This is a genomic window from Salegentibacter haimaensis (assembly GCF_054121495.1).
Genome location: NZ_JBSYGH010000015.1, coordinates 1 through 57,671, shown reverse-complemented (window position 1 = coordinate 57,671; position 57,671 = coordinate 1). Strand labels below are relative to the sequence as shown.

The following is a 57,671-nucleotide window of genomic DNA, read 5'->3' as shown; positions in this document are numbered from 1 at the left end:
GTTGTTTATTTTATTTTTACGGGTAACTCTATCACTAAGAGCCGACAATTTCATTTTTTCCCACTCCGGAAACTCCTTTCCATAATCATCCTTAAACCTCAGCTCCTGCTTAAAGATCTTTTGCATCACGCCTTTTTTGTATTGTTCTAAAAGGTCTTTCCTTTTCTCAAGGTTTTGAATGCGAGTATCTATAGCTGTGAGGAACTGGGCTATTTTTTGTTGTTCGGGGAGGGGTGGAAATGCAACTTTTAATGTTTTAACAATTTTAGCAGATAAATTCCCTTGACCACCTTGTAGATAGGTATTTACAATTGACGTTTTTTTAAAAGATAAAATTTGGTGTAAAAAGTTTTTATTCTCTTCAGTCCTAATACATAGAATAGCTTGATTTATAGCTCCAGCAATTTTGGAAATTGCAATATCACCACTATTGGCTCCATATAAGGCATACAAAATATCACCCTTTTCAACTAACTTGGCAGAAGAGCTTTTCAGAGCATCTTCACTAATAAACTTATCAACTTTAGAATCGAAAATATTACCCGATACAAAAAGTAACAATATTTTATTTTATTGGGCTTAGAGCCTATTGAGACGCATATGAGAGACAAAATAAGATTTTCGGTTACTTCCTATACTAGTATTGAAACAATATTAATAAATTTTATATCATTAGTTTTAAATTAATAATAAAATTACATGTTCTTATTTCGTGAAATATAAGTATAAATTTTTGTTATATTTCCAAAAAGTTAGAAGACGTATGATAAATTTTCCAATTATAGCTGGTACTCTCGCTTCAATGCTTCACGTTATTTCTGGGCCAGATCATTTGGCAGCCGTTACACCTTTGGTTATAGAAACTAAAAGAAAAGCATGGAAAATAGGATTATTCTGGGGGCTTGGGCATTTGTTAGGTATGCTACTTATTGGTGTGCTATTTCTTGTATTTAAAGACGTAATTCCAGTGGATGCTATTTCTGCATATAGTGAGCAATTGGTCGCTTTAGTGTTAATAGGTGTTGGGCTTTGGGCATTTTATCGCATTTTTAATAAGAAAAAGAAACACTTACATCCACATGTGCATGCTGAAAAAGAAACGTATGCTCACATACACGAACATACACATAATCATAATGAAGGTCATGGGCATACTCATGATAAAATTGTAAAGCAAAATATATTATCTTCTTTGGGAATAGGTTTTTTACACGGATTGGCTGGCGTTTCGCATTTTTTACTATTGTTGCCTGTATTGGGTTATGAAGATAATTCTGAAGGAATTCAATACATTATAGGCTTTGCTATCGGAACAGTTTTAGCAATGTCTGCTTATGCTTTAATTCTTGGAAAGCTAACGTCGTATTCAAAGAATCAACATAATGATAGCTTTTTTAAGGGGATTCGTTTTGCAGGAGGATTGTTTGCTATTGTAATTGGAATATATTGGTTGTATTTAAGTTTATAAATCACAAATTATTATTCTGTGATTTCCTGTATCAGCTAAAAATAGTTTATCATTAAATGTAGTGATAGAAAAAGGCCAATAAATAGCACTTTGCGTTCCTGTTAAATTGCCTTTGTATTCACTACTGGTTTGAAAATCTGGGCGACCAATAAGCCAGTCGGCCGGAGCATTATTGGTTTTTGGAATACTATCAAAGCCTAATACGCGACTGTTTCCAGTATCATTCACCAAAATACCTTCTTTGTAGAAACAAGCATCGTAAGTCCAATTTAGTGTATTTGCTTCGGGAGATAATCTAAATTGATTTTGCCCACAAGCATCAAAATTATCTTGTCCAATAATGATATTTGCTGGCTTACTAAAAGCATTATTTTTATCGTTCCAAACCAGAATCCTGTAAAATTGGGTATCTGCAATGGCCAATACTCCATTTACACTTATTTTAACAGAATACGGCCAAATAGGGTCGTTGTTTTCATAGTCTCTGGTATTAAAATCGGGTTTACCAATAACCTTGTCTGCTGCTGCAAAATTTTCTATTGGAATGTCATCAAAAAACAAAACGCGCCTGTTTCCAGTATCAGCAACCCAAAGACTTTTCCCATCCGAAAACACACCATAAGGCCAATTTAATGTGTTGGCTTTGGGATTAGCTGCTTGTCCTTCTACATTGGGTTGATTCGTTTCAAAGTTAGGTTGCCCCAAAACAACGTCTGCTGGTTGCGCATTTTTTGTTGGCAAAGTGTGCCATATTAATACACGATGATTCCAGGCATCAGCAACTATTAATTTTTCACCATCACTCCATAAACCAGAAGGGTAATGCAATGTTTTTGAACTCACTGAAGCATTGGAATTTCTACCAGAATCTTCAATAAGTTCCTGACCTAAAATCACATCGGGTTCGGCAAATTCTGTTGTTGGAATCGTATTCCAAATAAACACTCTATTTTGTCCTGTGTCAGAAACAAACAGCATATTATTAGCTACAAACACACCTCTTGGTGCTAAAAAGGGTTTATGCTTTGAGCCTTTAAATGTGTATGCTTTAGCAACTTTATTACCTAAAGTAGAATAATCCATAGATTAACAAATTCTGGGTAATTGCTCACCTGGTAACATACTTACGACACGTTTTCCGCCAATGGCACTTTCTAAAATGACCTGTCTTTGATGTGCTTCAACAACAGTTCCAATGACTTTTGCATCTTTTCCGTTTTCATTTTTTTGAAGCGTTTGAAGAAAATCATCTTCAATAGAACTATCTACAAATGCTATAAATAGCCCTTCATTGGCAACATAAAGTGGGTCTAATCCTAATAGCTCGCAAGCACTGGCAACGTGATCATCTATAGGTAAATCCTTTTGAAAAATGTCTATTCCAATATTTGTCGATAATGCAATTTCTTTTAATATCGTAGCTACACCTCCACGTGTTGGGTCGGTTAAAAGGTGAATGCCTTTTCCGAATTTTTCGATGAGGTGAATGATAGTGTGATTGAGATTAGTGGTATCGCTTTCAATAGTTGAATCAAATTCCAAGCCTTCACGAACTGACATGATAGCCATACCATGAGTTGCAATATTGCCACTAACAATTATCTTATCACCTATTTTAATATTCTCTTTACTAATGTTTGCGCTAGGATGAATAGCACCTATTCCAGATGTATTAATAAACACTTTATCACCTTTACCTTTTTCTACAACTTTAGTATCTCCCGTAACAACTTTTACATTAGCTTTTTCACAAGCTTGTTTAATAGCAACTAAAATTTCCCAAAATTCAGTCATTTTTAAACCTTCTTCAAGAATAAAACTTAATGATAGATACTTTGGTATTGCTCCACACATAGCTATATCATTAACAGTACCATTAACAGCCAATTCACCAATATTACCTCCAGGAAAAAAAATAGGGGATACTAAAAAGCTGTCTGTTGAGAATGCCATTTTTCCATTCAATTCTAAAAAAGCACCATCATGTCTTTTATCTAAAACATCATTGCTTAATAGGTCGAAAACACCACTATCTAATAATTTGTTGGTTAGAGAACCTCCGCTGCCGTGACCCAATGTAATTACATCAAAATCTAATTTTGGCATTGGGCATTGCAGTTGCATTCGTATTTTTTTTGAATCCGACATTGATAATTATTTAAGATGTATTAAGCTTCAATTAAACCTGAAAAATGGTAGTAGGCGGCACAAGCTCCTTCGCTACTTACCATAGGTGCTCCAAGAGGGAATGAAGGTTTGCATTTTTTTCCAAACTGGGCACATTCGAAAGGCTTTTTTATCCCTTTCATAATTTGACCCGAAATACAATCTGGGTGTTCCGGTGCTTCCTCAATGGTTATACTAAACTTTTTGTTGGCATCAAAGGCAGCATACTCTTTTCTAACGGCATATCCACTTTCTGGAATTTCTCCTATACCACGCCACATTTGGTTTTTAATTTCGAAAACTTCAAAAATCATTTTTTGTGCTTCCGTATTTCCTTCTTCTCTAACAATTCTTGAATATTGGTTCTCAACTTTGGCTTTATTAGCTTCTAACTGTCTAATTACCATTAAGATACCTTGTAACACATCCAAAGGTTCAAAACCAGTTACCACAATAGGCACTTTATAATGTTCTGACAATGGATGATATTCAGAATTTCCCATAATGGTACATACGTGACCGGCTGCTAAAAAACCATCTATTTTGCTTTCCTCGTCATCTATGACTGCTTTTATGGCTGGTGGCACCAGCACGTGTGAAGCAAGTATAGCGTAGTTTTTCAGGCCTTTTCTATGCGCGTGAATAACCGATAAGGCATTGGCAGGCGCTGTTGTTTCAAACCCAACGGCAAAAAACACAACTTCTTTATTTGGATTGTCTTCTGCAATTTTTACTGCTTCTAATGGCGAGTATAGAATACGGATATCTCCACCTTTTGCCTTGGCTTCCAAAAGGTTGATTTTAGAACCTGGGACACGTAGCATATCGCCAAAAGAACAAAGAATAACATTTTCGTTTAATGCTAAATGAATGGCTTTATCAATTAAATTGAGAGGTGTTACACATACAGGACAACCTGGTCCGTGAATCATTGTGACCTCTTTTGGTAACATATCTATAATTCCATTTTTTACTAAACTATGGGTTTGTCCGCCACAAACTTCCATTATAGACCAAGGTTGTGTTACGGTTTTCTTTATTTCTTCGAGATACTGCTTTGCTAATTCAGGGTCTCTGTATTCGCTTAAATATTTCATTGTTCATCTTTTTTAGGAAGATAATCTTCTACATCTTCAAGTTCTCCTAATTCTCCAATTTCTTCTAAATATTTGAAGGTTTTTTTTGCTTCTTCCTCATTAACTTTACTAATGGCGACACCCACGTGCACCAACACATAATCATCAATTTTTGCATCTGGCAACATTTCTAAACTGGCTTCTTTGGTTATACCACCAAAGGAAACTTTTGCCATTCGGACCAAACCATTATGTTGTAATTCTATACTTTTTATTTTTCCAGGAATTGCTAAACACATTGTTCTAATTTTTTATATGTTGATGATACATTAATTGCCCAAAAGAGACATTCTCATCGTTAGCAGACAATTTACAATTTAATTTTAAATTAATATTTTCTTTTTTTGCCATTTGATTGAGCATAGAAACCAATAGTGAATTTTGAAATACACCTCCACTGCAAGCAATGGTTTTGATTTCATTGGTTTTAGCAACATTTATTATACTTTTTGCCAATGTGTATATAAAACTATATGCCAACCGTTCTTTACAAAATCCTTCATTATAGGCTTTTACAATTGATTGAATAATGTGTTTCGATGGGATTTTGCCATAATTCTTTTTATACAAAAAATCAATATAATAACTTTTGGAATAGCTTTTTGCACAGGTTTCAAGTTGCATAGCAGCTTCTGCTTCAAACGTATTTAGGTCAACTAAATCCAACGCTGAAGCTACCGCATCAAACAATCTACCTACTGATGATGTTTTAAGAGTGTTCGTTTTTATCATACTTGAATAAATATTCCACTCGGTTTCAGAAAACTTACCTTTTATAAAACTTCTATGTTCAGAATCTAAAAGGCTAAACAATGTTAAACGTGGTTCTTTCGCCATTTTATCATTGGCTAACCAATCGTAGTATTCAAAATGGGTTAAACGCTCTATTTTATTGCCTTGATAAGTGAAAAATTCACCTCCCCAAATATGGTTATCATCACCTAAACCTGTACCATCCCAAACAATGCCCAGTATTTTTTCTTCGGAAGCAAATAAGTTGTTTTCGCCTAAAACACTTGCAAAATGAGCTTTATGATGTTGAATTTCTTGAATTTCTGCACTCAACTGCGAAGCTAATTCCTTACCCAAAATGCTACTTTGATATTGTTGATGTTTATCAATAAGAATTGTTTTGGGCTCTATTTCAAACAAAGAAACGTAGTTTTCGATGGTCGCTTGAAAACGTTTTATAACTTCATAGCTATCTAAATTACCAAAATATTGACTCACATACGCTTGTGCGTTTGGCACAAAAGTAAAGGTGCTTTTTAAATGGGCTCCCATTGCTAAAATGGGCTTTTTAGAGTTGATTGTAGTGTTAATATAATTTGGAGCCAATCCTCTTGAACGCCTTAAAATAAGTTGACTACCTTCTGCAAAGGTTACTACTGAATCGTCTTGAGGAAACTGGATGTCGAGATTATGATGCAGAAAATAATCGGCAACTTCATTTAACTGCTTATGCGCATCATTATCGCTAGAAATAATAGGTGAGCCGTGGATATTTCCACTTGTGGCAACAATAGGGATTCCTACTTTTTTAATGATTAATTCCAACAGTGCTGAAGAAGGTAGCATTACACCTGTTTGATGTAGATTGGGTGCAATGGTATCGACAGAAATTCGAGTGTGTTTGGTGTTTTGAAGAATAACAATAGGTGCTACTCTGGATTTTAAGGCATTTGCTTCATAATTAGAAACATTAAAATCTTTTTTTATAGACTCCATAGAAGGGTAGAGCACCGCAAAAGGCTTATTAGGTCTTTTTTTTCGTTTTCGTAATTTTTTAATGGCTTCAGGGTTTGAGGCATCGCAACATAATACATAACCATTTGTGTTCTTTATGGCGAGTATATTTCCTTCGATTAAACGTTTAGCAGATTTTTCAATACATTCTAATTGATTGATAGCAATGGTTTCTCCCAAATTGGTTACTAATTGTAATTGAATACCGCACGACTTACAAGAATTGGTTTGAGAATGAAAACGTCTGTTTGTTGGATTGGTATATTCTTCAAGACAAGTGGAACACATATCAAATTCAGTTAATGAGGTGTGTGCTCTTTCAAAAGGGAATTTTTGGGTTATGGCATAGCGTGGGCCACAATGCACACAAGTGGTAAATGCATAGTTATAACGCCTGTTTCCTGAATCTGAAATTTCTGCTTTACAGTTTTCGCAGATAGCAAAATCTGGTGTTAAGGGTAGATTGATTTGCGCACTTGTTTTTGTGATAACAATTGAAAAATCATCAAACTTTATTAGTGGAACTTCGTCTATACTATGCGCTGTAATTACAGCAATTTCTGGTTTATTTAGTAGAATCTGTTCTAAAAATTGTGTTGCTTTCTCTTCGGAAGTATTGCAATAAATAATGACCCCTTCTTCATTATTTGAAACAGACCCGTTAAGCTGATGTTCTTTGGCTAGATTAAAAACAAAAGGGCGAAAACCTACTCCTTGAACTCGCCCTTTAATTTGTATTTTAAATGTTTTACTCACCAAATTACGCACATTATGCCTGTTGCTTTTGTTTTACTTTTTCAATCAACCAATTGCACCAAGCATCAATACCTTCTTCTGTTAAAGATGAAATTTGTATGACCTCTAACTCGTGATTGACTTCTCGTGCATCTTTGGTTACTGCTTCTACTGAAAATGGTAAATAGGGCAACAAATCGGCTTTGGAAACCAACATCATATCGCTTGTTAGAAACATACGCGGGTATTTTTTTGGCTTATCGTCTCCTTCGGTAGTTGCCATTAAGGTAACGCGGTAGTCTTCACCTAAATCAAAAGATGCCGGACAAACTAAATTACCCACATTTTCAATAAACAGTAAATCGATATTTTCTAAATCGAACCTGTCCAATACTTGGTGTATCATTTGAGCTTCTAAATGGCAAATGCCTCCAGTTACAATTTGTAAGGCGAAAATTCCTGTTTCACGGATACGATCCGCGTCACGTTCGGTTTCTAAATCGCCCACCATAACAGCCATAGTAAGTTTGTCTTTTAGCTTTTCGGCTGTTTTTTGCATCAATGTCGTTTTTCCGCTACCAGCGGAAGAGGTAATATTAACTAACAGCGTTTTGGTTTTTGCCATTTCTTTTTTAATAATATCTGCTACAAAATCATTTGCTTTAAGCAAATTGATGTTTGTGTTCTCGCACTGTACTGTTCCGCGAGCTGCTTTTGTTGATTTTTCTATGCTCATTATTTTTAGTCTTCAAATTCTACTTTATGGATTAACATTTCTTCGCCTTGTATTATGTTTTTACTGGGGCGTGCACAGTTTTCGCATAAAAATCGATAGTTTTCTACTTTGGTAATGTGATTGCAGATTTCACACTGAATTTTTATATCGGTAGATTCTATATGTAATGCCACATTATGATATTTTGAACCGCAATAGTTGTATGCCCCATAGGCATTATGCAATAAACGAGGTTCTATGTTAGACAGCACCCCAACTTTTAAATGAATAGCTTTCATTTTATTGAGTTTCTCTTCTTCAAATTCCATTTCCAAGGTGCGCATAATACTATTTACAATAGAGGTTTCGTGCATACTATAATAGTGTTTTTAATGATTGTAATTTGGTTTCGTGAAATGCTACTTTTTTAAGCATATCAGCATCATTTACCAAAGTTTTTATTTCGTTTAATTTGGCGTTCATTTCTTCTAATCTTTTCATTTCATTATCTGTTTCATTGTGCAATAACCAATACAATTCCAATTGGTTAATTAAGGTCGAAGCACGCTCAAAGGGATATTGTTCTGCGTTTCGTATTTGTAATGCCTCCTCAAATAACCCAAACGATTTTTCGAGATTGTTGTGTAATTTCGCTTCTGGAAAATTTATTAATGCGGTAGCGTAATTGTGGGATACCATTGCATATTCATAGGGATATTCGTGTTTATTATAAAATGTTAATGCTTCTTTAAAAGACGAGGCGCAAAAGGCAGTCCACATTGGTTTTTCATCTGGCGACACAGGGATTTCAGAATAAATCAACGCCATTTTATGATGGATGTCTGCAAATTTTTGTGGGTGCGTATCGCGCTTAAATACTTTTAATGTGTCTTGAAATGCATTAATTGCCGGTTTATAATATTGGGGTTGTCCATTTTTGCTCCAAGTATAGAGTAGGGTGGCTTTTCGTAGTCCAGCTTCACCAAGAAATTCATGAATGTTTTCTTCTTTAAAGTATTGTATGGCTTTATTGATGTAGTCTTTGGATGCGACAAAATCTTGCTGGTAATTTGCAATTTCTGAAGCATCTATTAATAACAACCCTGCATTAACCTTTAAATGGTGTTTTTCATAAAAAGCTATACCATTTTGAAATAGGTTTTGAATGATTACTAACTTTTCACTGTCAAAAGGCATTTCCAATTGTTGCATCATCACGGTTGCCAATTGTACGTTTAGTGCGTTTTTGGCTTCTTCTGAAATTGCACTGCTCTGTAATGAATGAATTAGGGCTTCTGCTTTTGAAAATTGCTGAACATCTATAAGTAAATTGATGTACTGTTTTGCCGTAAATATTTTTAACTCGTCATTTTCGGAAGTCTCTATGGCGTCTTCATATTTTTGTGCTAATTGCTCCAAAGTAACACGATTGGCATAATTTCCGTAGTGGTTTATAATGCACTGGTTGTGTTTCATTTTGGAAGCCTCTTCATGTTCCTCCTGGCTTATTTCGTATCCAAATTGGATGTTTGTTGCGGTGAGCAAATTGTTGTAGAGTGAACTTCCTTCAGAAGTATATTCAAAAACTTTTTGATGGTTCCCTAAACTATAGAAAACAAAGGCTAATAAATTGTTATCTGTATAGTTTTCTGAAGCAATTATATAGGGTGGCTCTGTATCGTGCCAATCTAAAGGTTTTGAAATTATATTGTTGTCAACAATAATCCATTTTGACGATGGTCGTACATCGTTAGCATTGTTAACAATAGAAACCAACTCGTCTAAACGGTCTACCAATGCTATTGCATTTTTGATGTCTTGCCAATGACTAGTTGTTGTTAAAATCGTAAGCATCTTTATCTACTTTTTGTGTTCCGCGTACATCTTTTGCGGCAGTGTTTTTCATATTTAAAGCAGCTATTTCTGCCAATCGTTCTGAACGATAATCACCAATTTCTCTTATCAGTACTCGATTTGGGTCTTTGGTATCAATAAAAATTAACGATACCAGCCAACGTCCATTTACATATTCTATTTTACTTTGTACTTCGGCATCTAGCAGCCATTTGTCGTCTTTAGATTGAGTCACACCTTAATTTTTAATAGGTTCGTTTTTTCAATAACTTCAAAGTCTAATTCTCTATCATAAATCTCCAAATCGTTATCAATTAAAATTTCACGAATAGCCAATGTTTTATCGCCTTTTAAATTACGATCTTTTAACAAAAACTGCGCTGGTTTTTCATTCATTTTTACAAACCACTGACTTGAAACAGGAGTAATCAATAACCTTTTTTGTTCCCTATTATAAACAGCATACGCATAGTGTATATTGCCAAATATTTTTTTAACCAGCTCATTATCAATATAGATATGTGAGGATTTTAATGATATCATCAATTAACCGAAATTTGTAAATCCTCTAAAATGTGTTGCACTACTCTATCTCCTGCCTTTTGCACTTCCTTGCTTAATTCTACCTCTAATCGTGTGTTTTCAACAGCAATTAAATACACCTGAATATCATCTGGATATTCTTCTTGTAGAATTTTTTTAGCGTATGACAAGGCTTGATCCCATTTCATTCCGTGTAAAAATACCAAAGGGTCATCTTGTGGAGCACGCATCACTTCTTCAGCAGGTACTTTAAATAAAGTTCCTACGGGTTCGTTAGAATTAATGACAGCATCTACTAAAATAATTTTTTGATGTCCTTTTAAACCGAAGAGTACTTCAAAAGCAGCCGTACCCATATCAAGGATACTTATATTGTCATTATCTCCAATAATTTTTTTGAGCTCCTCAATTACATATATCCCAATAGCATCATCACTTCGTACTGGATTACCAAAACCCATTATAGCTGTTTTCATATCGATTTGCCTAATTTAAATTAAAAAAACTTTCTTGAGATTGAGTCCTCAAGAAAGTTTTTTTAATAATTTGATTTTTAATAATCTATAGTTTGAATTTCGAAAGCTCAACACCGCTTTGTTCGTCATGTGCGTGAACGGTACATACCAAACAGGAGTCAAATGAACGAGCTACCATACCAACTTCTACTGGGTCTTGAGGGTCCTCAATATCAGTACCTTCAAGTGCTGCTTCAATTGGTCCTGGATTGCCATTGGCATCGTTTGGTCCAACATTCCAAGTAGTTGGAGCCATTACTTGATAGTTTTCTATAACGCCATTTTTAATTTCAATCCAATGTGCCAAAGCACCTCGCGCCGCCTCGGTTGCACCAAAGCCTTTGCCGTCTTTTTCTACTGGTTTGATATAAAATTCTCCGTCTAAATCTATTTCAGACAACCATTGATCTATAAGCTTGTATAGTCTTGGTGCTTCGTGAACACGTGCTAGCACACGTGTAAATACACTTGCACCACCCAATTTACGATAGGCATCGATAAAGAATGGGTCTTTTATTTGATGGTCTAAATTATTTGGATTTCCATTCATAATACAACGTGCCATAGGACCAGCTTCAACAGAGTGACCGTCATAACGTGGTGCTTTTGCCCAACTATATTGTCCATCAAAATCAGAATCGTGTAATGTTTGCGATTTTGCTGGAGTTGGTAGCGGTTCGTCCCAAGGATGCAAACCATCTTCCTGATTGTTATACCAGGAATGCTTTACATGTTCACTTACTTTTAAGTGGTCAAATTCGTGCCAGTTCTCCCCATCAAAAAATCCACTTGAACTGATTAAAGCTTTGTTTCTTCCTTCAATGGTTGGGTTGTTATATAAATCTTTATGTAAATAGGTTCCAAAGGCGAGGAATTTTCCAACTCCTTTACCAAAAGTGTCTAAACCAAATTCCAATCCAGCTCTTATTAAAAGTCCCAAGTCACTATTCTTATGTGATTCGCTTTCTTCCATCCAAGCCAACATATCGTCCCAAGATTTTATTTCGAGGTAACGTTCTATAGTACAACCTAACCACACTGGCTCTAACCAGTCGTTTTTAAATTGTGTCATAATAGCATGCGCTCTGGTAATATCTTTAAGTGTTGGTGCACACATTACACCTCCCGGAACCATATAACTGGAATGAGGCCATTGTCCGCCAAATAAAGCATAAACTTGAACTGGTAATCCACTGGCTGTTAAGCCTATTTGAAATGTTTCGCCTACATAAGCCGCCCAACGTTTTACTACCTCTTTATAAAGCGGTTTGTCTGCAAACTTTTTATTTGCCATATCTGTGGCAAAAATGGCATAAAACCAACGCGGAATACTTTGAATAGTTTCTGTGGCTTGACCAATAGCTCTCAATAAAAGAGCATTTGGAGATAGTTTTGTTCCCCAAGCAGTATCGAGTGCAGAAGAAGCACAATATAAATGTGAACCTCCACAAATACCACAGATGCGAGGCGTAACAATTAAACCTGATTGTGGGTCTTTACCTGCCATAATTTTCTCGAAACCTCTAAACATGGCTGCTTGAGTATGTGCACGGGTTACTTTTCCGTTATCTATGTAAACTTTCACGTCTAAATCGCCTTCAACACGACCTACCGGTGATATATTTAATTCTTTTACTGACATCTTTAGTTGTTTTAATTATTTAGAGGTTTCCATTACTCGTTTATTCGTAGGCATTACTTTTTGGAAGCCAGCTTCTAAATAGTATGCAACTTTATTTCTCCCTGTAGGAACTTCTTTAGGGAATACACCCATATATTTCATTGTATTAAACACACTTCCCTTCTTTAAATCGTGATGCGGAAAGCCAGGTTCCGTACATCCTAAACAAGGATGATTAGATCGTGTTTTACTCGATTGTCTATTCCATAATATATTATTACAACTTGCTCTTGTCATTGGACCTCTACATCCTACTTCATAAAATAGACAACCTCCTCGTTTTCCAAAGTTTCCATCTACCTTTTGAGCAAAATTGGTAACGTTCGTACATCCATCCTGTACAAAGTCGGTAAAGAATGTTTTTGGTCTATGGTAGTCATCAATAACAACATCGCCAATACGTCCAACGGCTATTGCTACTAAAATTTGTGTTATCCAGTCTGGATGTGCGGGGCAACCAGGTATATTTATAACAGGCAAACCTCCTTTTGAAACGTAATTTGCTCCAAGAAAACCTCCTTTGTTTTTTTTGTGGAATTGTAAACCAGTTGATTCACTAGGGTTTGGTGGTACAGCAGGAATTCCTCCCCAAGTAGCACAATCTCCTATGGCAACAACATAACCAGCTACTTCAGAAAGTTCTTTAATCCAATCTTTCATTGGACGATCAGCAAAATAGTTCATTGATCCTGTGCCATTTGGGCCTTGAATTAATGATCCTTCATATACTAAGATATCCATTTGGGTTTTTCCAGCAATAATATCTTTTAATAAATCCTGAACTTGGTCTCCAATTTGTAATCCAGTAGTTGGATGCCAAAGAATGTTAAGACCAAAATCAGTAATGAGTTCTACAACGGTTGGTTCTTCCGCGTTAAGGAAAGACATAGTATTACCACTACATGCGCCTCCTTGTAACCATAAAACGTTTGCCATAGTTTAAAAGTTAGTTAATAAATTTAGTGAATAAATATAATATTTTTATTTTAAAGTATAAAATATCAATTATTGAGCAAATTAATAATACTTTTCTTGGGGATAGATCATTTTTAAAATTCACAGAATAGTAGCCCCTTGGTTTAAAAAAATTAAGTAATAGTTATTATGTGTGACTTAGAATTCAGCAACAATGAGAATTAAGATTGCGGAAGCAATAATTTTATTATCATAAATGACAATAGTCACGGATCTTATTAATTGCTAATATCACATATTCACCCGGAATAATCTTTTCAATACGGTTTGCATCTCTGAATTTCTCTAATGTTATTTTAGTTTTATAAGCATAAAACATTGATGCTACTGAAATAAGAATAGCAAGAATAAAGGTTATAATTGCCCATTTAGGGTATACTCCTGCTTTTTTGAATAAGACTTCAAATCTTCTGTATTGTCTTTCTTGCAGTTCACTTTGTCTTTTTAGTTGTTCGTTATATGCTTCTAAAAGTGGTTTGATTTCCGAAAGGTCAATTGCGACCTTTGTATCTCGGATTTGATCATTAATAGCTCCCAATCTGTTTACATCATCTCGGAATTCTTCTAGTTCAGAAGTTATCAATTCCATATATTCTTTAACTCTAGTCATACTTTTACTCTTTTAAATTCCAATCCCTGCGTCAATAGAATGTTTCACAACTCGTTTTGCTATTTTCTTTGCAATGCTTAGTACCAATCTAGGGGCTAAAGGAATAGCCTTGTCTAATACTTTTACTGGAGCTATGTTTTTTATCACACTATTAGATTGCCCATAAAGTCGCTGCCCAATGTTGCCACTGGTCATGCTGCGATGTACTTCGCTACCTTTCAAATTATAACCGTTAAATTCAAATCGGAACCCTTGAATATTTCCTGATTTATTGATACTTGGCAATACTTTAACGCCATTGGTCTCCATAGCTTTGATATAAGCTTCAAAATTCTTTGGTGAAAATTGTTTTAAGGTCAGTTCATGCCTTTGCTTGATTTCCTGTCGAACCACTTTTAATAAAAATTCCTTTTCGAACTGCACTTGTTTCACCGTAGTTAATTGTAGTTGCTCCGCGACTTTTTCAGCTGCGTACTGACTTCTTTTTCCGATAAAGCTATCATTATAAGCTACCCCATGGTAATCAATACGATTCACATACAAATGAATATGTGTATGTTCTTTATTTCTATGCACAAATGCAATAGCTTGTCTTTGTTCCAATTTCATTTCTTTCATAAATCGTTTACAGATCATTTCAAGATCTTTTTGCTGTAATCGTTTCCCATCTTCTATGGTTGGACTGATTACAAAGGACAATGTGTTCTTTTTACAATGGTAATTCTGGTCCTGAATCATTTTAAACTCTTGGGTAATTTCGTTGGGACTGTCTCCAATCAATTCTTGTTTAAAGACAACTTCTGCACCTTTCTCCTGATTCCATCCATAAGCCACTGAAGCTTGAGTATGGGCAATAGCTTTTCCTTTTCCTATCATGGCGACAATTTTTGTAAATGTGATTTTATCTCATTGGCTAATCGATACACTTCTTCAGTGAGTTTAGGATTTCGTTTGCGATACATATTTCCTATGGACTTAAAGTTGTTATGAAACTTTACCAAAGTGCTATAGATGAGAATCTCATCTTCGGTCAAGCGTTCGATAATCTTTTTTTCAAACGCTACTCTTCTAAAATATTCACTGAGTGTCAGCCCACTTCTTTTCGCCTTGTTCTTCAATAACTTTTTTTCCATGGAAGTGCACCTAAATTTTATCACTTCGGTTTTCCGCTTAAATCGACTCTTTTTTTCATTGCGACCATCGGGAGTAATCGAGATTGTGCCCACAGGCACACATCTCGAATTTGTTTCCAACAAATCTTTTTCACCGATATCTAAAAGAATAGTATCACCATCTTTTAAATGTTCTTCAGTTAGATGAAGTATCGTTTTATCAACTGTTTTTGAGTTATGTTTTTTCGTTCTTAAATCCATGACATCTGCTTTTCATTAGCATCTTTAAATCCTTTATAAAATTCCCTACAATCATGTGATTGTGGACATATATCCAATAGATAGTTAGTAGCCAAATCACCAGATCGGTCATTGTCTAAATAGAGAAGGACTTTTTCATAATTCGTTAGTATAGGAACAACATTATTTACAAATGCAACCGAATTAAGAACTAAGATGTCAACTTCTTTTATTTTATCTTTTAGCATACTATCTAGAGAAAACAGATCAAACATGCCTTCGGTAACCAGTAAACTTTTATGACCCTTATTGATGTAGCTGAATGTCTTAGGGGAAGTTGATGTTTTATAGTACTTGTTTCGAAGCTCCCATCCACCTTCGTAATTTTTTAATCCGAGTGCAAAAAATGTCTTGTCCTTATTTCGATACCAGACTTCTTGACAATAGTTCTTTGCTGTAAGCAATGGTATTTTTCTTGAAGCTATATAATTCACCAACCCGAGGTGTTGAATTGGTTGAATATTTACAATCGATAAATCATTATTTTTTTCATTTAAAAAGTGCTGCTGTTGAAAAAAGAAAATAGAAGTCTCGTTGTTTAAAAATTCCAGCGCTTCCTTAACCGAGCAAGTCAAAATTCGAATGATTAAGTCTATAACATTCCCGCCAATGCCTAATCCATGATCGTACCATCTATTTTTTAGTTTAGAGACTTTAAAAGAGGCTTGTGTTTCTGACCGCAATGGACTTAGAAACCAAGCTTCTTTTTCCGATTCCCTTTTGGGAAAATGCTCGAATTTTGCCAATACCTTTAGCAGGCAAAGATTTCGAGCTTTTTTACAGTTTATTTTTTCTTTTTTCATGAGCTCTTCATTTTTTAGAACATTTTTGATGATTTGATGACAATCCCTCTGGAAGGCTTGTAAACATTGAGTTTTCTCTGTCATCGTTTTGTCATCACGTCATCATTTTTGAGTTTTTTACATTAATTTCTGTCATCACTTTTTATTTTGATGACAGAATGATGACAAAGTGATGACGGTCTTAAGCCCCATAAACACTGGCTTCGGCTCAATCTGTCATCAATTCATCAAAATTTTGAACTAGGAAAGGCTTTTCTATGGTAAAATAGCGCCCTTTTGCATCTTTTAAATCCATATCTCCATCACTCCAAATCACAAACTTTTGATATTTATTGGAGTTATCTTGATTCTTTAACTTCCAGTCTTTTTTTAATAACCGCCTAAGCTGTGTTAAATCGGTTTTCACTCTTGTCTTATTTAATGCATGTAAGGCATCAATAGGACATAGGTGTACTTCTTCTAAATCAAATTTTTCCATAACACTTAAAATGATGCTGGCCAACTCCTTTTCAACACGATTGCGATTATGTTGCACCAATTTTTTTAAAGCAACTGTTTTGATTTGCTGTGCAGTAAACCACATACGTGTTAAATGATTTGTAGAAAGCTGTCTTTGTTTTAGAAAATAGAGAAAGGCAGGAATTTCAGCAATAAGCTTTTCCAGGTAATCCGTATGTTCTTTTTCTATGACAGGAACTTTGATTACCCAGAACCGGGTTTCGTTGGCATCAATTTTAATAAAGTTATCTTCATTGTTACTACAAAGGATAAACTTTCCAAAGAATTCAACCTCGCGTTTATCTTTACCTTTCGCTTCTAGCTTATTGATATTGGTAGTACTCAAATATTTAATACGTTCTGTAAGTTCTTCCTTGTTAAAGAGAACTTCATCAATACAGATCAATAATTTATTGGCCCAATCAGCATTGAACTGACTGCTGAAACTATCATTAGTCAGATAAGTAAGATTATTATCAAATATTTCCTTTAACCATTTTAGAAAAGTACTTTTCCCAGTTGATCGTTCTTTCGATACCAAGCAGAGAATAGGTAGTACTTGAATAGGTCTAGCATATAATAATTGAAGATAATCTAGTCCTAATTCATATTGCTTACCAAAAATGTGCTCTATAAAATGCAGGGTAGTCTCCATTGTACCTTCCTTTGGTGTTTTCCCAAGAGGGGAGTAGATATTATAAAAGCCTTTGTACTCCTGTTTAAAATCAATGTGATTTGGCATACATGTAAACCCATCATATTTTGAGATCTTACTCAAATAAGACTTTCCATGATCTTGCCGAATAGTTTCGATACTCCAAGACACTAGAATTTCATTAAAATGTCCGGCTATGGTAGGTGCTTGTACCTTTTTATAATAGGAGGTTCCTACCCTTATATATGGTATTGCCTTCATAACGATGTGATTAGATGTTTATTTTTTCTTTAAAACATAGTCTAATGCCATGTTCTCTATTTCACATTTGGATTTTCGGTCATTTCGTAAAAGCCATTCATTCAGGAGATTGATATCAAAAAATATCATTTTACCATTTGGTTTACTGTGAGGAATAATACCAGCTGAAGTTAATTTATAGAGATAGCTGCGTGATATACCTGTATAATCACACGCTTCTTCTAAAGTAAGTACTTGTTTAGAGCCTAATAATAAGCTCTCAATTCTATCGAGTTTTTCTTCTAGTTTAATATTGTCCATTTTCTTCTATTTATAGATTAATAATGAACAAAGCGCTTTGTTTCTTTTTGTTGAATTCTCGAAATAAAAGTAAAAAGAAAGAAAATATTAGATGGATTTTGTTTAAATATTTTATTCACAAATAACTGATAAACAGCTAAATAAGTTCATTTAAGCGCAAATGAACCCAAAATTCACGAAGCTCATAAATTAAAGTTGTAAAACGTTTGATTTGAAAGTAAATAAAATGAGCCTAAATGTTGAAATATGAAGTTATTAACAGCAAAAACCTTAAAAGGAGTATTATTCAATGTTTTCAAGTTCTAGTTTTGGTACTAAATGCGCAGCTTCTTTCATTTTTTTATCAATAATTTTGGCATAAATCTCTGTAGTTCTTATTTCTTTGTGTCCTAGTCTTTTAGAAACTGTATATATATCAGCTCCATTTTCTAAAAGTAGAACAGCATTCGTATGTCTGGCGGAATGAAAAGTAATATGTTTAGTAATACCAGCAAACATACACCATCGCAATAATTTTAGATTCATATGGGCACTATAATGAAGATTGGTAAACACGCGATCATTTGGTTCTTTCCGTTCTCCAAGCAATTCTCTTGCTTGTTTAGAAATATATAAATACTCCATCCCTTCCGTTTTTTTCTGCTTGAAAATGATACGAAAGATTTCATTTCCTGAACTATCTATTCCTTCGTTTCTTACTTCAGACCAAGTTAATTTATTGATATCCGACCATCTTATACCGGTTAGTGCTGAAAATAGAAAGGCAGACTTTAATACCTTTACTTCACAAGGGGTTCTCGAGAGTTTTTGTAATTCTTCAGAAGTTAAATATTCTCTTTTGGATTCTGCCATGGTAAACCCTTTGACCTTCGTTATTAGGTTTTCTTTCATATAGCCTTCGTCAAAAGCAGCTCGTAATGCAGCTTTAAACTTGTTAAAGTAGGTGTGCTTTGTGTTTTGTGCTAGATTCTTATTGCCTTTAGTTACTGCTACAGTATTCAAATATTTCTTGAACCCTTTTATGAAATCAATATCTACATCATTAAAGGTTATGTGTTTAGGACAATACTTTTCTAAGTGCTTTTGTGCAGCTTCCCAATTGTCATAATTCCCTTTTGTCTCATAGCGTTCCTCTTTCTTTTGTTCATAAAAGTCTAATAAAGTAGTCTTACCTTTATGTTCACTCCGAATTCTGTACTTTCCTTGGTAAACTTCTGCTTTCCTGATTGCAAGAATTTGCTCAGCTAATTGGAGTTGCTCTTTATTCTTCTTCTTTTCAATGGCTGATTTTGGGTTAGTAACTAAATAGAGTTGTAAATACTCGTAATCTCTAAGGTGTTTAATTTTTCCGCTGTCTAGGGTTTGTATGCCTTTATAATATTCAATATATAGACTTAGTTTTCCTGTCCTTAATTTTTTCTTTCTTAAATGAACTTTTAACATAACGACACACTTTTTTGTGTCTCGCCAAATATGCGACACACATGAGACACAATAAAAGTACGAATATTATTAAATCAAAGGAAAGAAAGACACAAAAAGTTTTTAACAATCATTTGATTTACAGTTATTTAAATACAAATGGAACCAAATAAAATTAATATCTATTTTCCGATCCAATAAAAGGTATATCTCCTTTGTAATAGTTTTTATTGGAGCTAGTTGGAGTTCCACCAGAGAAAAAAGTACAGACTTCTTCTAGTTTGATGCTGTCCCAGCCTTCATCAAAATTAGGAAAACGTAATTGTGGTTGTGATTGTTTTTCTTCCTGCATCTTAAAAAGGCGTTTTAATATTCAATTCTTTACAGAAAGAAGCGATTAGCTCATCGGTTTCCTGCATGTTGGCATCGAGGTCTTGAATTTCGGTTGCCACGGCTTCAATATCTACCGGTTCTTCTTCTTCTTCAAAAGTGTCTACGTAACGGGGAATATTAAGGTTATAATCATTTTCAGCTACCTCGCTTAAAGGAGCCACGTAACTGTATTTATCTTCAGTTTTGCGCTCGTGGTAGGTACTAATAATTTTATCTATGTTTTCCTGGGTAAGTACGTTTTGAGTTTTTACTTTTTCGTAATGCTCACTGGCATCTATAAATAAAATGTCATCGGGGTTTTCACGGCATTTCTTATAAACCATTATACAAGTGGGAATGCTTGTACCATAAAAGATATTGGCCGGTAAGCCTATCACGGCATCGAGGTAATTTTTCTCTTTAATAAGATATTCTCTAATATGGCCCTCAGCACTTCCCCTAAATAATGCCCCGTGTGGGAGCACTACTGCCATTTGACCATTCTCGGCTAAATGGTAAACCATATGCTGCACGAAGGCAAAGTCCGCTTTGCTTTTTGGAGCCAACTTGCCATACTGGCTAAAGCGGTCGTCACTCATAAACAGCTGGTTGGCACTCCACTTGGCAGAGAAAGGTGGATTGGCTACAATGGCTTCAAAGCGATGCTCCAGGTGTTGTGGGTGCTCTAAAGTATCCTCCTGTTTTATATCGAATTTACGGTAATGTACCCCGTGCAAGATCATATTCATTCGCGCCAGGTTATAGGTAGTACGGTTGAGTTCCTGCCCGTAAAAATCGTTTACTTCTTCTACCTCCTTAGCTACCCGAAGCAATAGAGATCCACTTCCACAGGTTGGATCATAAACCGATTTTAGTTTCTTTTTCCCGGTGGTCACTAACTTTGCCAGGACCATACTAACCTCCTGGGGCGTATAGAATTCACCCGCTTTTTTACCTGCACCACTGGCAAATTTTCCTATGAGATATTCATAGGCATCACCGAGTACATCTAATTCGGTTTGCTCCAGTTTGAAATCAATTCTGTTTAGATGCCCTAATACTTTGGCAATAATTTCATTCCTGGCCTTAGGTGTTTTCCCCAGTTTGGTAGAATTTAAATCCAGGTCTTCAAAGAGGTTATCGAAATCTTCTTCGCTTTCGGTACCCATCGTGGAATTCTGCACATTGTTTAGAATAGTCTGCAAATCTTCCAGGATAAAATTGCTTTTAGTTTGGTAATCAGCTTCAGGATCGGCAGCCAGAGCCACTTCTTCCAGGCTTACCTCTTTGTGATTTCCGCGCTTGGCTACCGCGCTAAATAATTCTGAAGGTTTGAGAAAATAACCCAGTTTAATTAGAGCTTCTTCTTTAATAGCTTCTAAATATTCCTGCCCGGTTGTGGTGTCTTCATCAATAGTAGAATAGGTAATACCATCTGGTTTTAAAATGGTATTCGCATAGATTTCCATTTTCTCAGAGAGGTATTTATAAAAAATAAAGCCTAGAATGTAGTCCCTAAATTCATCGGCATTCATTTTTCCCCGTAAGGTGTTAGCAATATTCCAGAGTTGCTGTTCTAATTGCTTCTTATGATCTTCAGACATTTAATTGGTATAGCTTAAGTAGGTTAATTGTATATCATTATTACTTACAGCGAGGTAGGGTTTGCTGTAGGGAAGGCAAGATAAGAATTTCACAAATTTTTAAGTATGCGCATTAAATACTTTATTGGATTTAATTTGGTTCCATCAAATACCGGCAGAAGTTTCTATTCTGAAACGGCACCTATAAGTTCGGTGGCCGGTTTCTAGAATTCCTTTTTCAAAATTGATAATTAACGTTTGCCCTTAAGATAGGTTGGGTCTTGAAGATGTTAAAAATCAGAGACTTCGGTCACTATACTTGTTTTTACTTCTGTTATCCACCAACTACATTGTTCCAGCTAAAGCCTTCACTCTTAAATAGGCTTTCCAGTATCCTCCTTCGCTCTCTTAGCTCTTTAGAATTATTGGTTTCCAAATCATTTGGCAAATCCTCTCCATTCACCGAATTTTCCACATTAGGAAGACTTCGGGAAAAATTTTTATCAAGGTTCTGCAGAAAATTGGAAATTGCTGAGCGAAGCAAGTCAATCTCTTCCTGTAAACTTTCTCCTTTATTTGAATAGATAATTATAGATAACGCTTCATCTAACCTTGTAATATTAATAGAAAAACAATCTTTTTCTTCAGAGCGACTATAGAAATGAACAACGGGATACGCCTGATGACTCACCGAATGTTGATCGACTAATTCCTGAAGCGTGTGAACTTGCTGATAGCAGTAGGAAGGATCTAAGGACAATAATTTGCTTGCAATATCTTTGGGTTGGTTTCCAAGATTATATATACTTTTTGCCAAAGTTCTTTTTCTTACTACAGCAGATGAAACTGAGAGGAAGTAAGTCATAGAGCTGGTGATAAATATAAACCCAAAGAAGGAAAAACAACTTGTTACCAGCTCAAAAAAAGGCGAAGTAGGCTTAAAATTTCCCAACCCAAGTGTGGAAAGGGTATAACCTGTAAAGTAGAGCCTTTCCCAGTTATACGCCGCTCTCCCGCTACTGTTGGTTATAGCCTCAGGGTTTGATGAGTACACCAGGAAAAGTCCAAGCCAAATCAGGAGAAGCCATACTAAGAGGATCATAAGATTGACAAATAGGCCATTATAATCATAAGCCTTTCTTCCAAAGATCCTGACGCAAAAATGGATAATCCTATCCGATAAAATTGCCACATTTTCAGAAACAAAACCCGCTCCACTGGCGGAGAGGGTGGTGTAAAAGAAATCATGTATAGCTAACAATAGTATGATGAATCCGAGGATCAGTAAGGTTGTTGACATTTTTACTAGTTTATAGTGGCTTAATTTTTAACTTAAGGTTTTGCCTTTGGAAATGGTCAATTGATGAAAAATAAATTATTTTGAAAGCCTACAAAAAAAGAATCATTTGGTGCAACTTCCTTCGCTCCTTTGGAATTAATGTGAACCTTAGGATCGCAGAAGACTTCTTCTGCAATCCACCACCCCAATTCCACAATTACCAAAGAAATGAGAATTAAAAACCATATTCGCCTATTTGTTGTTCTCTCTCTTTTTGATTTCATAGCTCTTACTGAGATTCTTCGATGCATTATGTAAAGGAGAAAATTTTCTTGACATTAAATTTTTTGAATTTGAATAGCAGTTATTCTTTACAATTATTTAAACTCCTTCCATTACCTGAATTCTACAATTCATCTTCTTACGATGCTTTGCTTCTACTATTATGGAAAATCTTTTAATATTTAAAATATAATTTTGGTACTCCAGCTTTACCGGTTGCCAGCCTTAATTGACCATTGGATTAGATTAAAGCTTTACATCTCTCAGACGTAGGGCGTTTACTATAACTGAAACAGAACTCAGGCTCATAGCCAACGCCGCAATCATAGGTGAAAGCAGTATTCCGAAAAAAGGGTATAACAGTCCTGCTGCAATTGGAATCCCCAGAGTATTATATATTAAAGCGAAAAAAAGGTTCTGCTTAATGTTCTTCATAACCTTTTGGCTCAAAATCTTAGCCTTGGCAATTCCTTTTAGATCCCCTTTTACCAGAGTAATTCCCGCACTCTCAATAGCAACATCTGTCCCGGTACCCATTGCTATTCCAATATCAGCCTGAGCTAAAGCAGGAGCATCATTTATTCCGTCCCCTGCCATGGCGACTTTCTTACCTTCCAACTGCAAACGCTCTACTTCCTTTAATTTATCTTTTGGCAGCATTTGTGCTCTAAAGCCATCCAGGTTTAAAGTTTCACTAACAGCTTTGGCAGTATCTCCATTGTCTCCTGTTAACATGAAGACTTCCATCCCCAAATTATGAAGTTCTTGAATGGCTTCTTTACTGGAAGATTTAATTCTATCTGATATAACCACAAACCCGATAATCTCGTTTCCTTCAGCTATATAAGAAACAGTTTTTCCTAATTGTTGTTCTGCTTTTACTTGTTCACGAAGTTTTTCAGAAATTTGAGCATTTTCCTGCTCCATTAGTCTATCATTTCCTAAAGATATTTTCTTACCGTTCAGTTCAGCAGTAACACCTTTTCCTGTAACCGCATGAAAATTGGAGACTAACTTTACTTCTATTTCCTTTTCTTCAGCGTAGCGTATAGTAGCCTCTGCCAAGGGATGTTCACTACTGCTATTAACCGAGGCTATCTTCTGAAGGACCTCTTTTTCAGAAAATTTGGATGATGCAGGAACTACCTTTTCTACAGAAGGCTTTCCTTCAGTGACAGTTCCTGTCTTGTCAATTATTACCACATCAACCTTATTAAACCTTTCGAGTGATTCGGCATTTTTTATAAGAACCCCTGATTGTGCACCTTTTCCCACTCCTACCATGATAGACATGGGAGTAGCCAATCCTAGTGCACAGGGACAAGCAATGATCAATACTGCGATGGCATTTACCAAAGCATATACGTAGGCTGGTTCCGGTCCAAATATGGCCCAAATGATAAAGGTCAGGACAGACACTGCAACTACCACGGGAACAAAATAACCTGAAATTCTATCAGCAAGCTTTTGTATTGGTGCCCGGGATCTACTCGCCGCATTTACCATTTCAATAATTTGGGAGAGAAGGGTTTCTGAGCCAACCTTTTCAGCCACCATAATGAAGGTTTTGTTTCCATTTATAGTTCCTGAGCTTACTTTATCGCCTACCGCCTTATCCACGGGAATAGGTTCCCCTGTTATCATGGATTCGTCAATATTGCTTTCCCCTTCCTTTATACGTCCGTCTACAGGAATTTTCTCTCCCGGTTTTACCCGCAGCAAATCTCCTTTATTGATATCGTCTATCATCACCACCTGCTCTTTTCCATCGACTATCCGGGTGGCTTTGTTCGGTGCGAGCTTTAAAAGTTCTTTAATAGCTGAATTTGTCTTTCCATGAGCTCGTGCTTCCAGCAATTGCCCCAGCAGAACGAGGGTGAGGATGATGGTCGCCACTTCATAATAGACAAAAACGGTACCCTGTTCTGTTTTAAATTGAGCAGGAAGAGCATTCGGAAACACCATAGCTGCCAAACTAAAAAGCCAGGCTACCCCTGCACCTATCCCTATTAGTGTAAACATATTTAAGTTCCACGTCTTTATAGATCTATAAGCACGTTCGAAAAACATCCAGGTGGCATAAAAAACAACTGGAACAGATAGCCCTAACTGAACCCAGTTCCAGTACTCCCAATCCATTACCTCCAACAGTGGATTATCTGAAAACATTTCTTCAGACATCGCTATTATTAAAATAGGAATGGTGAAGGCAGTAGCAATCCAGAACTTCTGCAGCAGTTTCTTATAGGTCTTATCTTCTTCATCCACACCTCCTTCCATAGGCACAAGGTCCATTCCGCAGATTGGGCACGAACCCATTTCATCCTCTACTATTTCAGGATGCATGGGGCAGGTAAATCGCTGAGGCAACTTTTGAGAGGACGGTGCTTCAACAAGATCCATCCCGCACACCGGGCAATCCCCGGGTTTGTTGTAGGTTTTTTCTCCCTCACAGTGCATAGGACAATAAAAGGTTCCAGATCCTCCCGTCGTTTTTTCTGTACTTTTTTTAGACGGTTTTTTAGGTTTCTCTCCCGGCATAGTGATGGAATAAGTTCCACCATCATCCTCCAGTTTTTTCTGAAAAGTTTTAAGTGGAATATGTTTGTCCATCTCTATCACCGCCTCTTCCTTTTCCAGGTTTACCGCTGCATTAGTAACCCCATCTACTTCGCTCAAAGCTTTTTCCACATGACTTCTGCAACCGCTGCAGGTCATTCCATGAACGGCATAAGTGTGCTTCATCTTTTTTTCACTGCTATATCTTTCCGAAGGTTGAGAAATTCTGTAATTCGAATCTTTTAAAGCCTCCTGAAATTTAGCAATTTCTATATGGCTTTCCATCTCTACAGTAGCTTCAGCTTTGTCAAGATTTACCGAGGCCTTTGTGACTCCATCTACTTCATTTAAGGTTTTTTCGACATGGCTACGACAACCATTGCAAGTCATCCCGTGAACAGCATAGGTACGCGTTATATTTGTGTGTGAACCACCTCCTTCCTTATTAGGTAGAGCAATAGAATAGCTTCCTTTCGTTTCTTCTAGTGCCTGTTGTAGTTTTGCCACGGGCACATGCTGCTTCATTTTAATAACTGCCGTTTTATCCTGAAGATTTACTTCAACATTAGAGACTCCTTCAACTCCTTGCAAAGCTTTCTCCACCGTACTTCGACAACCATTGCAGGTCATTCCAGATATTGTATAAGAATGTTTCATCACCTCCCCACCATGTTCCTCTTGCGCCGGTGCAATACTATATTTTGACCCTTTTAAAGCTTCCTGAAATTTATCTATACCAATATGGTGTTCCATTTCTATAGTAGCTTCAGCTTTTTCCAGATCTACCGAGGCCTTTGTGACTCCTTCAACTTCATTTAAATTTTTTTCCACATGACTTCGGCAGCCATTACAAGTCATTCCGGTTATTTTATATGTTTGTATCATTTTCATTTTCCTTAAAAAATTAAAAATTTATATTTAAATCCTATAAAATGTGGGACTGTTTAAATAAGCTTTTCTAAGCTTTATCATCATGAGAATGAGCCACACTCTCCTCTTCATTTAACCTTTTTTTCAGAAAGAAAAATTCAGCAATAAAAATTAGAATAATAGAAGGAACCGCAACATAAATAATAAAGACATCAGTTTGAGCCTTTACGATTAAGAAGGCTATAAGCACAACAAGATCAAGAATGATCGCTGTAATTAAAATAGATGCTTTTGCTTCTACTTCCTTTCTCAAGTACCTAAAAACCCCCACATGAACGATTATATCCATTACTAAATAAAAAATAGCACCCAAAGAAGCAATCCGGCTTAGATCAAAAAATATGGTTAAGGTAATTGCTATTACCACTATGTATACCAACATGTGTCTTTGAATTGTGCCAGACATGCCCAGATGGCTGTGGGGTATTAAATGCATATCCGTCAGCATCCCTGTCATTCGTGAAACTGCAAAAACACTTGCAATCACTCCGGAAACTGTTGCTATAATAGCAATACCACCTGTAAATATTAACCCAAAATCCCCAAATAGCGGCCGTGCAGCTTCCGCAAGAGAGTAATCCTTGGCTTCTATTATTTGGGAAATTGATAGATTGGATCCTACAGCGAGAGCCACAAAGAAATATATCACCACACATATTGCCAGAGAAATTACTATGGCCCTACTTACGTTTTTGTGAGGTTTTTTAATTTCACTCCCGCTATTGGTTATAGTAGTAAATCCTTTATATGCCAAAATAGATAGGGCGAGTGCAGCAACATAATCAACTATGCGGTTCTTGGGATCTTCAGAAGGAACAGCCGCACCTAAATCCACACCGGAGGCCCAAAGAGCTCCTGCTGCAAAAATTATTAAACCTCCTATTTTTAATGCGGCCATATAAAGGGAAATTTTTCCTATTGCCTTATTTCCAAGAATATTAACAACAAAGGCAGTTATAAGCAATCCTACACCTAAGGCAGGAACCCAGAAACTATTTTCCCCAATATCGAATAGCTGCAGGGTATAACTTCCAAATGTCCTTGCGACAAGACTTTCATTAATAACCATTGAAAAGGCCATGAGCAAAGATGCGGCAGCTGTGATAGTCCCTTTGCCATAAGCCTTTTGTAAATACATAGCTATCCCTCCTGCTGAAGGATAAGCATTAGACATTTTAATGTAAGAGTAGGCACTAAAGCCGGAAATAATTCCTCCCAATATAAAAGCATATGCGAAATACTCCCCGGAGAGTTCAGCCACCTGCCCAAGGAGCGCAAAAATCCCGGCACCAATCATTACACCTGTTCCCATTGCCACCGCTCCGGTAAGGGAAAGGCTGTTCTTTTTATATTCAGCCATATAATTTTTCAGGAAATTTTTATTACTCTAATAGTATTAACTACAAAAAGCCCGGAATCCCGAGCTTTTTCATTCTTGAGCATTGCTTCAATCAAGCAGCGTACTGTGAACAAGCCTCGGCACACCTTCTACAAGCTTCAGCACATTGCTTACAATGATCTGATTTATGCTTTTCACATTCATCAGCACATTTCTGACATATTTCCTGACAATACCTTACTAAACCTGATACGTCTTGCGAATCCACTGCTAAGGCTTCGGCTGTAGCAGTACAAGTCGTAGCACAAATCTTGTCTAAACGAATACATCTTACCATCATTTTAATATCCTCTTCATCTAAACAGGCATCTGCACAATGGTAGCAATGTGCGGCACAATTATACAACGCACTAATTAATTCTTGATTTCTCATATTATTGTTTTTTAGGTTAAACTTATTTCGAAGTTACAATATCAAAAGGGTGATTTATATTAAAAATTGGGTAAATACCTTAGGTATTAGGGTTTTATGATTTCTTTAGGACAAAAAAGTGGTGTATCAACAGGAATTTGGTCTTTATATTAAGAGGTAGTTATAACCAGTTTAATCAATTTTTTTTTGTTTCCGGAGTTGACCACAAAAAGGGCTATTGATAGACATCAAAACAACAATTGATAAAATTCTTTGGCGTTCCTTTAAACGTAAAATGACGTCCATGAGATTTGTCTCATCTCCCCTACTGGCATGGACGGTTTCGAACCTGGAGAAAAATTAAGTCCTTCCAATAGAAACAGTACCTTTTCCTATTCAATTCAAAAAACGATATTGGAGGAAAGATACCGGGAGTTAGATTGGGCTTACTCCCGCTATTGCAGAAATCTGCAGATTTCACCCCGCCCACTGATACAGAAAAAACAGACCTAGCTTTTAGGCAAGGAACAAACCAAAATAATCAACAGAACAAACCCTGCTCCAAGTGCTGCAATTTGCCAGGGCTTAAATCCCTTCCTCACAAGATATTCTATTCCCCACCAAATAGCCCAGGCTGCAACTAAAAAAACGATGGACCAACTCCAGCTATTCATTTTCAAGTACTTTTAAGACTCAAAATGACAAAAAAATAAAAATAATTGTTCATCTCTAAATTCTCTTTTCTACAGTTGGTAAGATATCATAAGTTCGTTAAACAACAGTTGTTCTTTTGTTTACTTGAAAAAGCTCTTAAGCTCATAAACATTCTCCTCAAAATCTACCCTTAAAGTTTACTGCATAAAACCAAAAAGAGGGCTGCTTCAATATTACATTGAAGATTGTTCTGCAGGCTTTGATCCACTAAAGCAGCTCATTCCTCATCGGAACCGAAAATATCTGTTCATAAAATTCCTCCTGGTTGTAAAAATTATCTTGGGTGTAATTAAATTCTTCATTTTGTTTAGATGAAAAAATCAGAAGGGTCTTTTTTTCATCTTCAATAGCAAGACTTTTTACGCTTCTATAGGCAGGCAAGGATTTAAGGTTTTCAAAGCTTACTTGTTCCTGAACAACGACTTTTTGTTCCTTTTGATTTAATTCTGCTCTTCCTATTTTAAATGAAGGTCAGTTTGAGACAGAAAGCCACCAATGACAGGGCCAAAAATAACACCAGAGCTAATGGCAACACCCGACCAACCCATTATTTTTGTTCTTCGTTTTTCAGAAGTAATGTCGCTCAAATATGCGTTGCTAACTGGAATAACTGATGACGTGAAAATACCACCAAAGATGCGAGCAACATATAGCATCGTCAATGATGTAGCAAGACCGGTAAGTAATTGCATAATTACAAAGCCGATTAGCCCAACAATGATAATGGGTTTACGGCCGTATTTATCGGATAGCCTGCCCCAGAGTACAACGAAAAGAAGCTGGAAGAGCGGATAAATACTGGTCAAAAAACCAATATGAAAGTTAATCGAATCAGTATCTAGGTTATCTCCTAAAGCTAATCTTTCGGTATAGTAGGGAAGGGTTGGCAATAATATACCATAGCCCAACATCACTACAAATAAACTCAACAGAATTAAAAATATCCTGTTGAGTTTTTCTTTTTGGTTCATTTATTTTTTACCGATTTTTCGCTTTAATAGTTGCGCATTAATGGCCACTATAATCGTACTTAAACTCATAAATACCGCTCCTACAGCTGGTCCTAAAACAAAGCCTGAAGAATATAATACACCGGCTGCTAAAGGAATAGCCACTACATTATATCCTGTAGCCCAAATCAAATTCTGAATCATTTTATTGTAGGTGGCTTTTCCAAAGAGAATTAAGTTGGCAATATCCTGTGGGTTACTGTTGACCAGAATGATATCTGCTGTTTCGGCGGCAACGTCCGTACCTGAACCAACTGCAATTCCCACATCAGCTTTGGCAAGTGCGGGCGCATCATTTACACCATCACCCGTCATCGCTACAAATTCGCCTTTGTTCTGTAACTCTTCTACAATTTCAACTTTTTGATGTGGCAATACTTCGGCGTAGTAACCATCCAATCCAAGTTTTTCACTCACAGCCTTAGCGGTTTTTTCATTATCGCCAGTTGCCATCAAGACTTTAATATTGTTTTTTTTGAATATTTTTATAGCTTCCGCAGATTCAGGTCTTATTTCATCAGCAAGAGCAATGTATCCTGCTAGCTGGCCATCTATTAATACAAATACAACAGTTTCAGCAGCGTCACTATAAGCATCTTCAGGAATAGTGATTTTTTCATCCCTTAAATAACCAGGGCTGACCACCTTCACTTGTTTACCATCTACATTTGCCTCTACACCTTTTCCTGTAATTGCATTAAAGTTTTCAGGTTTTGGAATAGTAATGTTATCTTCTTTAACTCTTTTAATAATACCAACTGCAATGGGGTGTTCTGAGCTTTGTTCCAATGCACTTGAAAGTCTTAAAATTTCCTCTGTTGAATAAGCTTCTTTAACAGATTCGATTCGAGTGACACCAAAATCACCTTTGGTTAGTGTTCCTGTTTTATCAAAAAGCAAAGCTGAAATTTTTCTTGACTCTTCAAAAGCAGTTCTATTTCGGATAAGCAATCCATTTTGAGCAGATACTGCCGTAGAAATCGCAACCACAAGGGGAATGGCAAGACCCAATGCGTGTGGACAAGCAATGACCATAACGGTAACCATTCTTTCTAAAGCATAGACAAATGGAAAGCCTAAAATCAGCCATACCGCTAATGTTCCAAAACCAATAGCCAAAGCGATATAGGTTAACCATTTTGCAGCCCTGTCTGAAAGATTTTGCATCTTGGATTTGGTTTTTTGCGCTTCTTCGACCATTTTGATGACCTTGTTGAGATAGCTATCTTTTCCAGTATGCTCAACCTTTACTTTTAAGGTACTGTTACCATTTACCGAACCACCAATAACCTTATCGTTTTCATCTTTTTTTACAGGTTTGGATTCGCCTGTAAGCATAGATTCGTTCAGGTAACTTGAACCGTCTACTATAATCCCATCAGCAGGAACTTTTTCGCCTGGTTTAACCAAAATCACATCATCCTTTAGTAAATCTTCAAGAGGGATGTCTTCTATGATGTCGCCTTTTACCCTGTGCGCTTCCGCAGGCATCATACTTACCAGTAACTGTAAAGCTTTTGACGCACCTAACACACTTTTCATTTCTATCCAATGACCAAGCAACATTATGGCTATAAGTGTTGATAGCTCCCAGAAAAAGTCTTCGCCTCTTAAGCCAAATACGGTCGCGGTGCTATAAAAATAAGCTACAGAAATTGCCATAGAAATCAAGGTCATCATTCCTGGCGCACCTTTTTTGATTTCAGACCAGAATCCTTTTAAAAATGGCCAACCACCATAGAAATATACGATTGTGGAAAGTGCAAAAAGGATATATGGATTTCCGGGAAGCAAAAACTCATATCCAAAAAAGTCCTGAATCATCGGCGAGAAGAACAGTATGGGAATAGTAAGTACAAGGGTTACCCAAAACCGTTTTCTAAAATCGGCAATCATCATTTTATGATGGTCGTGGCCCATTTGACCGTGACCCGGATTGTGACCCGAATGGTCCCCACCTTTGTGGTTCATTTTAGAATGGTCTTCTTTTTTGTGTTTCATCTTCGAATGGTCCATTTTAGAATGGTCCATTTCATCGTGATTGTGGTGTTCGTGATTTTCCATTATTGTCTTGTTTAAGTGTTATCGTAATTTTTTTCTCATAGCTTCCGAAATGTTTTCGGCATAGACGCCATAGGCATCTACCAAAAGTCCTTTAATCCCATTTTTTGATGAAATAGCATAAAGCACACTATTATCGTCGGTACTGCTCATACCCTCAAAACGATGCATCTCGTCAACATTAAAATCTTCTGGGTGTATTTCAATTTTTAGTGAGGCACACTCCAAACATTCTGGTTTTAGGTTAAAATCATAGGTATATCCTCTTTGTTGAAGAGCACTGATAGCTTCTGAAAGGGTGTCGTAATTGTTCATTTACGTTTTATTTATAAGTCATTGTAAAATAACTGTTGTCTTCCTCTGTAAACTTCTGAAAGGTCAACAAGCCGTTACCGTTTAATTTTTCGCTGACGGTATAGTTGAGTTGCTTAATGCGAATTCCCAAGGCATAGGCCTTAATATTTATTTTTGATTTAATAGTGTTTTTGCCAGCTTCTAATTTTCGATCGTAAATTTTTATGATGCTTTTTGAACCGAAAAAATTCAACAAGCCCGAGTCAAAACTCATTTCCAATTCAATATTTTTCAGATTATCCAAATTGTATAGTTCTTTAAATTTCTTTGAAGTGGTGTTGATTTCTGTTTTCTTTGATTTTGGATTGGAAAACGGGAAAGCCATTACCACTACACTTGCTTCATCAGGCTTGCAACGATAGGTTGTGGTGTATTTATCGGTCAATTTTTTGTCTTTATCAAACAATTCCGTAACTACCTCAATTTCATAGTATCCATTTTTCTTTATTGTTTCACTGGCTTTGAAAGTTTGTTTATTTAAAAAAGAACCATTTTCATCAAAGTTTTCCCGAATAACAACTCTGCCTGAAATCTGCCCAATAAGCATTTCGTTTTGAGCATTTATACCTGTACAGCCCAAAATAAAATAGAACAATGCTGCCGTGAACATCATAGCTGTGCTATATGTTGTAGGATATTTTCTATTGAATTTTCTAAACATTTTCTTTATAAATTACATTTAGATACTTGATCGTGTATGCTATTCTATGTTTTTTAAAATAAATTCTACCCGTTCAGTTGGTGGCAAAACTGGAACAGAAACAATTGGAAATCCCAAGGAAGTGTAAACATCTATTATTAATTGGTGTATTTTCTTTTGAGCCTCTTCATCCTCAGTACGGGCATAATCTTTGGTGAATGGTAATCGGTCTAAAATGAATATTTTTTTATAGGAAGTGTTTTTAACTGCGGTGAGCAGCTTCTCATCATAATCAAGCTTTAAAAATTGATAGTATGCCATAGCATCTGGAATGGCCCTATCTAAGAAAACCAAGTCTTGGGGCAATATGGAAGCTTCTTGTTCTATTTGCATATCCAAGACCCCTATTTGAAATTTCTTACGATTACTTCTTAATTCTTCAACCGTTTGACCTTCAGTACGCATGGTGTCTATATAGTGCCTTGCATGCTCAATGGTTGTTTTATAACCTCTCTCAGCCAGCATATTAATTACAGTGGTTTTTCCAGTACTAGGTCCGCCGGTAATCACTTGCCAGTTCGTGCTTGCTTTTTTGGTTTGCATTTTTATATGATTAACAAATTATACATTTTCTATACTATATAGCTGTGGGATTTCCGAATCCCATTGATAAGTTTCTTTAATTCCTTTCTGCAATGCTTCCGCACTTTCTTTTTCACCGTGTACAATGAAAATACGTTCGGGTTTGTTTTTTATCTTATCCATCCAGTCCATAAGTTCTGCGTGGTCTGCGTGTGCTGAAAGCCCTTCAATTTCTGCAACTTCCATATGAAACGGCACCCATTTTCCGTACACTTTCAATTCCTTATCACCTTCCAATAATTTTCTTCCCCGAGTACCTTCGGCCTGATAACCCACAAAGAGCAAAGTGTTGTTTGAATTTTGTGCTTGGGTTTCGAGATAGTTGAGCATTCTTCCGCCAGTAAGCATTCCGCTTCCTGCAATCACAATTTTTGGTTTGTTATCTGTTCGTAATTCCATTGTTTCCCGATAACTGCTTACGACCGTAAAGTGCGAGCACATTTCGTCACATTCGTTGTCTTCCAATCTGTGCCAGTCCCTTGTGCGATGAAACAATTCCAATACACTAGCGCCCATTGGGCTGTCCATTATCATTTGTATTTTTGGTATTTTATTCTCTTTCAATAATTTCCAAAAAATCAGCATCATCAATTGGGCACGTTCTACTGAAAAACTTGGAACAAATAGGCTGCCACCTCTGTTGATGGTGTCATTGACCAATTTTTCTATCTGTGGAAGTGCTTCTACTTCATCAGGATGAAACCTTCCTCCGTAGGTGGATTCAATAAATAATACATCTGCCTTTTTTGGCTTTAAGGGTGGAAACAGTAATAAATCGTTTGTTCTGCCTATATCGCCAGAAAACACAAAACGTTTCCTGTGTACATCCAACTCAATGTAAGTTGCTCCCAGAATGTGTCCATTATATTGAAATCGAGCCCTTATGCCATCAAACAATGGAATCCATTGTGATTGCGGAATTCCTTTAAAATGAGGGATAGTTTTTTCTACATCCTTTAGGTCGTACAATGGTTCAGCAGGATTATGTTTGGAATAGCCTTCTTTATTGGCACGTTCTGCTTCTTGTTCCTGAATTTTTGCACTATCATTCAAAATGATTTTTGCAATATCCAAAGTGGGGTTGGTACCATAGATGGGACCATTAAAGCCTTGCTTTACCAATCTCGGCAGATAACCTGTGTGGTCCATATGGCCGTGGGTGAGCAAAACAGCATCAATATCAGCAACATTAACAGGTGGGTACTCCCAGTTTTTAAGGCGTAATTCCTTTAGCCCTTGAAAAAGTCCGCAGTCTATGAGTATCTTTTTATCTCCTGTATCCACTAAATATTTTGAGCCGGTTACTGTGCCTGCCGCTCCTAAGAAATGGATGTTTATTTTATTTTTTTTCATTGGTATCTATTTAGGTTGTTGTACATAATTTACTACAAGAGCTGCTCCCCAAATTTGTGCCCACCGCAGCAGGAAGGTGTATTTCCTTTATCTTGTTTTGATTTGCTCAATTCCACTATTTCTTTATATAGATTACGAGAATCCTCTTTAATAAAAAGAGCCAATTTCTTTACTGATTTAGGTTCAAAGTGAACCATTTCCAATAATATCTCAAGGGCTTCTTCAAGTAGTTTTGAGTCATCTTCCAATGCCTAGTAAAATGGTTCTAAATCTATGTTGCCCTGTTTTTGCAATTCTTCAGTTTTCATTTGTATTATTTTTAAAAATTAGTGATTATTCATTATTTGAATTAATGGGATCTACATAATTCTCTTGAATCTTCGAGTATCTTATTTTGCCTTAGCTTACTGATACCCATTTGTTCCAAAAAGTCTGGATTTTCGTGTAGCTCCTTGCAGAGTATGATGCCTTGATCCAATAATTTTGTTTTTTCAGCTTTGGTAAGTGTTGTTAAAGCGGTTAAGGGATGTAGCCCCGATTTATCTATTCTGTCCTTGAGACCATTTCCTCTTGGATAATCCCAACTGGTCATAAGCATTCCAACACATTTCCCGTACTGAATGGCATCGGTTGTGAAACGCGTATTGGTGTAAACCCCGCCTTTATGAAGTTTAGCCTCGTGACCTTTTTGGTGTTTCCATTGCTTTTCCACGTCCAAAAACCGTGAATGGATATATAATGGGATTTTTACATTGCAAAACCTGCCTTGGTCACTATGGTATTTACATTCAATCATATAATGTTTATTTCCTTTTTGCGCTATCACATCCACTTCGTGCTGAACGCAATTGCCTTGAACTATGACACCAACCTGTGTTGAAAATCCTTCGTGTGCCAATAGTTTGCCTACTAACTTTTCAAATGGAAAACCGGTTGGACCTAGTTCCATTAAAGCTTTTTTGAGCTTGTACTTTGAGGCACTTACCCTAGATTTTCGTTTTAGCATCTTGAAAGCCAACTGGTAGATTTTTTTGGTTGTCATTCCTTCTTCAATCTGCTCTTGTACTTTCCGGGCTACATCCTGAATAATATCCTCATCTGCCCGTGAACGCCGCAGGGAGTTGATGAGTTTGTTTACATCAAAGGCTTCGTACTCACCAGAGTACTTTTTTATTAAGACTGATTTATTCATTGTTACATTTTAATAGTCATTACTGGTAATTCGGAGTGATTGGTTACACCCTCTGCGATGCTTTTAGAGAATAAAGTTAAAAAGCCTGTACGTCCGTGAGTACACATTGCGATTAAATCGGCATTTTTATATCGTAAAAAATTGTTTATCCCTGTTTCTACGTCTTGTTCGTTATATACATTCATTGAGAAGTTATCCAAATCGGGGAATTTTTTCAGGAACTCCTTGATGGGATCCAACCCTTGTTCTATACTGTTAAAATCGGTCTGAGTATTGACCCTCAATAAATGGATATGTGCGCCGCATTTTTCAGCAATCGAAATAACCTGCTTAAATGCATCGCTTACATCTTGAAGAAAATCTGAAACAAAAACGATATCCTTAAAAGGAAAGGATACTTCTTCATCCTTGACTACAACAACTGGTACATCAGCTTTCCTAACAATTTTTTCTACGTTGCTTCCCATTAACTCACGTATACCGCCTCGGGTGCCACTACTTCCCGTAACTATAAAATCGTGATGAAAATGACCCGAATGTTTAAGGATATTTGCCTGACCACCATCAAATTCAAGAAAAGTCCTGCACTCAAGGCCTTGTCGTTCTGCTTTTTTCTCCAGTTCTCTCAGGTAGGCTTTTGCGATGCCTATTCGCTTTACTGTTTCTGGGTACTGTTTTTCTTTTTGTTTATCCAACTTTACCCATTCTACGGGGGTTTTCATCAAATGGAAAAAATGGATTTCGGAATTGTAAAGCTTTGCCATTTCAATTCCGAGTTCTTCTGCTTTATTGCAATTTTTTGAAAAGTCTGTTGGTACGAGTATGTTTTTCATGATTTATTGTTTTTAAATTGTTTTCGTTATAATTAAGCTATGGTTATACTATCTTCCAGATATACCTGTTGGACGGAGTGCAGTAACTCAATCCCTCTAATAAAAGGCTTTTGAAATGCTTTTCGACCCATAATCAATCCAGAGCCACCAGCCCTTTTATTGATGACGGCAGTTGTTACAGCTTCGGACAAATCTGATTTGCCTTTGGAACCACCACCTGAATTTATAAGTCCTATTTTTCCCATATAACAATTGGCAACTTGTAATCGACAAAGGTCTATGGGATGGTCTGTCGTCAACGTTTTATACATTTCATCATCATATTTTCCAAATCCTATTTCTTTAAACCCGAAATTATTGGTTGGTAATTTTTGTTTAATGATATCCGCTTGAATAGTTACGCCCAAATGATTGGCCTGCCCAGTAACATCGGCAGCTGCGTGGTAATCTTCTTTTTCGGTTTTAAAATTTTCATTGCGGGTATAGCACCATAAAATGGTAGCCATACCCAGATTGTGAGCTTCTTCAAAAGCCTCTGCTATTTCTTTGAGTTGTCTGTTACTTTCCGCTGAACCAAAATAAATGGTGGCACCCACAGCAACGGCTCCCATATTCCAAGCTGATTTTACTTTTCCGAATAGTGTTTGGTCATATTTGTTTGGGTAGGTAAGCAGTTCATTGTGGTTAATCTTCACGATAAACGGAATTTTATGGGCATATTTTCGTGCGTTTAATCCTAAAACCCCAAAGGTGGAAGCCACTCCATTACATCCTGCTTCTATTGCCAATTTTATAATATTCTCCGGGTCAAAATAATCCGGGTTTTTATAGAATGAAAAAGCAGCACTGTGCTCAATACCCTGGTCCACAGGAAGAATGCTCAAATAGCCTGTACCGCCAAGGTTTCCGTGGTTATACAATTGCGAAAGACTTCGCAGTACCTGTGGATTTCTGTTACTTTGAACAAATACCTTATCTATGTTTGCTTTACTGGGGGTTTGCAGTTCATCCTTTGTTATTTTTTCACAAACGTGTTCCAAATAGAAGTCTGCCTTTTCTCCTAAAAGTCCTATTATGTTTTTGCTTATTTTCATCTGGATAGTGTTTAATGGATTCCTAAACTTTCATTTGTTTTGGCGATGGATTTAGCCCCATCTGTTTCAATTCCGGTTAATGCCCTAATAGCATCAATTGTTTCCGGAATTACAATAGCTTGATTATCGACTACATAAGCATAGAAAAGTTCATCGCCATGTACTTTTAGCATATCTTCCCATAGGGCTACTTCGTACATATCGCCCCAAGGCCTTCCCATATCCAAGAACATTTCTTTTATGGTATTGTTGGAAACCAGACCCTGGTCATATTGAATTAATTTAATACGGCTCGACGTCTTGAAGGCTTTTAGCACTTCTTCTTTATTCGCTTTTTTCTTTAATTTCACATTCCAATAATGCATATGGCTTAAGGTTTCGGGTACCTTTATTGCGGTAGTAATAACATCCAAATCAGGATCTACACTTTTGGCGTCTGGTCCTTGATGGCTCGGAATATCCTTTTCGGGAACCATTGTGTTCATAATCCCGCCTAAATGACTTTCCCAAGGATCTGTAGCTCTTCTCAAGAGTGTCCCTCTGGCATAATCCAATAGATCAGCTTTTTTTAATGCTGTTAAGGTTCTTAAAATAGAGGTGGTGTTGCAGGAAACTACTCTTGTCGCATTCAAGTTTAGTGCTGATTTGTAATTATTTTCTGCACTAAAGGAATGCCCTGTAGTTTCGTGTTTTTCGCCACCGTGTAGAATAAATTTGATGTTTTGCTCCTTGTAGATAGCTACATTTTGAGCGGCAATCTTTTTGGGTGTACAATCAACAACAAGGTCTGATTTATTTAAAAGTTCTTGTAAGTTTCCTTTTACTGAAATTCCTTCGGACTTCATTTTACCTTCAGCTTCTTGAGTAGCTGCATATATATCATACTCCTTTCTTACGGCATTTTGAATGCGCCAATCACTGATGACATCACAAACGCCCGAAAGCTTCATATCATCTTGCAAATTGACGGCATCTGCCACCCTTTTTCCTATAACTCCGTATCCTATAACTGCTATACTTTTCATATCAATTTTGTTTTAATTAGTTATTCTTCTGTATTATCGACTAATGATTTTGAATTAAAATTTCTAATAATCAGGCGGTTGCTCTTTTCGTAGGTGAAATAGCTTACCGCCCAATTAAAGCCAACCATCAATTTGTTTCTAAATCCACTTATGGATAATAAGTGTACAACTGACCAAAGTAACCAAGCGGAATAACCTGTAAATTTAAACTTGCCCAAATCTGCTACTGCCTTACGCTTTCCTACGGTGGCCAAGGAACCTTTGTCTTTATATTGAAAAGGTTTTTTGTGCTTGTTTTTCGTAAATTCCAATAAGGATTCCCCAAGATATTTGCCTTGTTGAATTGCTGTTTGCGCTACTTGCGGATGTCCTTTTGGTGTGTCTGTGGTAATCATAGCCGCTATGTCACCTATGGCAAAAATGTTTTCAAAACCTTCTACTCTCAAATAAGCATCGGTTTTAATCCGGTTGCCTTTTACCACGTGTTTTTCATCGACACCTTTTGGGAATTGACCTTTTACGCCAGCTGTCCAGATGAGGTTTTTTGCTAAAATTTTCTTTCCGCTTTTTGTAGTAACCTCTGAACCATCATAATCACTTACCGACTCATTGAATAGTACTTTTACATTCAAGCCTTTTAAATACTTTAAAGTTTTTGATGATGCTTTGTCTGACATTGTACTTAACAACTCGTCAATAGCTTCTATTAAGTAAATGTTCATAATGGAAGCAGGGTATTCTGGGTAATCTTTGGGTAGAATATATTTACGAAATTCAGCTAAAGCCCCTGCCATTTCCACGCCAGCAGGACCACCTCCAACGATAACGAAATTTGTTAGGGCATCCCGTTCATCATCATCACAGGTAATCGCTGCTTGTTCCAGATTTTGCAACATCATATGACGGATATTGAGGGAATCGCGAATATCCTTCATCCCCAAACTATTTTCGGCCACAGAATCCATCCCAAAGAAATTGGTGGTCGTGCCAGTAGCCAACACTAAATAGTCATAAGAAACACTTCCCTTATTGGTCAATATAGTATTTGAATCAGGTTGAATTTCCTCAACTTCAGCCAAACGAAAGAAAACATTTTTATAGCCATTGATTTGTTTTCTGAATGGAAATACAATACTGTCAGGCTCCAGGGCACTCGTTGCCACTTGATATAATAAAGGCTGAAACTGATGGAAGTTATTTTTATCGAGTAAAACCACTTGAACTTCTTTGTGTTTCAGTTTCTCAACCAATGCCAAACCTGCAAATCCTCCACCAACGATAACCACACGAGGTAATTTAGTATCGGGAAGACATATCTCATCTGTTATCTTACAGGTGGATTCCAACGTAATGCTATGTGTTTGCTTTTCTTTCATTTTTTATTTCTATCTCTTGCAATCAGTACTGAACATTTGGCATTTGTGGTTAAATATTGGGATACTGAGCCCAATACTAAGCGAGAAAAAGCACCGTGACCCTGAGAGCCTACTACAATTAAATCTGCACCCCAATTTTCTGCTTTTTCATTAATAGTACTTTTGGGCAGGCCACTAACAACACTTGTGGTTATGGTAAGTGCCTTGTTTTCGGCCTTGATTTTATCGGAAGCTTCTGAAACGATTTTGTTTCCCAATTTTTGAGCGTTACTTTTAATTTCTTCTATGTAATTTCCTATCCTGCCGCCCATAGTATGCAATCCCAGACCGGTTGTTTTAGGAAGTTCATAAACATTTATAATATGAATTTCACTATTTGAGGATAAAGTCATTTTCTTAAGCTCGTTAATGGCTACTTCACTAAAATCTGAACCATCTATGGCCAATACAATTTTCATTTTTTTCGTCTTTTTAATCTCTGATTTCGGGTTTAATTCCACTAATTCTGTCCGAATTAGATTTACATGTCAAGCCAAAAAATTTAGTAATCGAATCATTTTGGATATTTCATTTCCAACCTCTCTTATAAACTAGTTGTATTGCATAAGCTTAAGCTTTTTGGTTTTTAAATAATCCACTGTTTCTTTTACCGATAGTGGATACGTAGCATTTCCTGTGCGTACATAAAAAGTGGTGTTTCCTTCATCACTCACATAAACCGGTTCGTTGGAAGGTTCGATATCCACCACGCACACATCTTTCTCATCAATACTGTAGAACGAAATATGGTTGCTGAAACAAGCCTCGTGCCCCAATTGCGTAGAAATAATCCTGAACACCGCACGTTCATACCCGTCCCTGTTTTTATGCTTTAGGGTTTTATAATCTTTTTCCAATCCCAGAACATTTCCGTCGTCATCAACACCAATTATAAGTTTTCCACCCTTGGCATTCATAAAGCCCACAATGGTTTTGGCAATGACCAACTCCAGTTCCCGATTGGTTGTTTTACGGTAATAATCATAGCGTATGGAAGATTTGAATTCCACCCGTTCATTTTCACCGGCCTGGATTAATTCTTCAATATCACGAACAAGCAGCCGCTGTTGTGTGCCAATAATTTCATTTTTCTTTTTCAGGTTTATCCAGAATAAACCTGAAACTATCCCCAAGAATCCTCCCAATAAAGTTAAGAGTCCGCCCATGCCCCGCATATTGAAACTGAAAGATTCCAAAAAACGTTCTTCTAAGACTTGCTGAAACAAGGGGAAAGAGAAGGGCGTATCACTGAACTCAAACCAGTAGATTACCATTGTAAAAGGGTGTACCAGGAAATAAAAAATACCTGCCCCAATAAATAAATGAGTCAAAATGATCTTAATATTTTTATAAGTATTACTGTTTATCATTTTTAGCGGTTTATGAATCTTTGATATAATTATGTTCTAAATTCAAGAGGGCCTTATCTAAACTTTCGATTAAACAATCCTATTTAATGCAAAATCATCTGTTTTTTATTTGGGCATTATAAAATGCCGCAATACACGCTCCAATCAACCAGCCTAAAATGAAGCTTTGCACAATACCAAAAAATGCTTCTAATAGTGGTACGTCCATTCTTATAATATTACTGGTGTCCAGACCGTGTAAAAGGCTGTTGAAAAATATAATCGTTCCTTCCTGTCCTGCTGTAGCCATCACGATCATACAGCCCAAATAAATTAAGGATACTGTTAGACCGAGGGCAAAACCGAATTTTTTTACATTTAATCGATACATAATTTATATGTTTTAAGATTGGTTATCTGATTTTAATAATTTTTTGGATTCTTCAAATTCCTCCTTTGAAATTTCGCCCTTGGCAAACCTGTTTTTTTAGGATGTCCAATGGCTTTTCTTTTTTTGGTTTTTGGTATGGAATATCAGTTGGGATAAAGAAAATCCAAATGATAAACGCCATCCAAATAATCCACCATATCAGGTGCATACCTCCGAAACTTCCGTCGTGAAAAAACATAATTTTTGATTTTAAGTTACTTTTATAGTTTTTCAATTGTGTAACCCTCAAGGTTGCTGAGTTGTTTTTGTAATTCATCTACTGAAAGCGTTTCCTTCATAGTGATGATTGTAGCTCCTTTTGGTGCCAGAAAAATTTCTGCCTTTTCAATCTTTGGATGTTCTTCCAATGTCTTTTTGACCCTGCTAATGCAGCCGCCGCAACTAATACCATTAATTTGAAATTTTCGTTTCATAACATAAATTTTAGTGATGTTGTCCTTCTTTTTTTTTATCCTTCTTTTTTAAGTTCTCATTGGACAATCCGTGCGTATGGCTCCCGTGCCGCATGGGCATTAACAAGTGTACTGCGAACATTATTATAATAAATGCAAAAAGCCAGGTGCCACCACCAATTCCAATAGATGGTGCTAAAAAGATGAGTAAAAGCGGCAGTCCACAACCGAGGACCATCCATAACCAGTGATTTTTCATTGTTTTTTATTTTAATTAATGTTTATTCCTCGCCTTTTTAAGACCTGAACTGGCTTATGTTGTAATTGGGGGATTATCAACACAAGCCTTAGGGAGTTCAGGCTTTAGGGTTTTTAATATTATAATTAACACGAAAGCTATCTGTTTTTATGCTACTTCATCTGCATAACTTTCGTTGTTATTTATATAATTTCATCATAGAAATTTCGTTTCCATTTTTCTGTGTTTTTATAGTCGCTCATACTCATTCCCACAATCTCTTTAAACTGTCTTGATAAATGGTTAATGCTACTATAATCCAGCATATATGCTATATCTGAAAAAGAATACTGTTTTAATTGAATAAGTTCCTTTACCTTTTCTATTTTCAGTTTTATAAAATATTTTTCAATGGTGGTATTTTCATTTTTAGAAAACAGCTTGCTCAATATTTTATAATCCCTGTGAAGGATTAAAGACAGATGCTCTGAAGTATTTATTTTTAAATGGAGGGGCAGTTCAGTAAGCAGTTCTATCAGAATGATTTTCATTTTTTCAACCAGCATATCTTCTTCACTTTGTACAATTTTAAAACCATTAGAATGAAGAACTTTAGTTACATTTTCAGTAATATTCCTGTCCGTTTTATTTGATGCTTCCACTAATAATTTACCCAATTCCAAAGAGAGCACGATAATCCCAAGCTCTTCCAGTTCCTGTTTTATAACTTTTAGGCAGCGGCTACATACCATATTTTTTATCCAGAATTCTTTCTGTAAATCCATAGTCTCATTTTTGATTGTTAGAATATTCCTTATCCTAACAAAGGTTTTTAATTTGCTATTTAGCAAATAGTTAACAGTGTGGCGTGATCAGGAATGAGCGCACCCGTTGTAAGCCTGTGCGAAGTACTGGGCCAACACGGTGGTGCAGGTTAATCAAAGAACCTACTTAGAAAGAAATCAAATTAAATATACCTCGTGGAGTACCTGAAAGTCTTTTGGTATGAGGGGTGGATCATAATTTAAAAAAGGGACAACATTTTGCACAAGTCCCTCGAATAGATTTATGTAAGCGTAAAAAAATGTGTGCCGGAAAACCAGATTTTGATTCTCCATTTTAAATGTAGTTTTTTGAAGATTATCGCTGCCTTCTTTCACTATAGATTTATTGTCACAGCATCCTTTTTTTTCGAACGAACATTTTTTTGAAGGATTGGTTTGAGCCTGAAGTGCAGCGTCACAAACCTTTGCTTTAGTAAAAACAGCCATATCCACGAGCTTATTGCAACAGTAATGCATACTCACAGTAAAAGACGAGGTAGCGAACATTACCGCGAATATTAAAGAGACAGCTATTATTTTTTTAAAGCTTTGCACAGTACGGATCTAAAAAAATTAACAAATATTAACTTTTACTTTATATAAAGAATATTTTCAAACTTAATAAGGAAAAGCCAACTTAAAAATGACGATTATCATATTTACTGATAATTTTTAAACGGTTTTGTTTAAATAATTAACTAAAACTACAATAGATAATACTAATTTTCACAATTAGAATTATGGTTTTTGGAATAGATGAAAGTCATTTTAAGATAAGTAAAGAAATGTCAGTTATACAGGATGTTGATTAATGCATAGCCACCACGAGGGTGTAAAATAAACTCTGTCTGAATAGAATTATTTATTAATTTAATTCAGATAGAATTATGACAACAAAAGAACAACAAGAATTCGAGAAAAAGGTGCTTGACCAGTTCATGTCTGGCAAGAGTCTTTTTGGTGCAGACGGTGCTTTTGCACCGATGCTCAAGAACGTTATTGAGAAGGCCCTTCAGGCAGAGATGGACTCTCATCTAAGTAGTGATGAACGCTCCAAAGGGAATAAACGCAATGGCAAGGGAAATAAAAAACTCAAAAGTGGCTTTGGTTCTTTTGATATTGAAACCCCTGAAGACCGTCAAAGCAGCTTCCAGCCGGAACTGGTCAAAAAGAGACAGACAATTCTAGCGGATAATCTTTCAGAAAAAATCATCGGTCTTTATGGCCTTGGAATGAGCTACCGTGACATCTCGGGTCATATCAAGGAAATGTACGACACCGATATTTCCCATACAGTTTTAAGCCAGATCACCGATCAGATCATTCCTGATATCAAAGCCTGGCAAAGTCGTCCTTTAGAACCGCTCTACTGCATTGTCTGGCTTGATGCGATGCATTATAAGGTTAAGGTGGATGGGAAGATTACTCATAAAGCACTCTATAACATCCTGGGTATTACAAAAGAAGGAAAAAAGGAAATCCTGGGGATGTACATTTCTGAAAGTGAAGGTGCTAATTTCTGGCTACAGGTGCTCACCGATCTTCATAATCGTGGATTACAAGATATCCTGATTGCTTGTACGGATAACCTCAAAGGCTTTACACAGGCTATCTTGAGCGTTTATCCAAAGGCTCAGGTTCAGCTTTGTATCGTACACCAAATCCGTAATTCATTGAAGTATATCGCCTCGAAGGATCAGAAGGAATTTATGAAAGATCTGAAAAAGGTCTACAGGGCCGGCACTAAAGATGTAGCCGAAGATGAACTATTGAACCTGGAAGAGAAATGGGGTAGTAAATATCCTGTAGTCATTGAAAGCTGGCAGCGTAACTGGGAACAGCTATCCCAGTATTTTGAGTATACAGAACCCATTAGAAAGATTATTTATACCACCAATGCCGTAGAGGGCTTCCATCGTCAGATCAGGAAAGTTACCAAGACCAAAGGAGCATTTACTAATGATATGTCACTACTCAAGCTGGTCTATCTGGCCACAAGAAACATTGAGAAGAAATGGACCGCTCCTTTGCATAATTGGAGCCTTACGATTCAGCAATTTTATATTAAATTTGGAGACCGGATACCCCTGGCTATAAACGCCAATTCCTCTGGGGCTAGCCCCAGAGGAATGGAAACATCAGACAGAGTTTAATTTACAGACCCGCCACCACTAGCGCTAAATAGACTGCCAGGACGAATATCCCAATAAATGCTATAATAGCGATGATTTTATCTTTAACGGTTATCCGAGAAGAAGATTTTTCACCACTTCTTAAATTTTTACGATAGCTTTTTCGGTGTTTTTGGTATGTTTTCATGATCCCTTCTTTTTTCTTTAGGGCTATTTATTTTCCCGAATTATAGAAGCCTTCGGGGTTAAAGTTCGTGTTTACTTTCTTCACCGGTCTTTACTTTGAAGAGCTACTCCACTTCAGAAACATAGATGATCCCGTCGCCCTTTTCGTGGGTCCTCCCATGTTCACTTATAATCCGGACGATTTCTTCTACATCTTCCTTTTTACAAATGAGTTCCAGTTTGCTCATTCGGCTATGAGTAAGGGTGAATTTTAAAGAAGGCATGGCATCGCGGCTGGTAAACCTGCCGGTGCCTTCAACTTGGGTTACCGTAATACTTTTAAAATCGTTGCCGCGCAAAGCTTTGATCACTTGGTTAGTACGTTTTCTTCTAACAAATGCCTTTATTTCTCTCATGTATTTTCATTTAATACATTAGTAATAGCTATATACAAGCCCCACCCGTAGAAGTAATTCTATTAACTTTTTTCGCGGTGGGCCAGGTAATTTTCTTTGGATTCAAAATAAGCCACTTTTCCCTGTTGGTCTTGCAACACGATATAGGCCCTGGATTTGTCCACCGGATTTCTGCTAAAAGGGTCTATGGCCATCCTGGAGCTTTCTTCCGTAGATAATGTTTTCACGCACATATCACAACAGCCATAATAGGTTTTCCCGTCTACTGGGATAGGTATTTGCGGCTCTCCCATATAGGCATCGTTAACCATACATACCAGGTCATTTGGGACCTGATCTCCAAATTTATATTTGTGCTCTGCTTTCACAGCACTTTCTGCTACTGGAATAACCTCCGTTTGCGTTGTTTGCACTTTTTTTTTCTCTCGCGAATTACAACCGGACAGAAACATTGTACCTATTATCGCTAATGCGAAAATTTTTATTTTAGCTTTCATATTTGTTGTGCCTGCCAATGGGTTAGAGAATTTGTAGGGTGCTCCAACCCATTCCTGCAGGACTTTTTTACTTTATGATATCCTGTATATTACCACACTTCAGCATTTTTCCTCCGAAAAATGGATTTTGAATTGCCTCTTCGTGGCTTAGCCAAAAACCTCCTGCGTTATTATTAGCCATTGGACAGCGTGCAAAATACAACTGGTTTTCCGCAACTTTGCCCTTTAGAAAATCAGCAAATTCACTGGAAAAATCCGAAAATGCAGCCTTTTGCGACTCCGGATCAGGACTAGCAGCCAGCTTTGTTGCGGCTTTCTGTAATCGATCGGTCCCTTCTAATTTTGCAAGAGAGTTGAGAAGTTGCTCTGCTTCCTTCTTTACCAATTCTTGATCAGAGTTGCGTATCGCCGCCTTAAGGTTGATATAACTCTCATAAGAAGCAGTAACTTTCCCGTTTTTAAATTCGGGAATTTCACTGTCCATCATTTTCATCTCACCCGATTCCATATTTTCGTGATCGTGGTGCATCATTTTCTTCTCCTGGCTATAACCCAGACTAACGGCTAATAGCAGTACTACTGCCATTTTCACTTTTAAAATTCTCATAGTTATTGATTTTAGATATTAATATTTGATTTTCTAGGTTTAATTTTTAAAAAACAAGTTTTCAATCTACTATTGATTTTACTTCGCCGCAGGTAAGCATGGCTTCTCCAAAAAACGGGTTCCTGATTTCTTCGCTGTTACTTAACCAATAGGCACCTTTGTTATTATTGGCCATAGGGCAAAAGTTCACATACAACTTCTGGTTAGCTCCAAAAGCCTCTACGATCTTTATTAATGGCTGTGAAAGGAAAATAAAGTTTTCGCGTTTCCCTTCTATTGTATTAGCCTCCTTACACAACTTTGTGTGTTTGAACAAGAAGGCCTTTTTTTCTTCCCAGAAATCCTTAGCATGACCAGACAGGGAATTTCCATCAAGTTTATCAAGAGCAGACAACAGTTCTGTACTCGATTCCTGTGTCTCCTCTATATTAGCCCTAACCAGTCCTTCTTTAAGTTCCAGATAGGCTTCGATTACTTTATTAAGTTGGTTTTTGAAAGCTTTAGGGACATCTTTGCTCATATCCATCACATCTTCCTGAACAAATTTTGAAGTTTTTGTTTGCTCCGGCATGTCGTTCCCCTCTTCCATTTCCATTCCACCGTGATTGTGTCCTGTCATGGCAGGACCACCTTCCGGGCTCATCATACTTCGTTTGCCTTGTAATTGTGCTGCAGCATCCACCTTGAATACTCCATTGGCTACTACCTCATCTCCCGCTTCCAGACCTTCTGTAACCACATACAAGTCCCCTGCCTCGGGCCCTAAGACCACTTCCCTGAACTCAAAGGTAGGCTCTTCAAACTCCGGGCTCTTTACATAGACCACAGCTCTTTTCCCGGTCCACAGGACAGAAGACTTGGGTATTACCAGTGCATTTTCCATATTATCCAGTTCGCTGTTAATGATCCCCTGGGCGAACATGTCCGGCTTGAGCCGGCCTTTAGGATTATCTACTTCCGTTCGCACCAAAGCCACCCGGGTTTGGGGGTTAATCACGGGATCAATAAAAGTAACGGTACTTGTAAAGGTTTGACCGGGCATAGAGGGGACAGAAAACGAAACCTTATCTCCCTTTTTAATCCAGGCAAGATCGCTTTCATAGGCGTCATAAAGAACCCACACCTTGTTCAAATTAGCAATATCAAAAAGCGGCTGACCTTCGCCCACATAATCCCCTTCACTTATATTTCTACTGGTAACGGTTCCCGATTGTGTTGAATAAACATCAAAATTGTATTGCACCTGCCCGTTCTCCTGAATATTCTGAATTTGATCATCTGTTAAATCCCACTGCTTCAGTTTTCTTATCGCGGCTTCGAAAAAGGAAGGGTTTGTCTCCTTAAACCTTACAGCTTCCAGAAGTTCCTTTTGCGCCTGCACCAGTTCCGGGGAATAAATAGAGGCCAATCGTTCTCCTCTCCTTACTTCCTGGCCTGTGAAGTTCACAAATAACCGCTCTATCCGCCCCGGAAAGCGTGCCGTCACGGCCGAAACATTCCGTTCATCTGCAGTTACTCTTCCCGGGAGGTAAATTTCCTTTGTGGGTGCACCGGATTGAACAATCACCGTCTGAATATCAGCAATTCTGGCTGCAGCTTCGCTCATTTGGATCTCAGAGTCATTGACAGCTGCAGAAGCTTTTATGGGTATTAATTCCATCCCGCAAATAGGACAGTTACCGGGTTCTTCCTGTCTTATCTGGGGGTGCATGGAACAGGTCCAGATCTCAGCTTCTCCTTCCTCGTGAATGTGCTCCTCAACCTGCTCTTCTGTGATTGCTTCTCTTTCTGATGAACCACCGAAAAAGAGCCAGCCTAATAAAAGCCCTGCGACTAAAAAGCCAAGCCCCACATATAACGATTTTCTATCTATCTTATTCATAATTTTCTCCAATTAAATAATTGATCCTGTATACGTTGTTATTTTGTTCTGTTCTTGCCCTTGCCAGTTCAAGGCCGTAGTTTAAGAGCTGTCGTTCCATACGAATGATCTCCAGGACATTATTTCGGCCTGTGGAAAGTTCAGTCTGGAACAGCTCCAGGGATTGTCGGGCAATTGTTGTTAAACGGCCATAAAGCTCAACATTCCGGCGCGCATCGATGTAGTCGCGATATAAGCGTTCCAACTCGGTTTCCAGTTCATTCTCCAGGTTTTCCCTTCTCAATTCCACTGCCTCTTGCTGCAGGATGGCTTCCTGCCGCATGGACTTGTATTTTTTTCTGTAAAGAGGTATCCGAATCCCCACCTGTGGAAAAATGAAAGCATCCTGTCCATTGTCGGGAAGTGCCATTCCGGGTTCTAAATCGGTTCTTGGTGCAATGTTTGTATAGCTTGCACCCAAAGTAATAGAAGGTAAACCCATTTTTTTAGCCACCGTAAGCTGCTCCTCGAAACTCCTCGCCTCATGATCGAGCTGTGCAAGGCGCGGATTTCTGGCTAAGATCATCTCCAGCAGAGAACTCTTCTCAATTATAAGTTCTTCCTCCCAAAGATTGTCGGGGAAACGAAGAGGTTGCTGGAGTTCTAAATTTAACAACTCTTCAAACTCCGTCACCAGGGGAAGCCTGCTATCCCGCAAATAGGCGAGCCTGCTTTCCAATTCTTCCTCTTCCATTTCGACCTGCAGTACAGAGGAAAAACCTGTACTCCCACTCTCGAACTGCACCTCGGCGAGGCTCTTGAAGGAACTCAGCAATTCCAGGTTTTCTTCCGTTATTTCTATAGCGGATTTCAGGTAGTACAATTCATTATATACTATTTTTAGGTCCTTGTACAAAGCGAGTTTTGCATCTTCAAAAACCTTTAGTTTTACCCGTGCCCTTTCAGCGGCTACTCGTTCCTGGGCACCTAAGGTGCCAAACCAGGGGAACATCTGGCTAAAGGAGGCAGTTGCCTCTTGCGCCCCAACCCGCGTTTCAACAGGCTGGATGAAATACCCAAAACTCATTTGAGGGTCAGGTAGAGTGCCTTCCTGGGTTACTTTCTCCAGGGCAGCCAGATATTCGTTGAAAAGAGATCTTAGCTCTGGATTATTTTCTGCTGCCAGAACAAGGTATTCTTCCAGGAATTCTCCGGAGGTATTTATCTCCTGTGCCTGTAATTCGATTGTGGCCGTCTTTATTAGCACAGCAACAAAAACACACAGTCTAATTATTTTCATTTTCATTACTTTTCTATTTCGTTTGTTTGTTGCTCCTGTAATCCCGGATTTGACCACTTCTTCTCTTGCCACATACTGTACAGTACAGGAACCACGAACATGGTTATCGTCTGGAACAGCATTCCTCCAAATGTGGGGATCGCCATTGGGATCATAATGTCAGAGCCCTTACCTGTAGAGGTGAGGATTGGCATTAGCGCTATTAAAGTGGTCGCTGTTGTCATCACAGCTGGTCTTACCCTCTTACTTCCTGCAATAACAACAGCTCTACGGATGGAGGCCTTATCTGTGGTTCTTTCTTCTGCAAAAACTTGCTTCAGATAGGTTCCCATCAGTACCCCATCGTCAGTCGCCACCCCGAAGAGCGCGATAAAGCCAACCCAGACAGCAACACTTAGATTTATGGGGCCAATCTGAAAAACTTCACGCATGTTCTCCCCGAAAAGATTAAAATCCAGAAACCAGGCCTGGTTATATAACCACAGGAGAACAAATCCTCCAGACAAGGCTACAAATACTCCTGAGAAAGCCATTAACGTAGTCTGAAAGTTCCCAAACTGGAAGTAAAGAAGCAGGAAAATAGCCAGTAAACTTATAGGTATTACTATTGACAAGGTCTTTGCAGCCCGTAATTGATTTTCGTAATTCCCTGCAAACTTGTAGCTAACCCCGGGGGGTACTACAAATTCTCCGGAGGCTATTTTCTCATTGATCAAAGCTTGGGCATTTTCTACTACATCTACTTCCGCAACATCAGTTTCCTTATCAAAAATTACATAGGAGAGCAAGAAAGTATCCTCACTCTTTATGACCTGAGGTCCTTGTACATACTGGACCTCCGCCAAATCTCCCAAAGGAATTTGGACTCCGGTAGGGGTAGGTACCAGTATGCTTTTGACATCTTCAGGATTATCCCTGAACTCACGGGCATACCTCAGCCTAACCCCATACCTTTCCCGACCTTCTACGGTGGTAGTCATAGACATACCTCCAACGGCAGCACTTATTATACGTTGCACATCACCAATAGATAAACCGTATCGCGCGATCGCCTGTCGGTTTATATCAAGTTCCAGATAAGGTTTACCTACTACCCGGTCGGCAAAAACAGACGGTGCTTTTACACCCGGCACTTCTTGTAGGATTGCTTCCATTTGTAGCCCAACCTCTTCAATCGTTTCCAGATCGGGGCCAAATATTTTCATACCCATAGGAGCCCTCATTCCTGTGGAGAGCATTATTAACCTCGTGGCTATGGGCTGCAGCTTTGGTGCAGAGGTGACTCCCGGTAAGCTGGTAGTGCTAACTATCTCATCCCAAATATCGTCTGGTGATTTGATGTGATCCCTCCATTGACGGAAATATTCACCGCCTGCGTCGGGAACCAATAGAGACACATCAAGATCTTGTCGCTGCATCGTCTCAGGATCAAAAACTTCCCCGTTCTGCAAAACATACTGCTCTTCATCGTTCACCTCAAATCGCATGCGACGGCCGTTCTGGTCAAGAACATATTCCGACCTGTAGTTTATAACATTCTCGTACATCGATATTGGGGCTGGATCCAAAGCTGTCGCTGCCCGTCCCCATTTACCTACCGTCATGTCAACCTCTGGAATTGCAGTTACTCTCTTGTCCAGGATTCGAATTGTTTCAATATTTTCCTCTACACCGGAGTGGGGCATAGTGGTGGGCATCAATAAGAATGATCCTTCTTCTAACGGAGGCATGAACTCTTCGCCTGCACCAGGAAACGTTTCACTTATCCCCAGCCAAACCTCGGTTTGCCTCACGTTGTATCCAAGTTTGTCAAAACCTGTGGCGATGGGACTGAAGATCCTGTCAAAGCCCTGCCAGGACAAAAGTCCAAAAAGAATGATCAAAATGGGGATTGAAAGAAATTTCCATTTATTTTCCAAAGCCCATCTAAGAATGGTTTGATAATATCTTACCATAGCCATTAATAACCCTAACACAATGATTATAATTCCTGCCACAAATACGAGATTGGTGAATTCGGATTGATCTGCGCCCAGAGGTAACCATTCCCTATTTAAGAAATAGAGAACTCCAACCATTACAATTGCGATGTTTAAATAGTTGGAATATTTTCTTTTTTCTTCCGGCCATCGGGGCTCCAATAGGTTGTTAGCTCCGAGGGCTATAAACATGATTCCTACCCAGGCCACGTAAAACAACAACAAAATTCCAAAACCAATAAGGGCAAAATTCCAAATCCTCCGGATCCTATTTTTTCCAAAGTTCATGGAAAAGAGACCATGCGCCAAGGCAGGAATCACCACTAACCCCACGAACAAAGCAGCTATAAGGGCAAAAGTTTTGGTGAAAGCAAGTGGCCCAAAGAGCTTGCCTTCCTGACCCGTCATGGCAAAAACAGGTATAAAACTAATGACGGTTGTGGCCAGTGCAGTCAGAACGGCTGATGCAATTTCAATGGTTCCTTCATAAATCACCGACAGCTTCGGCCGACCCTCGTTTTCGGGCAGTTCGAGGTGCCGAATAATATTTTCTGTGAATATCACCCCCACGTCAAGCATTACTCCAATAGCTATAGCAATCCCTGAAAGAGCTACGATATTGGCATCAACCCCGGCATATTTCATTACAATAAATGTCATAAGCACACCAATGGGCAACAAACTGGAGATCATAAGGGCTGCCCTTAAGTTCAGAACAATGACTATGACTACTATGATGCTTATGAGAATTTCAAGAATAAGAGCCTCCTCTAATGTGCCCAAAGTCTCATAAATTAGTCCTGAACGGTCATAGAATGGAACAATGGTCACCTTGGATACAGTGCCATCAGCCAGAGTCTTGCTTGGTAACCCGGGCGCAAGATTCTCTATCTCATCCTTTACATTATTGATCACGGCCAGGGGGTTCGAGCCATACCTTGCAACCACCACCGCTCCGGTAGCTTCTGCGCCTCCCTTGTCCAGGCCGCCACGCCTTTGGGCTGGCCCCATTTGGATTCTGGCAACATCTTTTAAACGAATAGGCGTGTTCTCATTAACAGCGACCACTGCTTCTTCCAGGTCTTCCAGGCTTTCAATATACCCCAGACCCCTCACCAGGTATTCTGCACGGTTGAATTCGATGGTGCGGGCACCAACATCAAGGTTGCTTTCCTGTACTGCCTCCATGATCTGCTTGACATTGACCCCATAACTTTTCATAGCAATGGGATCGATCTCCACCTGATATTCCTTTACAAAGCCGCCAATAGAAGCGACCTCTGAAACTCCTTCAGCAGAGGATAAAGCATATTTAACATAGAAGTCCTGGATTGACCTCAGTTCCTGAGGATCCCAGCCTCCGGTAGGCTCTCCTGTTTTGGGGTTTCGCCCCTCAAGGGTGTACCAGTACACCTGTCCCAGGGCTGTAGCGTCAGGCCCCAAAGCAGGTTGTACATCTTCCGGTAAAGTCCCAGCCGGAAGCGAATTTAGTTTCTCCAGAATCCTCGACCGGCTCCAGTAGAATTCCACATCCTCCTCGAAAATTACATATATGCTGGAAAGCCCAAAAAGCGAACTACTTCGAATCGTTTTTACGCCCGGCACCCCCAGGAGTGAAGTAGTAAGCGGATAAGTGATCTGATCCTCGATATCCTGAGGAGATTTCCCCATCCATTCTGTGTAGACTATCTGTTGGTTTTCACCAATATCGGGAATGGCATCCACCGGTACAGGATCCCTGGGCATCCAGTCAAGACCCCAGTTGAAAGGAGCTGTAGACACCCCCCCAGGCTACAAACGCAACCGTGAGTAAAACGGTCACTAACTTATTCTCTAAAAAGAATTTAATCGTTTTATTAAGCATGTTATTTAATTCTGAATTAATACACTTTAATGTTGCAAGTCTGCAACATTAAAAAAGGAAACTCTCCTCTAGTGACATTTCACCAGAGCCAAATATTAATTCAGAATCAAATCAAGTAAGTCTCGTTCAATATGTGTATTTCCTGAACGAGAAAGGGTGCGTTATAATTTTTAAAGGGAACAATCTGCTCTGAAGATTCATTGAACAGGTTGAAATACGAAAGAGTGAATGTGGTGATGAAAACCACCTGTTCCAGGTCAACAAAGTTATTAATATTTAATAGCTCGTCCTGCCCTTGGATAAACGTCTGGTGATTTTCACAACATTCCTTACCTACAATGGTATTCTCATCTCCATGATCATGGGATTCCATTCCACAGTTTTCTGCGCTGGAAAATATTGCCAGGTCCATCAGCTCATCACAGCAAAAATGTTTATCTACAGTAAAAGATACTGTAGAGAAGAACATCAGGAATGTCAAAATAATAGATGATATTTTTAATAGTAAGGCTTTCATAGCACTCTTCTAACTTCCTCTGTTATTAGCTAATTGCGACGGAACTAAGGTTGAGTTTTTTGGTGTAATTTTATAAATCAAAAATAAGGGGTATATGTCTTTTGAAATATGATCAATGTCATATTTCCCCTTTTCTCTCAAAATTTAAGATGCCAGGGCACATTACATTATCCGCAGTAAAAATAGTTCAAAAGGTTCAAAAGCACCTTTAGAATAACAGGAAAAACATTCACTTTTATGTGTTCCTACCGATATAATTAAAATTTTACCAATTCAACAAAGGTTTAAAGGTAGAAGTGGAGAGAGTATTATCCACTCCACTTCCACATTTATGAAGAAAGGTCCTTAAAAACTTATTACAGCTTCAAGCACCAGGCCATTGAATTTTCCTCCATCAAACCTTGTACCCGGTACAAATCCGTTATATTCCTGATTAACATACTCCACTTTAGCAAGTATATTTTTGGTCATAAACCAACCTGCTGACAGCTGGTATCTTGCGATATCAATATCATTCCCGGACTCCTCACCGTCCACAGTATTGTATCTTCCGGCCACGTAATAGTTTTCATCAGCCCCAAATCTATAAATAAGATCTGCGGCAAGTTGTGTAAAGATCCTTTCCTGTGCTTCGGTTGTACGTTTACCGGAAGCCCTTTCAAAAGTTCCGAAAAATTCCAGTCCTCCCATTTTAATAAAAGGGTTGATCATAAAAGCAGTCATCTCGTTCCCAAATCGTGGATTGTACCTACCGGAAGTGAATCCATGAACATCTGGTAACTCCATTACTTCATAATATCTCGACCCTGCACGATCACCCCCATACAAGGATACATTAGCATTTTTATTGGTATGGTAAACCGAGCCGGTTAATCTGAATCTAATGTTATTACTCAGTAATCCATCGTAACCTGCTTTCGCCAGAAAGGAAGGACCTGTTGCATCTGGATTTGTAACGCTTTGATTTAATTTGCCATTAGTCGCACCTAACATTCCAATAAATCCGTTGTTCCTATAGTAAACTTCTGCACCAACTTCTGTTGTAAATGAATCCATAATGTAATTCCCCACGAAAGGATTATATATAGCCTGGGCATTATCTGTTCGCCGGAAGTGAGCATCACCATAGTTGTTTTCCATATGTCCAATTTTGACAGTTACATTATTCATTAGACCTTCCATGAAACCGGGACTAATAAAATCCAATTTGTCGATTAAAATATACCCTCCTTTGACATAAGGTTCATTGTGGTGACGGGAGGATAAATAAGTCCTTAGATGCATGCGGACCCCATCATATAACTGAACATCAAGGTCCAGATTTGCTGTTGGCAAGTTGAAATTGTTTCCTATAGTTGACAGAGGAACAGTACCTGAATTTTCATGTTCCAGAGCCTGAAATTGTATTGTAGAGGCACCACCTATTCTCACTTCCACTCCGTCAAAAGTACTTAAGGTATCTTTGGGTGCTTCGAACGTGTTTATGCCTCTTTTATCTGGTGCCCTAAAATTGTCCAAATCCCGTTGCTGAGCCTGCATTTGGGAAGCTAGGAGCACAAAGAGAATTGCGCTTAGATTTAAAATTGAAGTTTTCATTGTATTTATTTTAATTGATTTAGAAAAAGATTTGGAATAAAGTAGAACCACAACTTTCTCCTTGAGTAGCATTTTGGTTCTATAGGCATTTATGAACAGATTCTAAATCAAAAACACCTCAAATAACAAATGGTAATCCTTTACTATCAAAGGAGGCTTATAGTAGTAAGAGAAATGTTTTTCTCTTACTGGAAGAGGAATGTTCATCCTGAAAATGTGAGGAACAGTACCAAAGAAAGACTCTAATTCGGACAAAAGCGAAGAAGCTTTTAAATCTTTCTGAGCCTCTTTTTGAATAGTTTTCTAGGAACAACAAGTATCTTCGAAATCCTTCTTGCTTTCCACTGCTACCTCACTACTACAGCTTTTAGCTTTTTTATTTATCGCTAAGTCCTGCAAGCTATCACTACAGTAGTGTGCATCTAAACTAACTGTTGATGTCGACAACAACACAAGTAGCGAAAGAAAAATAGATACTAGTTTCATGGATTATTGAATATCAAACTGCTCCTTATTTGAAGTAAATCTACCACCTAATCCGGCCCTAAAATATGACTTCTGTCAATTTTAGAGGATTTCCAACCTATTTTTAGAAATTGTTAAATTTGGCCACTACTTTTTCGCCACAGACAATAAAAAGATAATAGAAAAAATATTTGAAGAAGTAATTAGGTTATAGTTTAGATAATTGCTTCAAAAATAGAAACAATAACAACACTTAATATGTTGAAGTATACGCCCGGGAACTACTGCATAAATTAAGAAACTCCAGGTTTGCTTTCACTTTGGTGCAAAGTAAAAATTTTGAAATTGAGGTTTATTTGTAATAGCTCCGATCTTGTCTGACAGTTAAGAGTTTTTTTAGGCATTTTGATTCTTGGAATAATTCTGATTTAGGG

Annotated in this window: 59 protein-coding genes and 1 pseudogene (1 of these 60 running past the window's edge); 2 read left to right on the top strand and 58 right to left on the bottom strand. The window is 37.6% G+C overall.

Going from position 1 to position 57,671, the window contains the following annotated elements:
- A protein-coding gene (locus tag ACW6QP_RS13405; protein WP_457911373.1) for a restriction endonuclease subunit S crosses the window boundary here: on the bottom strand, nt 1-561 show its 5' portion. 504 nt of this gene lie to the left of the window's left edge; only the first 561 of its 1,065 coding nucleotides appear in the window; its start codon is at nt 559-561; the stop codon falls past the left edge of the window.
- 202 nt (nt 562-763) lie between these two features.
- Between ACW6QP_RS13405 and ACW6QP_RS13400 the strand changes: the two genes are divergently transcribed.
- Nucleotides 764-1,468, top strand: coding sequence for an urease accessory protein UreH domain-containing protein (locus ACW6QP_RS13400; protein ID WP_457911372.1), 705 nt, complete (start codon nt 764-766; stop codon nt 1,466-1,468).
- On the opposite strand, the gene ACW6QP_RS13395 is transcribed toward ACW6QP_RS13400, so the two are convergent.
- The 47 genes and pseudogenes from ACW6QP_RS13395 to ACW6QP_RS13165 all read right to left on the bottom strand — a co-directional run bounded on the left by ACW6QP_RS13395 (nt 1,463) and on the right by ACW6QP_RS13165 (nt 44,393).
- On the bottom strand, nt 1,463-2,551 hold the full coding sequence (locus ACW6QP_RS13395; protein WP_457911371.1) for a hypothetical protein: 1,089 nt from the start codon (nt 2,549-2,551) through the stop codon (nt 1,463-1,465). The two genes, ACW6QP_RS13400 and ACW6QP_RS13395, sit on opposite strands and share 6 nt — an antisense overlap.
- A 3-nt stretch (nt 2,552-2,554) precedes the next feature.
- A complete protein-coding gene (hypE, locus tag ACW6QP_RS13390) occupies nt 2,555-3,616 on the bottom strand; it encodes a hydrogenase expression/formation protein HypE (protein ID WP_457911370.1) in 1,062 nt (353 codons plus the stop codon).
- A 20-nt stretch (nt 3,617-3,636) separates the two neighbouring features.
- On the bottom strand, nt 3,637-4,731 hold the full coding sequence (gene hypD / locus ACW6QP_RS13385; RefSeq protein WP_457911369.1) for a hydrogenase formation protein HypD: 1,095 nt from the start codon (nt 4,729-4,731) through the stop codon (nt 3,637-3,639).
- Nucleotides 4,728-5,009: a HypC/HybG/HupF family hydrogenase formation chaperone gene (locus ACW6QP_RS13380; protein ID WP_457911368.1), complete on the bottom strand. Its 282-nt coding sequence runs from the start codon at nt 5,007-5,009 to the stop codon at nt 4,728-4,730. The genes hypD and ACW6QP_RS13380 overlap by 4 nt, the downstream gene beginning before the upstream one ends.
- A 4-nt stretch (nt 5,010-5,013) precedes the next feature.
- On the bottom strand, nt 5,014-7,272 hold the full coding sequence (gene hypF, locus ACW6QP_RS13375) for a carbamoyltransferase HypF (RefSeq protein WP_457911367.1): 2,259 nt from the start codon (nt 7,270-7,272) through the stop codon (nt 5,014-5,016).
- A 13-nt stretch (nt 7,273-7,285) separates the two neighbouring features.
- Nucleotides 7,286-7,987 carry a hydrogenase nickel incorporation protein HypB gene (gene hypB / locus ACW6QP_RS13370; protein WP_457911366.1) on the bottom strand — a complete coding sequence of 234 codons (702 nt, stop codon included), beginning with the start codon at nt 7,985-7,987 and terminating at the stop codon, nt 7,286-7,288.
- Nucleotides 7,988-7,992: 5 nt separating this feature from the next.
- The gene (locus tag ACW6QP_RS13365; protein WP_457911365.1) at nt 7,993-8,340 is read right to left on the bottom strand and encodes a hydrogenase maturation nickel metallochaperone HypA/HybF; all 348 of its coding nucleotides are present in this window, start codon (nt 8,338-8,340) and stop codon (nt 7,993-7,995) included.
- Nucleotide 8,341: 1 nt separating this feature from the next.
- Nucleotides 8,342-9,820, bottom strand: coding sequence for a hypothetical protein (locus ACW6QP_RS13360; RefSeq protein WP_457911364.1), 1,479 nt, complete (start codon nt 9,818-9,820; stop codon nt 8,342-8,344).
- The gene (locus ACW6QP_RS13355) at nt 9,795-10,055 is read right to left on the bottom strand and encodes a hypothetical protein (RefSeq protein ID WP_457911363.1); all 261 of its coding nucleotides are present in this window, start codon (nt 10,053-10,055) and stop codon (nt 9,795-9,797) included. The genes ACW6QP_RS13360 and ACW6QP_RS13355 overlap by 26 nt, the downstream gene beginning before the upstream one ends.
- A complete protein-coding gene (locus ACW6QP_RS13350) occupies nt 10,052-10,363 on the bottom strand; it encodes a hypothetical protein (protein WP_457911362.1) in 312 nt (103 codons plus the stop codon). The genes ACW6QP_RS13355 and ACW6QP_RS13350 overlap by 4 nt, the downstream gene beginning before the upstream one ends.
- Complete coding sequence (locus ACW6QP_RS13345; protein WP_457911361.1) at nt 10,363-10,839, bottom strand: hydrogenase maturation protease; 477 nt, start codon at nt 10,837-10,839, stop codon at nt 10,363-10,365. Before ACW6QP_RS13345 ends, ACW6QP_RS13350 begins: the two co-directional genes overlap by 1 nt.
- 85 nt (nt 10,840-10,924) lie before the next feature.
- The gene (locus tag ACW6QP_RS13340) at nt 10,925-12,520 is read right to left on the bottom strand and encodes a nickel-dependent hydrogenase large subunit (protein ID WP_281139811.1); all 1,596 of its coding nucleotides are present in this window, start codon (nt 12,518-12,520) and stop codon (nt 10,925-10,927) included.
- A gap of 15 nt (nt 12,521-12,535) precedes the next feature.
- Nucleotides 12,536-13,495: an NADH-quinone oxidoreductase subunit B family protein gene (locus ACW6QP_RS13335; RefSeq protein WP_457911360.1), complete on the bottom strand. Its 960-nt coding sequence runs from the start codon at nt 13,493-13,495 to the stop codon at nt 12,536-12,538.
- Nucleotides 13,496-13,724: 229 nt separating this feature from the next.
- A complete protein-coding gene (locus ACW6QP_RS13330) occupies nt 13,725-14,144 on the bottom strand; it encodes a DUF6730 family protein (RefSeq protein WP_457911359.1) in 420 nt (139 codons plus the stop codon).
- 12 nt (nt 14,145-14,156) lie between these two features.
- The gene (locus tag ACW6QP_RS13325; protein ID WP_457911358.1) at nt 14,157-15,020 is read right to left on the bottom strand and encodes a relaxase/mobilization nuclease domain-containing protein; all 864 of its coding nucleotides are present in this window, start codon (nt 15,018-15,020) and stop codon (nt 14,157-14,159) included.
- A complete protein-coding gene (gene mbpA, locus ACW6QP_RS13320) occupies nt 15,017-15,517 on the bottom strand; it encodes a mobilization protein MbpA (protein WP_457911357.1) in 501 nt (166 codons plus the stop codon). The genes ACW6QP_RS13325 and mbpA overlap by 4 nt, the downstream gene beginning before the upstream one ends.
- Nucleotides 15,508-16,443 carry a toprim domain-containing protein gene (locus ACW6QP_RS13315; RefSeq protein ID WP_457911356.1) on the bottom strand — a complete coding sequence of 312 codons (936 nt, stop codon included), beginning with the start codon at nt 16,441-16,443 and terminating at the stop codon, nt 15,508-15,510. The genes mbpA and ACW6QP_RS13315 overlap by 10 nt, the downstream gene beginning before the upstream one ends.
- A gap of 124 nt (nt 16,444-16,567) precedes the next feature.
- Nucleotides 16,568-17,773: a primase-helicase family protein gene (locus ACW6QP_RS13310; RefSeq protein ID WP_457911355.1), complete on the bottom strand. Its 1,206-nt coding sequence runs from the start codon at nt 17,771-17,773 to the stop codon at nt 16,568-16,570.
- 18 nt (nt 17,774-17,791) lie between these two features.
- A complete protein-coding gene (locus ACW6QP_RS13305) occupies nt 17,792-18,073 on the bottom strand; it encodes a helix-turn-helix transcriptional regulator (RefSeq protein ID WP_457911354.1) in 282 nt (93 codons plus the stop codon).
- Nucleotides 18,074-18,355: 282 nt separating this feature from the next.
- Nucleotides 18,356-19,516 (bottom strand): tyrosine-type recombinase/integrase, encoded by a 1,161-nt coding sequence (locus tag ACW6QP_RS13300; RefSeq protein WP_457911353.1) that lies wholly within the window; start codon nt 19,514-19,516, stop codon nt 18,356-18,358.
- Between the two features lie 154 nt (nt 19,517-19,670).
- Nucleotides 19,671-19,847, bottom strand: a complete 177-nt coding sequence (locus ACW6QP_RS13295; RefSeq protein WP_457911352.1) for a restriction endonuclease subunit S — start codon at nt 19,845-19,847, stop codon at nt 19,671-19,673.
- A 1-nt stretch (nt 19,848) separates the two neighbouring features.
- Entirely contained in the window at nt 19,849-21,471 is a 1,623-nt protein-coding gene (locus tag ACW6QP_RS13290) for a type I restriction-modification system subunit M (RefSeq protein ID WP_457911351.1), read from the bottom strand.
- Between the two features lie 313 nt (nt 21,472-21,784).
- Nucleotides 21,785-22,750: a potassium channel family protein gene (locus ACW6QP_RS13285; RefSeq protein ID WP_457911350.1), complete on the bottom strand. Its 966-nt coding sequence runs from the start codon at nt 22,748-22,750 to the stop codon at nt 21,785-21,787.
- Nucleotides 22,751-23,257: 507 nt separating this feature from the next.
- Entirely contained in the window at nt 23,258-26,230 is a 2,973-nt protein-coding gene (locus ACW6QP_RS13280) for a heavy metal translocating P-type ATPase (RefSeq protein ID WP_457911383.1), read from the bottom strand.
- A 45-nt stretch (nt 26,231-26,275) separates the two neighbouring features.
- Nucleotides 26,276-26,455, bottom strand: a pseudogene (locus tag ACW6QP_RS13275) (heavy-metal-associated domain-containing protein); the annotation flags it as partial.
- A 73-nt stretch (nt 26,456-26,528) separates the two neighbouring features.
- Nucleotides 26,529-27,860, bottom strand: a complete 1,332-nt coding sequence (locus tag ACW6QP_RS13270) for an APC family permease (protein ID WP_457911349.1) — start codon at nt 27,858-27,860, stop codon at nt 26,529-26,531.
- 91 nt (nt 27,861-27,951) lie between these two features.
- The gene (locus ACW6QP_RS13265) at nt 27,952-28,176 is read right to left on the bottom strand and encodes a four-helix bundle copper-binding protein (protein WP_457911382.1); all 225 of its coding nucleotides are present in this window, start codon (nt 28,174-28,176) and stop codon (nt 27,952-27,954) included.
- A 1,244-nt stretch (nt 28,177-29,420) separates the two neighbouring features.
- Nucleotides 29,421-29,936 carry an MFS transporter gene (locus ACW6QP_RS13260; protein WP_457911348.1) on the bottom strand — a complete coding sequence of 172 codons (516 nt, stop codon included), beginning with the start codon at nt 29,934-29,936 and terminating at the stop codon, nt 29,421-29,423.
- Nucleotides 29,937-32,039, bottom strand: coding sequence for a copper-translocating P-type ATPase (locus ACW6QP_RS13255; protein ID WP_457911347.1), 2,103 nt, complete (start codon nt 32,037-32,039; stop codon nt 29,937-29,939).
- A gap of 18 nt (nt 32,040-32,057) precedes the next feature.
- Nucleotides 32,058-32,351, bottom strand: coding sequence for a phosphoribosylpyrophosphate synthetase (locus ACW6QP_RS13250; protein ID WP_457911346.1), 294 nt, complete (start codon nt 32,349-32,351; stop codon nt 32,058-32,060).
- Between the two features lie 7 nt (nt 32,352-32,358).
- Complete coding sequence (locus tag ACW6QP_RS13245; RefSeq protein WP_457911381.1) at nt 32,359-32,937, bottom strand: hypothetical protein; 579 nt, start codon at nt 32,935-32,937, stop codon at nt 32,359-32,361.
- A gap of 153 nt (nt 32,938-33,090) precedes the next feature.
- On the bottom strand, nt 33,091-33,633 hold the full coding sequence (locus tag ACW6QP_RS13240; RefSeq protein ID WP_127844260.1) for an AAA family ATPase: 543 nt from the start codon (nt 33,631-33,633) through the stop codon (nt 33,091-33,093).
- Between the two features lie 18 nt (nt 33,634-33,651).
- Complete coding sequence (locus tag ACW6QP_RS13235; RefSeq protein ID WP_457911345.1) at nt 33,652-35,025, bottom strand: MBL fold metallo-hydrolase RNA specificity domain-containing protein; 1,374 nt, start codon at nt 35,023-35,025, stop codon at nt 33,652-33,654.
- 32 nt (nt 35,026-35,057) lie between these two features.
- Entirely contained in the window at nt 35,058-35,273 is a 216-nt protein-coding gene (locus tag ACW6QP_RS13230; protein ID WP_223825836.1) for a hypothetical protein, read from the bottom strand.
- Between the two features lie 101 nt (nt 35,274-35,374).
- Nucleotides 35,375-36,217 carry an ATP cone domain-containing protein gene (locus ACW6QP_RS13225; RefSeq protein WP_013072812.1) on the bottom strand — a complete coding sequence of 281 codons (843 nt, stop codon included), beginning with the start codon at nt 36,215-36,217 and terminating at the stop codon, nt 35,375-35,377.
- A gap of 2 nt (nt 36,218-36,219) precedes the next feature.
- Complete coding sequence (locus tag ACW6QP_RS13220) at nt 36,220-37,050, bottom strand: universal stress protein (protein WP_457911344.1); 831 nt, start codon at nt 37,048-37,050, stop codon at nt 36,220-36,222.
- A gap of 32 nt (nt 37,051-37,082) precedes the next feature.
- Nucleotides 37,083-38,144: a class I fructose-bisphosphate aldolase gene (locus ACW6QP_RS13215; protein ID WP_457911343.1), complete on the bottom strand. Its 1,062-nt coding sequence runs from the start codon at nt 38,142-38,144 to the stop codon at nt 37,083-37,085.
- An 11-nt stretch (nt 38,145-38,155) separates the two neighbouring features.
- Nucleotides 38,156-39,169 (bottom strand): type II glyceraldehyde-3-phosphate dehydrogenase, encoded by a 1,014-nt coding sequence (locus ACW6QP_RS13210; protein ID WP_457911342.1) that lies wholly within the window; start codon nt 39,167-39,169, stop codon nt 38,156-38,158.
- Nucleotides 39,170-39,189: 20 nt separating this feature from the next.
- Nucleotides 39,190-40,545, bottom strand: a complete 1,356-nt coding sequence (locus ACW6QP_RS13205; RefSeq protein ID WP_457911341.1) for an NAD(P)/FAD-dependent oxidoreductase — start codon at nt 40,543-40,545, stop codon at nt 39,190-39,192.
- Complete coding sequence (locus ACW6QP_RS13200; protein WP_457911340.1) at nt 40,542-41,003, bottom strand: universal stress protein; 462 nt, start codon at nt 41,001-41,003, stop codon at nt 40,542-40,544. Before ACW6QP_RS13200 ends, ACW6QP_RS13205 begins: the two co-directional genes overlap by 4 nt.
- Nucleotides 41,004-41,135: 132 nt before the next feature.
- The gene (locus ACW6QP_RS13195) at nt 41,136-41,954 is read right to left on the bottom strand and encodes an AlbA family DNA-binding domain-containing protein (protein ID WP_457911339.1); all 819 of its coding nucleotides are present in this window, start codon (nt 41,952-41,954) and stop codon (nt 41,136-41,138) included.
- Between the two features lie 94 nt (nt 41,955-42,048).
- The gene (locus ACW6QP_RS13190; RefSeq protein WP_027884440.1) at nt 42,049-42,324 is read right to left on the bottom strand and encodes a DUF5676 family membrane protein; all 276 of its coding nucleotides are present in this window, start codon (nt 42,322-42,324) and stop codon (nt 42,049-42,051) included.
- Nucleotides 42,325-42,336: 12 nt separating this feature from the next.
- Nucleotides 42,337-42,396: a hypothetical protein gene (locus ACW6QP_RS13185; RefSeq protein ID WP_457911380.1), complete on the bottom strand. Its 60-nt coding sequence runs from the start codon at nt 42,394-42,396 to the stop codon at nt 42,337-42,339.
- A gap of 188 nt (nt 42,397-42,584) precedes the next feature.
- Complete coding sequence (locus ACW6QP_RS13180) at nt 42,585-42,797, bottom strand: heavy-metal-associated domain-containing protein (protein WP_027884438.1); 213 nt, start codon at nt 42,795-42,797, stop codon at nt 42,585-42,587.
- 10 nt (nt 42,798-42,807) lie between these two features.
- On the bottom strand, nt 42,808-43,035 hold the full coding sequence (locus tag ACW6QP_RS13175) for a hypothetical protein (RefSeq protein ID WP_034892122.1): 228 nt from the start codon (nt 43,033-43,035) through the stop codon (nt 42,808-42,810).
- A gap of 182 nt (nt 43,036-43,217) precedes the next feature.
- The gene (locus ACW6QP_RS13170) at nt 43,218-43,799 is read right to left on the bottom strand and encodes a helix-turn-helix domain-containing protein (RefSeq protein ID WP_457911338.1); all 582 of its coding nucleotides are present in this window, start codon (nt 43,797-43,799) and stop codon (nt 43,218-43,220) included.
- Nucleotides 43,800-43,976: 177 nt separating this feature from the next.
- Nucleotides 43,977-44,393, bottom strand: a complete 417-nt coding sequence (locus tag ACW6QP_RS13165) for an HYC_CC_PP family protein (RefSeq protein WP_457911337.1) — start codon at nt 44,391-44,393, stop codon at nt 43,977-43,979.
- A 332-nt stretch (nt 44,394-44,725) separates the two neighbouring features.
- On the opposite strand from ACW6QP_RS13165, the gene ACW6QP_RS13160 reads away from it, so the two are divergent.
- Nucleotides 44,726-45,991, top strand: a complete 1,266-nt coding sequence (locus tag ACW6QP_RS13160) for an IS256 family transposase (RefSeq protein WP_457911336.1) — start codon at nt 44,726-44,728, stop codon at nt 45,989-45,991.
- A gap of 1 nt (nt 45,992) precedes the next feature.
- On the opposite strand, the gene ACW6QP_RS13155 is transcribed toward ACW6QP_RS13160, so the two are convergent.
- The 10 genes from ACW6QP_RS13155 to ACW6QP_RS13110 all read right to left on the bottom strand — a co-directional run bounded on the left by ACW6QP_RS13155 (nt 45,993) and on the right by ACW6QP_RS13110 (nt 57,258).
- The gene (locus ACW6QP_RS13155) at nt 45,993-46,157 is read right to left on the bottom strand and encodes a hypothetical protein (protein WP_457911335.1); all 165 of its coding nucleotides are present in this window, start codon (nt 46,155-46,157) and stop codon (nt 45,993-45,995) included.
- Between the two features lie 103 nt (nt 46,158-46,260).
- The gene (locus ACW6QP_RS13150) at nt 46,261-46,551 is read right to left on the bottom strand and encodes a P-II family nitrogen regulator (RefSeq protein WP_457911334.1); all 291 of its coding nucleotides are present in this window, start codon (nt 46,549-46,551) and stop codon (nt 46,261-46,263) included.
- 62 nt (nt 46,552-46,613) lie between these two features.
- Nucleotides 46,614-46,919, bottom strand: a complete 306-nt coding sequence (locus ACW6QP_RS13145; RefSeq protein WP_457911333.1) for a hypothetical protein — start codon at nt 46,917-46,919, stop codon at nt 46,614-46,616.
- 196 nt (nt 46,920-47,115) lie between these two features.
- On the bottom strand, nt 47,116-47,655 hold the full coding sequence (locus ACW6QP_RS13140) for a DUF3347 domain-containing protein (RefSeq protein ID WP_457911332.1): 540 nt from the start codon (nt 47,653-47,655) through the stop codon (nt 47,116-47,118).
- A 61-nt stretch (nt 47,656-47,716) separates the two neighbouring features.
- Entirely contained in the window at nt 47,717-49,537 is a 1,821-nt protein-coding gene (locus tag ACW6QP_RS13135; RefSeq protein WP_457911331.1) for an efflux RND transporter periplasmic adaptor subunit, read from the bottom strand.
- A complete protein-coding gene (locus tag ACW6QP_RS13130) occupies nt 49,530-50,816 on the bottom strand; it encodes a TolC family protein (protein WP_457911330.1) in 1,287 nt (428 codons plus the stop codon). The genes ACW6QP_RS13135 and ACW6QP_RS13130 overlap by 8 nt, the downstream gene beginning before the upstream one ends.
- Nucleotides 50,817-50,821: 5 nt before the next feature.
- Nucleotides 50,822-54,577: an efflux RND transporter permease subunit gene (locus ACW6QP_RS13125; RefSeq protein ID WP_457911329.1), complete on the bottom strand. Its 3,756-nt coding sequence runs from the start codon at nt 54,575-54,577 to the stop codon at nt 50,822-50,824.
- Between the two features lie 188 nt (nt 54,578-54,765).
- The gene (locus ACW6QP_RS13120) at nt 54,766-55,176 is read right to left on the bottom strand and encodes an HYC_CC_PP family protein (RefSeq protein WP_457911328.1); all 411 of its coding nucleotides are present in this window, start codon (nt 55,174-55,176) and stop codon (nt 54,766-54,768) included.
- Nucleotides 55,177-55,521: 345 nt separating this feature from the next.
- The gene (locus ACW6QP_RS13115) at nt 55,522-56,772 is read right to left on the bottom strand and encodes a hypothetical protein (RefSeq protein WP_457911327.1); all 1,251 of its coding nucleotides are present in this window, start codon (nt 56,770-56,772) and stop codon (nt 55,522-55,524) included.
- Nucleotides 56,773-57,075: 303 nt separating this feature from the next.
- Entirely contained in the window at nt 57,076-57,258 is a 183-nt protein-coding gene (locus ACW6QP_RS13110; RefSeq protein WP_457911326.1) for an HYC_CC_PP family protein, read from the bottom strand.
- Nucleotides 57,259-57,671: the final 413 nt, after the last annotated feature.

Excerpts from the sequence above, each read along its gene's own strand:
- ACW6QP_RS13400 (WP_457911372.1), top strand. The coding sequence starts at position 764 with ATGATAAATTTTCCAATTATAGCTGGTACTCTCGCTTCAATGCTTCAC.
- ACW6QP_RS13395 (WP_457911371.1), bottom strand. The coding sequence starts at position 2,551 with ATGGATTATTCTACTTTAGGTAATAAAGTTGCTAAAGCATACACATTT.
- hypE (WP_457911370.1), bottom strand. The coding sequence starts at position 3,616 with ATGTCGGATTCAAAAAAAATACGAATGCAACTGCAATGCCCAATGCCA.
- hypD (WP_457911369.1), bottom strand. The coding sequence starts at position 4,731 with ATGAAATATTTAAGCGAATACAGAGACCCTGAATTAGCAAAGCAGTAT.
- ACW6QP_RS13380 (WP_457911368.1), bottom strand. The coding sequence starts at position 5,009 with ATGTGTTTAGCAATTCCTGGAAAAATAAAAAGTATAGAATTACAACAT.
- hypB (WP_457911366.1), bottom strand. The coding sequence starts at position 7,987 with ATGAGCATAGAAAAATCAACAAAAGCAGCTCGCGGAACAGTACAGTGC.
- ACW6QP_RS13365 (WP_457911365.1), bottom strand. The coding sequence starts at position 8,340 with ATGCACGAAACCTCTATTGTAAATAGTATTATGCGCACCTTGGAAATG.
- ACW6QP_RS13360 (WP_457911364.1), bottom strand. The coding sequence starts at position 9,820 with ATGCTTACGATTTTAACAACAACTAGTCATTGGCAAGACATCAAAAAT.
- ACW6QP_RS13350 (WP_457911362.1), bottom strand. The coding sequence starts at position 10,363 with ATGATATCATTAAAATCCTCACATATCTATATTGATAATGAGCTGGTT.
- ACW6QP_RS13345 (WP_457911361.1), bottom strand. The coding sequence starts at position 10,839 with ATGAAAACAGCTATAATGGGTTTTGGTAATCCAGTACGAAGTGATGAT.
- ACW6QP_RS13340 (WP_281139811.1), bottom strand. The coding sequence starts at position 12,520 with ATGTCAGTAAAAGAATTAAATATATCACCGGTAGGTCGTGTTGAAGGC.
- ACW6QP_RS13335 (WP_457911360.1), bottom strand. The coding sequence starts at position 13,495 with ATGGCAAACGTTTTATGGTTACAAGGAGGCGCATGTAGTGGTAATACT.
- ACW6QP_RS13330 (WP_457911359.1), bottom strand. The coding sequence starts at position 14,144 with ATGACTAGAGTTAAAGAATATATGGAATTGATAACTTCTGAACTAGAA.
- ACW6QP_RS13325 (WP_457911358.1), bottom strand. The coding sequence starts at position 15,020 with ATGATAGGAAAAGGAAAAGCTATTGCCCATACTCAAGCTTCAGTGGCT.
- mbpA (WP_457911357.1), bottom strand. The coding sequence starts at position 15,517 with ATGGATTTAAGAACGAAAAAACATAACTCAAAAACAGTTGATAAAACG.
- ACW6QP_RS13315 (WP_457911356.1), bottom strand. The coding sequence starts at position 16,443 with ATGACAGAGAAAACTCAATGTTTACAAGCCTTCCAGAGGGATTGTCAT.
- ACW6QP_RS13310 (WP_457911355.1), bottom strand. The coding sequence starts at position 17,773 with ATGAAGGCAATACCATATATAAGGGTAGGAACCTCCTATTATAAAAAG.
- ACW6QP_RS13305 (WP_457911354.1), bottom strand. The coding sequence starts at position 18,073 with ATGGACAATATTAAACTAGAAGAAAAACTCGATAGAATTGAGAGCTTA.
- ACW6QP_RS13300 (WP_457911353.1), bottom strand. The coding sequence starts at position 19,516 with ATGTTAAAAGTTCATTTAAGAAAGAAAAAATTAAGGACAGGAAAACTA.
- ACW6QP_RS13295 (WP_457911352.1), bottom strand. The coding sequence starts at position 19,847 with ATGCAGGAAGAAAAACAATCACAACCACAATTACGTTTTCCTAATTTT.
- ACW6QP_RS13290 (WP_457911351.1), bottom strand. The coding sequence starts at position 21,471 with ATGTCTGAAGATCATAAGAAGCAATTAGAACAGCAACTCTGGAATATT.
- ACW6QP_RS13285 (WP_457911350.1), bottom strand. The coding sequence starts at position 22,750 with ATGTCAACAACCTTACTGATCCTCGGATTCATCATACTATTGTTAGCT.
- ACW6QP_RS13270 (WP_457911349.1), bottom strand. The coding sequence starts at position 27,860 with ATGGCTGAATATAAAAAGAACAGCCTTTCCCTTACCGGAGCGGTGGCA.
- ACW6QP_RS13265 (WP_457911382.1), bottom strand. The coding sequence starts at position 28,176 with ATGGTAAGATGTATTCGTTTAGACAAGATTTGTGCTACGACTTGTACT.
- ACW6QP_RS13260 (WP_457911348.1), bottom strand. The coding sequence starts at position 29,936 with ATGAACCAAAAAGAAAAACTCAACAGGATATTTTTAATTCTGTTGAGT.
- ACW6QP_RS13255 (WP_457911347.1), bottom strand. The coding sequence starts at position 32,039 with ATGGAAAATCACGAACACCACAATCACGATGAAATGGACCATTCTAAA.
- ACW6QP_RS13250 (WP_457911346.1), bottom strand. The coding sequence starts at position 32,351 with ATGAACAATTACGACACCCTTTCAGAAGCTATCAGTGCTCTTCAACAA.
- ACW6QP_RS13245 (WP_457911381.1), bottom strand. The coding sequence starts at position 32,937 with ATGCTTATTGGGCAGATTTCAGGCAGAGTTGTTATTCGGGAAAACTTT.
- ACW6QP_RS13240 (WP_127844260.1), bottom strand. The coding sequence starts at position 33,633 with ATGCAAACCAAAAAAGCAAGCACGAACTGGCAAGTGATTACCGGCGGA.
- ACW6QP_RS13235 (WP_457911345.1), bottom strand. The coding sequence starts at position 35,025 with ATGAAAAAAAATAAAATAAACATCCATTTCTTAGGAGCGGCAGGCACA.
- ACW6QP_RS13225 (WP_013072812.1), bottom strand. The coding sequence starts at position 36,217 with ATGAATAAATCAGTCTTAATAAAAAAGTACTCTGGTGAGTACGAAGCC.
- ACW6QP_RS13220 (WP_457911344.1), bottom strand. The coding sequence starts at position 37,050 with ATGAAAAACATACTCGTACCAACAGACTTTTCAAAAAATTGCAATAAA.
- ACW6QP_RS13215 (WP_457911343.1), bottom strand. The coding sequence starts at position 38,144 with ATGAAAATAAGCAAAAACATAATAGGACTTTTAGGAGAAAAGGCAGAC.
- ACW6QP_RS13210 (WP_457911342.1), bottom strand. The coding sequence starts at position 39,169 with ATGAAAAGTATAGCAGTTATAGGATACGGAGTTATAGGAAAAAGGGTG.
- ACW6QP_RS13205 (WP_457911341.1), bottom strand. The coding sequence starts at position 40,545 with ATGAAAGAAAAGCAAACACATAGCATTACGTTGGAATCCACCTGTAAG.
- ACW6QP_RS13200 (WP_457911340.1), bottom strand. The coding sequence starts at position 41,003 with ATGAAAATTGTATTGGCCATAGATGGTTCAGATTTTAGTGAAGTAGCC.
- ACW6QP_RS13195 (WP_457911339.1), bottom strand. The coding sequence starts at position 41,954 with ATGATAAACAGTAATACTTATAAAAATATTAAGATCATTTTGACTCAT.
- ACW6QP_RS13190 (WP_027884440.1), bottom strand. The coding sequence starts at position 42,324 with ATGTATCGATTAAATGTAAAAAAATTCGGTTTTGCCCTCGGTCTAACA.
- ACW6QP_RS13180 (WP_027884438.1), bottom strand. The coding sequence starts at position 42,797 with ATGAAACGAAAATTTCAAATTAATGGTATTAGTTGCGGCGGCTGCATT.
- ACW6QP_RS13175 (WP_034892122.1), bottom strand. The coding sequence starts at position 43,035 with ATGAAAAATCACTGGTTATGGATGGTCCTCGGTTGTGGACTGCCGCTT.
- ACW6QP_RS13170 (WP_457911338.1), bottom strand. The coding sequence starts at position 43,799 with ATGGATTTACAGAAAGAATTCTGGATAAAAAATATGGTATGTAGCCGC.
- ACW6QP_RS13160 (WP_457911336.1), top strand. The coding sequence starts at position 44,726 with ATGACAACAAAAGAACAACAAGAATTCGAGAAAAAGGTGCTTGACCAG.
- ACW6QP_RS13155 (WP_457911335.1), bottom strand. The coding sequence starts at position 46,157 with ATGAAAACATACCAAAAACACCGAAAAAGCTATCGTAAAAATTTAAGA.
- ACW6QP_RS13150 (WP_457911334.1), bottom strand. The coding sequence starts at position 46,551 with ATGAGAGAAATAAAGGCATTTGTTAGAAGAAAACGTACTAACCAAGTG.
- ACW6QP_RS13140 (WP_457911332.1), bottom strand. The coding sequence starts at position 47,655 with ATGAGAATTTTAAAAGTGAAAATGGCAGTAGTACTGCTATTAGCCGTT.
- ACW6QP_RS13135 (WP_457911331.1), bottom strand. The coding sequence starts at position 49,537 with ATGAATAAGATAGATAGAAAATCGTTATATGTGGGGCTTGGCTTTTTA.
- ACW6QP_RS13130 (WP_457911330.1), bottom strand. The coding sequence starts at position 50,816 with ATGAAAATAATTAGACTGTGTGTTTTTGTTGCTGTGCTAATAAAGACG.
- ACW6QP_RS13120 (WP_457911328.1), bottom strand. The coding sequence starts at position 55,176 with ATGAAAGCCTTACTATTAAAAATATCATCTATTATTTTGACATTCCTG.
- ACW6QP_RS13115 (WP_457911327.1), bottom strand. The coding sequence starts at position 56,772 with ATGAAAACTTCAATTTTAAATCTAAGCGCAATTCTCTTTGTGCTCCTA.
- ACW6QP_RS13110 (WP_457911326.1), bottom strand. The coding sequence starts at position 57,258 with ATGAAACTAGTATCTATTTTTCTTTCGCTACTTGTGTTGTTGTCGACA.